This is a genomic window from Synechococcus sp. UW179A, from assembly GCF_900473965.1.
GTDB lineage: Bacteria > Cyanobacteriota > Cyanobacteriia > PCC-6307 > Cyanobiaceae > Synechococcus_C.
Map to the genome: position 1 here is coordinate 1 of NZ_UCNJ01000032.1, position 54,075 is coordinate 54,075.

General features: G+C 56.7%; 66 protein-coding genes and 3 tRNA genes (1 of these 69 only partly in view). 38 read left to right on the plus strand and 31 right to left on the minus strand.

Translation table 11 applies throughout. From position 1 onward, the window contains the following. The first annotated feature begins 56 nt into the window (after positions 1–56). Complete coding sequence (locus DXY31_RS14210) at positions 57–1,148, plus strand: DUF3153 domain-containing protein (RefSeq protein WP_114994398.1); 1,092 nt, start codon at positions 57–59, stop codon at positions 1,146–1,148. Between the two features lies 1 nt (position 1,149). Here DXY31_RS14210 and priA read toward each other — a convergent pair whose 3' ends face one another. Next, the gene (gene priA, locus DXY31_RS14215) at positions 1,150–3,441 is read right to left on the minus strand and encodes a primosomal protein N' (RefSeq protein ID WP_114994399.1); all 2,292 of its coding nucleotides are present in this window, start codon (positions 3,439–3,441) and stop codon (positions 1,150–1,152) included. A 308-nt stretch (positions 3,442–3,749) separates the two neighbouring features. Here priA and rpoD point away from each other — a divergent pair, with 308 nt between their 5' ends. Together rpoD and DXY31_RS17455 are read left to right on the plus strand one after the other, a co-directional pair. Then, positions 3,750–5,183: an RNA polymerase sigma factor RpoD gene (gene rpoD, locus DXY31_RS14220; RefSeq protein WP_114994400.1), complete on the plus strand. Its 1,434-nt coding sequence runs from the start codon at positions 3,750–3,752 to the stop codon at positions 5,181–5,183. Between the two features lie 586 nt (positions 5,184–5,769). Further along, on the plus strand, positions 5,770–5,910 hold the full coding sequence (locus DXY31_RS17455; RefSeq protein ID WP_206749823.1) for a hypothetical protein: 141 nt from the start codon (positions 5,770–5,772) through the stop codon (positions 5,908–5,910). Between the two features lie 205 nt (positions 5,911–6,115). Here the strand turns inward: DXY31_RS17455 and DXY31_RS14225 are convergent, their stop codons facing one another. Beyond that, entirely contained in the window at positions 6,116–7,078 is a 963-nt protein-coding gene (locus DXY31_RS14225; protein ID WP_114994401.1) for an AEC family transporter, read from the minus strand. A gap of 382 nt (positions 7,079–7,460) precedes the next feature. After that, on the minus strand, positions 7,461–7,817 hold the full coding sequence (locus tag DXY31_RS14230) for a DUF6561 domain-containing protein (protein ID WP_371639488.1): 357 nt from the start codon (positions 7,815–7,817) through the stop codon (positions 7,461–7,463). Positions 7,818–8,068: 251 nt separating this feature from the next. Between DXY31_RS14230 and hemC the strand changes: the two genes are divergently transcribed. Then, positions 8,069–9,022: a hydroxymethylbilane synthase gene (hemC, locus tag DXY31_RS14235; protein ID WP_114994403.1), complete on the plus strand. Its 954-nt coding sequence runs from the start codon at positions 8,069–8,071 to the stop codon at positions 9,020–9,022. Between the two features lie 2 nt (positions 9,023–9,024). Continuing rightward, positions 9,025–9,657, plus strand: coding sequence for a MarC family protein (locus tag DXY31_RS14240; RefSeq protein ID WP_114994404.1), 633 nt, complete (start codon positions 9,025–9,027; stop codon positions 9,655–9,657). On the opposite strand, the gene DXY31_RS14245 is transcribed toward DXY31_RS14240, so the two are convergent. Then, positions 9,647–10,216: a L,D-transpeptidase gene (locus tag DXY31_RS14245; RefSeq protein WP_371639550.1), complete on the minus strand. Its 570-nt coding sequence runs from the start codon at positions 10,214–10,216 to the stop codon at positions 9,647–9,649. The two genes, DXY31_RS14240 and DXY31_RS14245, sit on opposite strands and share 11 nt — an antisense overlap. Before the next feature lie 123 nt (positions 10,217–10,339). Between DXY31_RS14245 and DXY31_RS14250 the strand changes: the two genes are divergently transcribed. Continuing rightward, the gene (locus tag DXY31_RS14250; RefSeq protein WP_137025005.1) at positions 10,340–10,522 is read left to right on the plus strand and encodes a hypothetical protein; all 183 of its coding nucleotides are present in this window, start codon (positions 10,340–10,342) and stop codon (positions 10,520–10,522) included. Between the two features lie 41 nt (positions 10,523–10,563). On the opposite strand, the gene DXY31_RS14255 is transcribed toward DXY31_RS14250, so the two are convergent. The 5 genes from DXY31_RS14255 to DXY31_RS14270 all read right to left on the minus strand — a co-directional run bounded on the left by DXY31_RS14255 (position 10,564) and on the right by DXY31_RS14270 (position 13,671). Beyond that, positions 10,564–11,151 (minus strand): inorganic diphosphatase, encoded by a 588-nt coding sequence (locus DXY31_RS14255; RefSeq protein ID WP_114994406.1) that lies wholly within the window; start codon positions 11,149–11,151, stop codon positions 10,564–10,566. A 125-nt stretch (positions 11,152–11,276) separates the two neighbouring features. Continuing rightward, the gene (locus DXY31_RS14260; RefSeq protein WP_114994407.1) at positions 11,277–12,809 is read right to left on the minus strand and encodes a carboxypeptidase M32; all 1,533 of its coding nucleotides are present in this window, start codon (positions 12,807–12,809) and stop codon (positions 11,277–11,279) included. Positions 12,810–12,907: 98 nt separating this feature from the next. Beyond that, a complete protein-coding gene (locus DXY31_RS14265) occupies positions 12,908–13,114 on the minus strand; it encodes a hypothetical protein (protein WP_244279836.1) in 207 nt (68 codons plus the stop codon). 76 nt (positions 13,115–13,190) lie between these two features. Further along, a complete protein-coding gene (locus DXY31_RS17125) occupies positions 13,191–13,334 on the minus strand; it encodes a hypothetical protein (protein WP_170953723.1) in 144 nt (47 codons plus the stop codon). Positions 13,335–13,401: 67 nt separating this feature from the next. Next, entirely contained in the window at positions 13,402–13,671 is a 270-nt protein-coding gene (locus DXY31_RS14270; RefSeq protein WP_244279838.1) for a hypothetical protein, read from the minus strand. Positions 13,672–13,708: 37 nt separating this feature from the next. Here DXY31_RS14270 and DXY31_RS14275 point away from each other — a divergent pair, with 37 nt between their 5' ends. From DXY31_RS14275 to DXY31_RS14285, 5 genes are all read left to right on the plus strand, one after another. Next, positions 13,709–13,990 carry a 4a-hydroxytetrahydrobiopterin dehydratase gene (locus DXY31_RS14275; protein WP_114994409.1) on the plus strand — a complete coding sequence of 94 codons (282 nt, stop codon included), beginning with the start codon at positions 13,709–13,711 and terminating at the stop codon, positions 13,988–13,990. A 37-nt stretch (positions 13,991–14,027) separates the two neighbouring features. Next, positions 14,028–15,119: a GTP-binding protein gene (locus DXY31_RS14280; RefSeq protein WP_114994410.1), complete on the plus strand. Its 1,092-nt coding sequence runs from the start codon at positions 14,028–14,030 to the stop codon at positions 15,117–15,119. Positions 15,120–15,183: 64 nt separating this feature from the next. After that, the gene (locus DXY31_RS17130) at positions 15,184–15,330 is read left to right on the plus strand and encodes a hypothetical protein (protein ID WP_170953724.1); all 147 of its coding nucleotides are present in this window, start codon (positions 15,184–15,186) and stop codon (positions 15,328–15,330) included. Between the two features lie 108 nt (positions 15,331–15,438). Beyond that, positions 15,439–15,585 (plus strand): hypothetical protein, encoded by a 147-nt coding sequence (locus DXY31_RS17135; RefSeq protein WP_170953725.1) that lies wholly within the window; start codon positions 15,439–15,441, stop codon positions 15,583–15,585. Positions 15,586–15,592: 7 nt separating this feature from the next. Next, positions 15,593–17,146: an iron ABC transporter permease gene (locus DXY31_RS14285; RefSeq protein ID WP_114994411.1), complete on the plus strand. Its 1,554-nt coding sequence runs from the start codon at positions 15,593–15,595 to the stop codon at positions 17,144–17,146. Between the two features lie 9 nt (positions 17,147–17,155). On the opposite strand, the gene DXY31_RS14290 is transcribed toward DXY31_RS14285, so the two are convergent. Next, on the minus strand, positions 17,156–18,304 hold the full coding sequence (locus DXY31_RS14290; RefSeq protein WP_244279840.1) for an esterase-like activity of phytase family protein: 1,149 nt from the start codon (positions 18,302–18,304) through the stop codon (positions 17,156–17,158). Here DXY31_RS14290 and DXY31_RS14295 point away from each other — a divergent pair. Further along, entirely contained in the window at positions 18,215–19,153 is a 939-nt protein-coding gene (locus DXY31_RS14295) for a cation diffusion facilitator family transporter (protein ID WP_114994412.1), read from the plus strand. The genes DXY31_RS14290 and DXY31_RS14295 overlap by 90 nt on opposite strands. Here the strand turns inward: DXY31_RS14295 and DXY31_RS14300 are convergent. From DXY31_RS14300 to DXY31_RS14315, 4 genes are read right to left on the minus strand one after another with little or no spacing between them, the layout of a single operon-like run. Next, positions 19,108–20,100, minus strand: coding sequence for a lysylphosphatidylglycerol synthase domain-containing protein (locus tag DXY31_RS14300; RefSeq protein WP_114994413.1), 993 nt, complete (start codon positions 20,098–20,100; stop codon positions 19,108–19,110). The two genes, DXY31_RS14295 and DXY31_RS14300, sit on opposite strands and share 46 nt — an antisense overlap. Continuing rightward, entirely contained in the window at positions 20,094–21,329 is a 1,236-nt protein-coding gene (larC, locus tag DXY31_RS14305; RefSeq protein WP_114994414.1) for a nickel pincer cofactor biosynthesis protein LarC, read from the minus strand. Before larC ends, DXY31_RS14300 begins: the two co-directional genes overlap by 7 nt. After that, complete coding sequence (locus DXY31_RS14310; protein WP_114994415.1) at positions 21,326–21,964, minus strand: hypothetical protein; 639 nt, start codon at positions 21,962–21,964, stop codon at positions 21,326–21,328. Before DXY31_RS14310 ends, larC begins: the two co-directional genes overlap by 4 nt. Further along, a complete protein-coding gene (locus tag DXY31_RS14315) occupies positions 21,964–22,614 on the minus strand; it encodes a hypothetical protein (protein WP_114994718.1) in 651 nt (216 codons plus the stop codon). The genes DXY31_RS14310 and DXY31_RS14315 overlap by 1 nt, the downstream gene beginning before the upstream one ends. Before the next feature lie 86 nt (positions 22,615–22,700). Here DXY31_RS14315 and DXY31_RS14320 point away from each other — a divergent pair, with 86 nt between their 5' ends. Continuing rightward, positions 22,701–23,420 (plus strand): lipopolysaccharide assembly protein LapB, encoded by a 720-nt coding sequence (locus DXY31_RS14320; RefSeq protein WP_114994416.1) that lies wholly within the window; start codon positions 22,701–22,703, stop codon positions 23,418–23,420. Here DXY31_RS14320 and DXY31_RS14325 read toward each other — a convergent pair. Next, on the minus strand, positions 23,398–23,694 hold the full coding sequence (locus DXY31_RS14325; RefSeq protein WP_114994417.1) for a hypothetical protein: 297 nt from the start codon (positions 23,692–23,694) through the stop codon (positions 23,398–23,400). The two genes, DXY31_RS14320 and DXY31_RS14325, sit on opposite strands and share 23 nt — an antisense overlap. Before the next feature lie 62 nt (positions 23,695–23,756). On the opposite strand from DXY31_RS14325, the gene xth reads away from it, so the two are divergent. The 3 genes from xth to DXY31_RS14340 all read left to right on the plus strand — a co-directional run bounded on the left by xth (position 23,757) and on the right by DXY31_RS14340 (position 27,539). Next, entirely contained in the window at positions 23,757–24,599 is an 843-nt protein-coding gene (xth, locus tag DXY31_RS14330; RefSeq protein WP_114994418.1) for an exodeoxyribonuclease III, read from the plus strand. Between the two features lie 320 nt (positions 24,600–24,919). Continuing rightward, positions 24,920–26,221 carry a glutamate-1-semialdehyde 2,1-aminomutase gene (gene hemL, locus DXY31_RS14335; protein WP_114994419.1) on the plus strand — a complete coding sequence of 434 codons (1,302 nt, stop codon included), beginning with the start codon at positions 24,920–24,922 and terminating at the stop codon, positions 26,219–26,221. A gap of 22 nt (positions 26,222–26,243) precedes the next feature. Beyond that, positions 26,244–27,539 (plus strand): carbohydrate porin, encoded by a 1,296-nt coding sequence (locus DXY31_RS14340; RefSeq protein WP_114994420.1) that lies wholly within the window; start codon positions 26,244–26,246, stop codon positions 27,537–27,539. A gap of 3 nt (positions 27,540–27,542) precedes the next feature. Here DXY31_RS14340 and DXY31_RS14345 read toward each other — a convergent pair whose 3' ends face one another. Further along, entirely contained in the window at positions 27,543–28,037 is a 495-nt protein-coding gene (locus tag DXY31_RS14345) for a YajQ family cyclic di-GMP-binding protein (RefSeq protein WP_114994421.1), read from the minus strand. 232 nt (positions 28,038–28,269) lie between these two features. On the opposite strand from DXY31_RS14345, the gene DXY31_RS14350 reads away from it, so the two are divergent. After that, positions 28,270–28,722, plus strand: a complete 453-nt coding sequence (locus DXY31_RS14350; RefSeq protein ID WP_114994719.1) for an MAPEG family protein — start codon at positions 28,270–28,272, stop codon at positions 28,720–28,722. Here DXY31_RS14350 and DXY31_RS14355 read toward each other — a convergent pair. Then, complete coding sequence (locus tag DXY31_RS14355) at positions 28,719–29,633, minus strand: SPFH domain-containing protein (RefSeq protein ID WP_114994422.1); 915 nt, start codon at positions 29,631–29,633, stop codon at positions 28,719–28,721. The genes DXY31_RS14350 and DXY31_RS14355 overlap by 4 nt on opposite strands. 59 nt (positions 29,634–29,692) lie before the next feature. On the opposite strand from DXY31_RS14355, the gene DXY31_RS14360 reads away from it, so the two are divergent. Further along, positions 29,693–30,136, plus strand: coding sequence for an NfeD family protein (locus tag DXY31_RS14360; protein WP_114994423.1), 444 nt, complete (start codon positions 29,693–29,695; stop codon positions 30,134–30,136). A 3-nt stretch (positions 30,137–30,139) separates the two neighbouring features. On the opposite strand, the gene DXY31_RS14365 is transcribed toward DXY31_RS14360, so the two are convergent. Genes DXY31_RS14365 through ebsA form a run of 3 tightly spaced genes read right to left on the minus strand, consistent with a single transcriptional unit; the run spans position 30,140 to position 32,241 of the window. After that, positions 30,140–30,652 (minus strand): DNA recombination-mediator protein A, encoded by a 513-nt coding sequence (locus tag DXY31_RS14365; protein WP_114994424.1) that lies wholly within the window; start codon positions 30,650–30,652, stop codon positions 30,140–30,142. 54 nt (positions 30,653–30,706) lie between these two features. Then, positions 30,707–31,816, minus strand: a complete 1,110-nt coding sequence (locus DXY31_RS14370) for a phosphotransacetylase family protein (protein ID WP_114994425.1) — start codon at positions 31,814–31,816, stop codon at positions 30,707–30,709. A gap of 29 nt (positions 31,817–31,845) precedes the next feature. After that, complete coding sequence (ebsA, locus tag DXY31_RS14375; protein ID WP_244279844.1) at positions 31,846–32,241, minus strand: type IV pilus biogenesis protein EbsA; 396 nt, start codon at positions 32,239–32,241, stop codon at positions 31,846–31,848. A gap of 2 nt (positions 32,242–32,243) precedes the next feature. Here ebsA and DXY31_RS14380 point away from each other — a divergent pair, with 2 nt between their 5' ends. Beyond that, on the plus strand, positions 32,244–33,032 hold the full coding sequence (locus DXY31_RS14380) for an SDR family oxidoreductase (RefSeq protein ID WP_371639494.1): 789 nt from the start codon (positions 32,244–32,246) through the stop codon (positions 33,030–33,032). Here DXY31_RS14380 and map read toward each other — a convergent pair. Then, on the minus strand, positions 33,013–33,852 hold the full coding sequence (gene map, locus DXY31_RS14385) for a type I methionyl aminopeptidase (RefSeq protein ID WP_114994721.1): 840 nt from the start codon (positions 33,850–33,852) through the stop codon (positions 33,013–33,015). The genes DXY31_RS14380 and map overlap by 20 nt on opposite strands. Before the next feature lie 60 nt (positions 33,853–33,912). On the opposite strand from map, the gene DXY31_RS14390 reads away from it, so the two are divergent. From DXY31_RS14390 to gltX, 6 genes are all read left to right on the plus strand, one after another. Continuing rightward, entirely contained in the window at positions 33,913–34,236 is a 324-nt protein-coding gene (locus DXY31_RS14390; protein ID WP_114994426.1) for a PepSY domain-containing protein, read from the plus strand. Positions 34,237–34,269: 33 nt separating this feature from the next. After that, entirely contained in the window at positions 34,270–34,731 is a 462-nt protein-coding gene (gene rplS, locus DXY31_RS14395; RefSeq protein WP_114994427.1) for a 50S ribosomal protein L19, read from the plus strand. Between the two features lie 62 nt (positions 34,732–34,793). Beyond that, positions 34,794–34,866, plus strand: a tRNA-Trp gene (locus DXY31_RS14400). 36 nt (positions 34,867–34,902) lie between these two features. Then, the gene (locus DXY31_RS14405) at positions 34,903–35,091 is read left to right on the plus strand and encodes a hyperconserved protein Hcp (protein WP_006043540.1); all 189 of its coding nucleotides are present in this window, start codon (positions 34,903–34,905) and stop codon (positions 35,089–35,091) included. 281 nt (positions 35,092–35,372) lie between these two features. After that, positions 35,373–35,446: transfer RNA gene (locus DXY31_RS14410), tRNA-Asp, on the plus strand. Between the two features lie 21 nt (positions 35,447–35,467). Then, entirely contained in the window at positions 35,468–36,901 is a 1,434-nt protein-coding gene (gene gltX, locus DXY31_RS14415; protein ID WP_114994428.1) for a glutamate--tRNA ligase, read from the plus strand. Here gltX and DXY31_RS14420 read toward each other — a convergent pair. From DXY31_RS14420 to wecB, 4 genes are read right to left on the minus strand one after another with little or no spacing between them, the layout of a single operon-like run. Next, the gene (locus tag DXY31_RS14420) at positions 36,845–38,104 is read right to left on the minus strand and encodes a sodium:proton antiporter (protein ID WP_114994429.1); all 1,260 of its coding nucleotides are present in this window, start codon (positions 38,102–38,104) and stop codon (positions 36,845–36,847) included. The genes gltX and DXY31_RS14420 overlap by 57 nt on opposite strands. Then, positions 38,094–38,339: a hypothetical protein gene (locus DXY31_RS14425; protein ID WP_114994430.1), complete on the minus strand. Its 246-nt coding sequence runs from the start codon at positions 38,337–38,339 to the stop codon at positions 38,094–38,096. Before DXY31_RS14425 ends, DXY31_RS14420 begins: the two co-directional genes overlap by 11 nt. Next, positions 38,339–38,920: a DUF1643 domain-containing protein gene (locus DXY31_RS14430; protein ID WP_114994431.1), complete on the minus strand. Its 582-nt coding sequence runs from the start codon at positions 38,918–38,920 to the stop codon at positions 38,339–38,341. Before DXY31_RS14430 ends, DXY31_RS14425 begins: the two co-directional genes overlap by 1 nt. After that, positions 38,865–39,977 carry a non-hydrolyzing UDP-N-acetylglucosamine 2-epimerase gene (gene wecB, locus DXY31_RS14435; RefSeq protein ID WP_114994432.1) on the minus strand — a complete coding sequence of 371 codons (1,113 nt, stop codon included), beginning with the start codon at positions 39,975–39,977 and terminating at the stop codon, positions 38,865–38,867. Before wecB ends, DXY31_RS14430 begins: the two co-directional genes overlap by 56 nt. Before the next feature lie 112 nt (positions 39,978–40,089). Here wecB and DXY31_RS14440 point away from each other — a divergent pair, with 112 nt between their 5' ends. Then, positions 40,090–41,250, plus strand: coding sequence for a type IV pilus twitching motility protein PilT (locus DXY31_RS14440; RefSeq protein WP_114994433.1), 1,161 nt, complete (start codon positions 40,090–40,092; stop codon positions 41,248–41,250). Positions 41,251–41,266: 16 nt separating this feature from the next. Here DXY31_RS14440 and DXY31_RS14445 read toward each other — a convergent pair whose 3' ends face one another. After that, positions 41,267–41,461 (minus strand): high light inducible protein, encoded by a 195-nt coding sequence (locus tag DXY31_RS14445; RefSeq protein ID WP_114994434.1) that lies wholly within the window; start codon positions 41,459–41,461, stop codon positions 41,267–41,269. Between the two features lie 38 nt (positions 41,462–41,499). Continuing rightward, positions 41,500–42,570: a tRNA (adenosine(37)-N6)-threonylcarbamoyltransferase complex transferase subunit TsaD gene (gene tsaD / locus DXY31_RS14450; RefSeq protein ID WP_114994435.1), complete on the minus strand. Its 1,071-nt coding sequence runs from the start codon at positions 42,568–42,570 to the stop codon at positions 41,500–41,502. A 76-nt stretch (positions 42,571–42,646) separates the two neighbouring features. Between tsaD and DXY31_RS14455 the strand changes: the two genes are divergently transcribed. Together DXY31_RS14455 and psaJ are read left to right on the plus strand one after the other, a co-directional pair. Beyond that, entirely contained in the window at positions 42,647–43,126 is a 480-nt protein-coding gene (locus DXY31_RS14455; RefSeq protein WP_114994436.1) for a Photosystem I reaction center subunit III, read from the plus strand. Positions 43,127–43,158: 32 nt separating this feature from the next. Further along, positions 43,159–43,275: a photosystem I reaction center subunit IX gene (gene psaJ, locus DXY31_RS14460; protein ID WP_066905917.1), complete on the plus strand. Its 117-nt coding sequence runs from the start codon at positions 43,159–43,161 to the stop codon at positions 43,273–43,275. A 4-nt stretch (positions 43,276–43,279) separates the two neighbouring features. Here the strand turns inward: psaJ and gmk are convergent, their stop codons facing one another. Next, positions 43,280–43,852, minus strand: coding sequence for a guanylate kinase (gene gmk / locus DXY31_RS14465; protein ID WP_114994723.1), 573 nt, complete (start codon positions 43,850–43,852; stop codon positions 43,280–43,282). Between the two features lie 63 nt (positions 43,853–43,915). Here gmk and DXY31_RS14470 point away from each other — a divergent pair, with 63 nt between their 5' ends. Both DXY31_RS14470 and tatC read left to right on the plus strand, forming a co-directional pair. Further along, a complete protein-coding gene (locus DXY31_RS14470; protein WP_114994437.1) occupies positions 43,916–45,634 on the plus strand; it encodes an NFACT family protein in 1,719 nt (572 codons plus the stop codon). 117 nt (positions 45,635–45,751) lie between these two features. Further along, a complete protein-coding gene (gene tatC, locus DXY31_RS14475) occupies positions 45,752–46,486 on the plus strand; it encodes a twin-arginine translocase subunit TatC (protein WP_170953750.1) in 735 nt (244 codons plus the stop codon). Here tatC and DXY31_RS14480 read toward each other — a convergent pair. Next, a complete protein-coding gene (locus DXY31_RS14480) occupies positions 46,437–46,784 on the minus strand; it encodes a DUF3067 family protein (protein WP_244279846.1) in 348 nt (115 codons plus the stop codon). The two genes, tatC and DXY31_RS14480, sit on opposite strands and share 50 nt — an antisense overlap. Positions 46,785–46,888: 104 nt before the next feature. Between DXY31_RS14480 and petC the strand changes: the two genes are divergently transcribed. The 7 genes from petC to DXY31_RS14515 all read left to right on the plus strand — a co-directional run bounded on the left by petC (position 46,889) and on the right by DXY31_RS14515 (position 51,139). Beyond that, positions 46,889–47,425: a cytochrome b6-f complex iron-sulfur subunit gene (gene petC, locus DXY31_RS14485; RefSeq protein WP_066905926.1), complete on the plus strand. Its 537-nt coding sequence runs from the start codon at positions 46,889–46,891 to the stop codon at positions 47,423–47,425. Positions 47,426–47,465: 40 nt separating this feature from the next. Further along, on the plus strand, positions 47,466–48,398 hold the full coding sequence (gene petA / locus DXY31_RS14490) for a cytochrome f (protein WP_114994439.1): 933 nt from the start codon (positions 47,466–47,468) through the stop codon (positions 48,396–48,398). Positions 48,399–48,418: 20 nt separating this feature from the next. After that, on the plus strand, positions 48,419–49,270 hold the full coding sequence (gene lgt, locus DXY31_RS14495) for a prolipoprotein diacylglyceryl transferase (RefSeq protein WP_114994725.1): 852 nt from the start codon (positions 48,419–48,421) through the stop codon (positions 49,268–49,270). Continuing rightward, the gene (gene cobM / locus DXY31_RS14500) at positions 49,267–50,022 is read left to right on the plus strand and encodes a precorrin-4 C(11)-methyltransferase (protein WP_114994440.1); all 756 of its coding nucleotides are present in this window, start codon (positions 49,267–49,269) and stop codon (positions 50,020–50,022) included. Before lgt ends, cobM begins: the two co-directional genes overlap by 4 nt. 37 nt (positions 50,023–50,059) lie before the next feature. Next, positions 50,060–50,131 (plus strand) — tRNA-Val (locus DXY31_RS14505). A 303-nt stretch (positions 50,132–50,434) separates the two neighbouring features. After that, on the plus strand, positions 50,435–50,728 hold the full coding sequence (locus DXY31_RS14510) for a DUF1330 domain-containing protein (RefSeq protein WP_114994441.1): 294 nt from the start codon (positions 50,435–50,437) through the stop codon (positions 50,726–50,728). Between the two features lie 273 nt (positions 50,729–51,001). Then, positions 51,002–51,139, plus strand: a complete 138-nt coding sequence (locus DXY31_RS14515) for a hypothetical protein (protein WP_244279848.1) — start codon at positions 51,002–51,004, stop codon at positions 51,137–51,139. Positions 51,140–51,274: 135 nt separating this feature from the next. Here DXY31_RS14515 and DXY31_RS14520 read toward each other — a convergent pair whose 3' ends face one another. Then, entirely contained in the window at positions 51,275–51,664 is a 390-nt protein-coding gene (locus tag DXY31_RS14520; RefSeq protein ID WP_114994442.1) for a hypothetical protein, read from the minus strand. A gap of 192 nt (positions 51,665–51,856) precedes the next feature. Here DXY31_RS14520 and DXY31_RS14525 point away from each other — a divergent pair, with 192 nt between their 5' ends. Continuing rightward, the gene (locus DXY31_RS14525) at positions 51,857–52,660 is read left to right on the plus strand and encodes a helix-turn-helix domain-containing protein (RefSeq protein WP_170953726.1); all 804 of its coding nucleotides are present in this window, start codon (positions 51,857–51,859) and stop codon (positions 52,658–52,660) included. Here the strand turns inward: DXY31_RS14525 and DXY31_RS14530 are convergent. After that, positions 52,644–54,075, minus strand: partial view of a Ppx/GppA phosphatase family protein gene (locus DXY31_RS14530; RefSeq protein ID WP_114994444.1) — the 3' portion only. The gene runs 230 nt beyond the window's last position; only the last 1,432 of its 1,662 coding nucleotides appear in the window; its start codon lies beyond the right edge, outside the window; the stop codon is at positions 52,644–52,646. The genes DXY31_RS14525 and DXY31_RS14530 overlap by 17 nt on opposite strands.

Below are 54,075 nucleotides of genomic sequence, written 5' to 3' on the forward strand. Positions count from 1 at the left end.
CGGTACAGACAAGGCAGGACTCTAGTTATAACTTGGATGCCATATGCGTATCGGGGATGAGCACAGGGCTTGCAGCAGCCGAACGGGCACTTGAACGCGGTGATTATGGCCTGTGCCTGCGCCTACTGGAGCCTCTCGCTGACGCGAATCCAATCACTGAACAGGAGGGAGCTGCCATCCGGATGGTGATGGTGACGGCCTGGATGGGACAGGGGGAGGAACGCAAGGCGATCTCCACCTGTCGTCTACTCACACGTTGCAAGGATCCTGATCTGCGCAACCGGGCTCGTCAGTTGCTGAGTGTGCTCGAAGCGCCAAGCCTTGAGCGTCCGGCACGCTGGTCGATGCAGCTACCGACACTGGACATGGCTCCCCGAGTGGGGAAAGGGACTCTCTCCAGCCGGCGAAGACGTGGCCCGCCTCCACCGCCTCCACCGCCAACGGGTCCAACGCAGGCACCATCAGCAGGTTTTGCTGTGCTGGTGCTAGCGGTTCTGCTCGGACTGACCCTGTTGCTCAGCGGATGTGTACGCGTCACGGCCGAGATCGATCTAGCGGGTCCGGATCGCCTGGCGATGAGCTGGCGGATCAACAGCCTCAGTGGCCACAGTCTTCCCTGGCAGCAGAACTTTGCGAAAGCGCTGCGTTCGGAAGGCCTGAACTGGAAGGTCCATCAAGACAGAGCAGGCTCCCTCAGTCTGATAAGCCCCAAGCTGGGGGCAGACCAGGCCGCCATGTTGATGCGCAACAGTGTGGAGCTCGCTGGACGCAGCGCTGGCGTGACCCTTCCAACCCCGGATCTGGCGATCGTGGAGAGGAACTGGTTAGTTGGGATGCAGCAGCAACTGAACCTGCGCCTGGACCTCTCACCCCTCGCCGAGTTCCCCGCGGGAGATCTACAGATCAGCATCACTCCAGTGCATGATCTTCAGCAGGTCAGCAGCGGTCCCAGCAAGGGTCGGTTGGAGGGGGATGTTCTGCTGTGGACCCTCGACAGCGGCAGTGTCAATCAACTGCAGATCCGGCGCTGGCAGTGGAGTCCTCTCGGTCTTGGCAGTGTGCTGATCATTCTGCTGCTACTGCTGAGTTTTCTGCTGCAGTCGATGCGGGTTCGACTCGGATTTGGCTACCCCGAGCTGCCGTCCTGATTCACAGCTGCAGAGGATCCGGGTCCACGGCGAGTGAAATGTCTTTGGGGAGCCCTTCCCACAGGCCGGTTCCGCAAGGCAGGGGGATCTCACTGTCCTGGGGACCGTGCAGAAGCAACTGCCAGCGACTACGGCCCGCCACCCGAGCCACAGGAGCAGGAGCAGGACCGAGCAATTGCCAGCCTGCGGCAGCACAGCCTGCGCGAATCCGTTCAGCCAGCAGGGTTCCAGCAGTCGCTGTATCGCTAGCGGACTGACCCGAGAGCCGAATCAGGCAAGCCCGCGCAAAGGGAACCAGTCCGGCTTCACGGCGCAGGGCCGATTCCTCCTCCAGAAAACGTTCGTAACGACCATCCACCAGATGTCGGATCACTGGGTGTTCAGGGCTGTAAGTCTGGACCAGTACCTCACCGGGCTTTTCTGCGCGCCCAGCTCGACCAGCGAGTTGTAGGAGCAGTTGCAGGCACTGCTCTCCGGCCCTCAGATCAGGTCGATGCAGAAGACCGTCGGCGGCAAGCACCGCCGCCAGAGTCACGCGCGGCAGATCCATTCCTTTGGCCAGCATCTGCGTCCCGACCAGCACATCGGCTTCACCCTCCGCAAACTGAGCCAGCAGTCTGCGATGACCATCACGACCTCCCGTGGTGTCCCGATCAAAGCGCAGTAGACGCAGCTCACTGAGTTCCTCGCCAAGACGCTCCAATACCCTTTGAGTGCCTGCACCAAAGGGCTTGAAGGCGAGGGAGCCGCATGAGGTGCAAGAAGGGGTGATGGGGGCTCGATGGTCACACCAGTGACAACGAAGCCACTGCTGTGCCCCCCGATTGCCGTGAACGGTGAGAGGAACGTCGCAATGGGGGCACATCACCACCTCTCCGCAACTACGGCAGCTCAGGAACGTGCTGTATCCACGCCTCGGCACCAACACGACCGCCTGTTCCCCTTTCTCCGGGAGCTGTGCCAACCGGTCCATCAGGGCACGACTAATCAAGCGTTTATTGCCCTCCGCCAGTTCATGACGCATGTCAATGATCCGGACGGGTGGCAGTGGCTGGCTGGAGATCCGCGAACGCAGCCGGGCGAGAACCAGATTGCCTTGAGGCTGGAGACGGCTCCAGCTTTCAAGTGAGGGTGTCGCGCTGCCGAGCAGCAGACGACCACCCTGCAGCCTCACCCGCTCTGAAGCCATAACCCTTGCGTGATAGCAGGGCATGGGTGAATCCTGCTTGTAGGAATTGTCGTGTTCCTCATCCAGCACCAGCAGGCCCAGCGGACGTAGGGGAAGAAACACCGCGGAGCGGGTGCCGACCACCACTACGGGATCGTCGCTCTCGAGACAGCGACGCCAGATGCGAACCCGCTCACTGGACGTGCAACCGCTGTGATATTCCAAAACTCGCGCTCCGAAACGCTGACGACAGCGATCCACAAGCTGGGGAATGAGGCCGATCTCCGGAGTGAGTAGCAGAACATGACGGCCAGCTACCAGCTCTGCAGCTGCCAACTGCAGGTAGACCTCGGTCTTGCCGGAGCCAGTGATTCCCCAAAGCAGCAGTCCTCCACCCTCGGGGAGTGATTGAAACTGGGACACCACGGACTGCTGCTCGTCCGTCAACAATCGCGGTGACTCCAACTCGGCAGCGCAGGGTGTCACCTTGCCTGATCCACTGGGAGCGATCTCCGGTTTGCGTCGTCGGCGAATCAGGCCCTTGCGCTCAAGGGTCTTGACAGTGGCTGTTTGGAAACCCTCCGCCAAAAGGTCACGCTGCCAAGCGCCACCGCCCCTGCGTTCGAGCTCCGCCAACAGCGCGAGCTGCCTGGAAGCATTTGGCATGACCAAGAGATCAATCGCTTCAATCCGCTCAACCCACCAGAGCTGGCGTAAGGCCGGCGCCGAACAGGGCCGCTGACCCAGCCATCCCGGGGGCAATGCCGCCTTGAGCATGCGAAAGGAACTGGTATGGCAACGGGCTGCCATGGCATCCAGCCATGAGCGCCATGACGGGTCAACTGCAGCGCGCTGCACCAGCGCTTCGACAGGGTTGAGCCGAACGCCATCGCTGTCAGCTGAATTTGCCCGAGCTGTGATCAATCGACAGCCCGTGACCAACCCCTGCAGTCGACGCCCTCGAAGACGGACCGCCACAAGATCTCCCAGTCCCACTCCGAGACTGTGACTGTCGCAATAACTGAAAGTACGCCCATCACGACCGGCCTCCAGCCAGACATCAACTTCCGAAACCAGTTGCGCGGCAGGGGGGCTGGAGGATTGATTGACGGGGGTTGCCGACATCACATGTTTTTCTTAAGATACAGATGTTGGACAGCTCAACAGCTGTTGTCGGAACAGAGCAGAGTTCCGTCCAGTGGGAAGACACGAAGCTCGAGCCAGGGTTTATCCCTACGGCCGACCGGTCTGCGAACGCCCCTGACAGCCCTGCCCCAGCCCAAAGCCCACCAATTGATTCTCGATCACTGGTTTTAGTTGTCTACCCCCTCTGTTTTGGGGGAGACCTGAGATTTGTGATGCGCCGCTAGGCCGAGCTTGGTTCCGTTTCGTTGACTGCGTTAATTCCGTACACCCTCACCATCCCGATCCCCATGAGTCCTGCTGCGAGCAAGTCAGCTCAGCCCACGGCTGCATCGCCCAAGACTGCTTCTTCCAAAGCGGCCTCCTCTAAGGCGACTCCATCCATTGTGATGCTGGCGGATTCCAAAGGACTGCCCAAGGGTGTGAGCAAGAAGGCCAAGCCAGAGTCAAAGAGTTCAGCAGCAAAGTCCGCCACCACCAAGGCCGCCACGACGAAGGCCGCTGCGAAATCGAAACCGGCTAGCAAGAGCAGCTCAGCCAAGAGCGCAACAACAGCCAAGAGCGCGGCAGCCGCCAAGACAACAAAGAGCGCGAAAACCCCTGCGAAGGCAAGCCGAGCCAAGAGCTCGGCCGCTGCCAAGCCCGCCGATCTGGATGCCGCCGCTGATCAGTTGCTGGCCAAGACCTCCGGCAATCCCTCCGTTAGCAAGGAGGAGAAAGCCAAAGCAGACGCGAAGGCCAAGGTACTGGCGAGCATCAAGGTTGGCCCTAAAGGGGTCTACACCGAGGATTCGATCAGGGTTTACCTGCAGGAGATCGGCAGGATCCGCCTACTGCGGCCAGACGAAGAAATCGAACTAGCCAGAAAGATCGCTGATCTTCTCTACCTCGAGGAGTTGGCTGCCCAGTTCGAGAGTGACAACGGCCGAGAACCTGACAACAAGGAATGGGCGGCTCTGGTGGAGATGCCGCTGATTCGTTTCCGCCGCCGACTGATGCTCGGCCGTCGGGCCAAGGAAAAAATGGTTCAGTCGAATCTTCGCCTTGTGGTCTCGATCGCCAAGAAATATATGAATCGTGGCCTGAGCTTTCAGGACCTAATCCAGGAAGGCAGTCTCGGACTGATTCGTGCTGCAGAGAAATTCGACCACGAGAAGGGTTACAAATTCTCCACCTATGCAACTTGGTGGATCCGCCAAGCCATCACACGGGCCATCGCTGATCAAAGTCGAACGATTCGCCTCCCGGTCCACCTCTACGAGACCATCTCCCGCATCAAAAAAACCACCAAAGTGCTCAGCCAGGAGTTCGGCCGCAAACCCACGGAAGAAGAGATTGCCGAATCAATGGAAATGACCATTGAGAAGCTGCGCTTCATCGCCAAGAGCGCCCAGCTACCGATCTCCCTTGAAACCCCAATCGGCAAAGAAGAGGATTCCCGTCTTGGTGACTTCATCGAAGCCGACATCGAGAATCCCGAGCAGGACGTGGCTAAGAATCTCTTACGCGAGGATCTCGAAGGCGTGCTGGCCACACTCAGTCCGAGGGAGCGTGACGTGCTCCGGCTCCGCTACGGCCTAGATGACGGACGCATGAAGACCCTCGAGGAAATCGGTCAGATCTTCGACGTCACCCGTGAGCGAATCCGCCAGATCGAAGCCAAGGCATTGCGCAAGCTGCGGCATCCCAATCGGAACGGAGTCCTCAAGGAATACATCAAGTAATCAGCTACTAAGTTTCTACAGCCCCAGGATCCTTGCCAAAACAGGGATTCTGGGGCTTTCGACTACCTGGGTCTTGGATTGGGTGGAATTTCGGCGCCAACCAAGGACGGCCGAACACATCAAAGCAGCCAATCCGAGAGGAAAGAATAGTTGTGCCCTAAGCGGAAACAGAGGATGGTCCAAAGAAAAGCATTGAAGAGGTTCATTAATCAACAACTTCCTCATGCAAAGTGGTATTTATTTTTACAATCTCTAGCCATCATGTAAGCGCATACTTGCCGACGAATAGGGCCAACCCAAGCAGCAATCCATCCCCCGAAAACCACAAGGCAACTTATTTTACAAACTTGATTCAATCCGAAGAATTCGGCAATTGGAAGATCACTTGCCATCCTAATCAGCGATGCATCGCAGCTCATCCTCCCCTGAGGGAATATAGGGTCACAACCCGAATATACGCTCGCCTCTTTTAAGTTAGCCTTAAGCAGAAAAGGTTCGAATCAAATACACAGAGAAGGCCTATAGAAACCATGGCAGATTTCAGGCCAATAACTAGATTGCAGCATTACTTGCGCAATTGAATCAGATGTCAAGTTCACAAAACATTGAAGTCACATCGAGGAGCAAGCAGAAGAAGGTGTTTCATGCTTTCAAAGCCGCCTTAAACATCAATGCGCCTGCCTCTTATCAACTTGCACTCACTTTGATCGTCATTGAACATTCATGATCACGAGACTATACGCAGAACCAAGCCACCAAATACTTAATCATCACAAAAGTCCTGATAAAGAGATTCACCTCATCGCTCATCCCTGTTTTACTTTCAAAAACGACGCAACTGATGACCCTGGCATCCTCATCGTTCACAAAGCTGATCTGTCAAATACGACTTTAAAGTGAATCTAAGCGCTTATTACTTTTAACACCAATGCTCACGTAACAATCGCTGGAAACTCAGCAGCTAGCAAAGCGATGACAATTGTCAGAGTAATCATCGATAGAATAGTTGTGCCCGCAACAATCGATTCAGTTTCCTCTACATAGACGTCATGTGATCGAGCGACAGCATATTGACATTTCGCAGTGGGCACTGCACTACAAAGGATCACCGCAACAGCTGGAGCTGGTGGCAATTTAACAAGATCACAAACAAACCAGGCAAGCACAGGCATCAAAAATAATTTGAAAAATGTACACTCACTGACAATACGAATGTGGTTCCTAAAGAGAGTGAAGTTGAGTTGAGCCCCGATTGCAAACAGGGCAACTGGCGCCGTTGTGATGCCAACAGCATTCAAACTCGCTCCCAGTACACTGGGAAACTGAAAGCCCAGGAAGGAGAGTATTAAGCCCAAGACCATAGCAATAAAGTAATTCGCTTTCATCGCCTTCCAAATTGAGCCAAGCACCTTACGAAAACTCAAGCCTGATTCCTCTTTGGATGTGTATTCATAAATAATCGAAGTGGTTTGGAGCCCTATAATCAAAACGATCACTCCAATAACTCCATACGTTGCTCCTCCAACGGGAAGCATGATGGCGAGAATTGGCAACGCAATCATGCAGGTATTAGAATAAGAAGCAGCAGCTGCAAAATATGAGCCAATCAATAAATTCTGACGCTTAACAAGCCTTCCGTAAACATAGGATATCAAAAAAACAATAAATGAGACAAGAAGATAACCACTAAAGAATTGAAAATATTGAGAAAAATCCTTAAACATATCTTGCCGAGTCATATCAAGCACAATCATGCATGGAATCGAGATATTCAACGCATAGCCAATGAGAATTCCACTATTCGCGGGATCAAACTTTTTAGTTCGCTTAGCAATGTAGCCAATGCAGAGGTAAGCAATAACAGGAAAAATCGCACTGATGATCGAATGTGGCATGGCGCAGAAGAAGTTCTATTGACCGTGGTAATGACATGGCCTTCTGATAAAGCTGGAAGCACTGGCACTCAAATGCATTTTCATAGTGATGAAAACTCAGTGCACAAGTCGACCAAGCAGAAGGTTACGCGACCAACATGGCTTAATGATGGCAACCTCGATTAACGAAAGACAAAACAATTAACAGCACCCAGGGAATCAGCGCGTAGCAGCTCTTCATCAAAACTTCAACATCAACCAAACGAATGGCTAGTCAAGAGCTGGAACCAAGCACGTTGTGTCAAGTGAAACCTAATCTCATACCAAAAGCATCATGGTCATAGTTTCTATTATTTAAAAAAGTTTGATTGCTCATTTGTAGCCTGGTTGAATTGAAAAATATTCAATGGTGCTCAACGCTGTCGGTGAATTCCTGAAATGCCTTCTTCAAACGCTCAACTGGCGTTTCCGATGGAGGACATTCCTGATTGGTGGAGCGGGTATAAGCCTGAAGGATGCGTGCTTCCGGCTCCAGCAATGCTGCGACAGCAGCCTTGAGCATCACGACATTGCGCTGGGGCGTTAACCCGGCCAGATAGGAATGCAAGGACCATGGTCCAGAGTCTTCGTGCTTTTCCAGCCGCAGAGGCCTGATCAACTGATAAGCCCGATCGCCGTCGGAGTCGGTGGTCTGCCTGAGACGCGCCACCAGCATCACACCGCTGGTGAGTAGTACCAGTCGAATTGATCCTTCACTCAACAAAGGTAGAAAAGGTACTGATTCATCCACTTGAGCAAGAGACGAGCCAGCAGTTGAATGGCTCACCTTCACCCCGTTGACCACAGGACCAGGCATTTCGACTCTCGAGAACAGTTAGATCGTAAAGCTGTTCGCCAAAAAAGTGGGTCGTAATCCAGAGGGAAGAAGCCCTCACGGGCCTGCATTCTGTGAAATCTTGAGCAGATCTGGGCCTTCGACTCCGTAGGCTGAGTGGCTGTTTCAACGTGCCCATGGCTCTCGAGCAACTGCGCATCGCTTCCCGCCGCAGCCAGCTGGCCATGGTGCAGACCAACTGGGTCAAAGCCGAACTGGAGAAAGCTCACCCAGGCCTAGCGATTTCGGTGGAAGCCATGGCCACTCAGGGCGACAAAATTCTGGATGTGGCTCTAGCCAAAATCGGAGACAAAGGCCTTTTTACCAAGGAACTGGAGGCCCAGATGCTGGTGGGTCGAGCAGAGATTGCCGTGCATTCCCTTAAGGATCTGCCCACCAACCTGCCCGACGGCCTCATGCTCGGTTGCATCACCGAGCGGGAGGATCCCGCGGATGCCCTGGTGGTCAACAGTAAGAACGCTGAGTACACCCTGGAAACACTTCCAGAGGGATCCGTCGTCGGAACCAGCTCGCTTCGGAGACTCGCCCAGCTGCGATATCACTTTCCCCATCTTCAGTTCAAGGACGTTCGCGGCAACGTCATCACCCGTCTAGAAAAACTGGATGCTGGCGGCTACGACTGTCTGATCCTTGCTGCAGCAGGCCTGAGTCGGCTCGGATTCGCAGATCGGATCCACCAGATCATTCCTGGCCACATCTCACTGCATGCCGTTGGACAGGGAGCCCTCGGCATCGAATGTGTCACAGACAACAAAGATGTTCTCAACATCATTCAAGTCCTTGAACATGGCCCCACTGCGGGGAGATGCCTCGCGGAACGTGCCTTCCTGCGAGAACTTGAAGGAGGCTGCCAGGTACCCATCGGAGTTAATAGCCGTATTGAAGGCCATGAACTGGTTCTGACCGGGATGGTGGCCAGCCTTGATGGCAAGCGACTGATCCGTGATGAGCGCCGCGGCCCTCTCGGTAATCCTGAAGATGTGGGACTGAAGCTCGCAGCAGACTTGAAATCTCGTGGCGCTGGGGAGATCCTGCAGGAGATCTTCGCAACGGTTCGTCCCGAAGCCTGACTATGTCACTGCTGCACACGGCGGTCGGAATTTTCACCATTTCCAATCCAATCGGCAATCTGCCGATCTATTTGTCATTCACGAATGGCAATAAGCGTCAGGACCGGGCGATCGCTCGAAGCAGCGCGTTCACCATGCTGATCACCCTGCTCCTCGCCACCTGGATCGGCAACGACCTGCTCGGCTTTTTTGGAATCGGGCGGCCAGCCTTTCAGGTTGCCGGGGGGCTGATCGTGGTGCTGATCGGCCTTTCGATGCTGCACTCCGAACCTTCAAAAGTTCACCACGACCCGAAGTCCGTAGAACGCGACCAGAACTCCTCGGTCAAGGGAATTGTTCCTTTGGGCATTCCCCTGCTGGCTGGTCCGGGCACCATCACTGTGGTGATTGCGGATCCAAGCGCAGCAAGCGTGGGTGGAAAACTGAGCCTCAGCCTCGTTGTGCTTGCCATGAGCGTGCTCGTTTATCTGATATTTAACGCTGGCGAGATGCTCTCATCCAAAATCAGTGAATCTGCTTTGCAGGTACTCACGAAAATCATGGGCCTCATCCTCACTGCGATTGCAGTGCAGATGCTGTTCTCAGGATTAAGTGCAGGCTTCCCGGTGCTTCGGGGGATAGGACTCACCGGGTGATCATCACCGGAGTACCCACGTCCACCAGCTCGTAGAGCTTCTGAACGTGGGCATTGAGCATGCGTACACAGCCATTGGACACCGCAGCGCGGATTTTGACCCAATGAGGCCAGGGGGTTCCATGAATTCCGAATTGGTTAGGTCCCTGCTGTAAAAAGCCGATCCAACGATGGCCAAGTGGGCTTGCAGGTCCGGTAACCGGGTGAACTCTGCCGGATTTCGTGCTTTCGTACTGAGGATTAACAAGCTTGGTTTCAACACGAAACACACCCGTCGGTGTTGGAGTCTTGGGGTCACCAATCGCCACCGGCCAGCGCCCGATGGACTGTCCAGCGCGGATCACACTGATGCGACGCTGCTTGAGATCGAGATGAATGCTGGTCTCAGCATTCACAGAATGCACCTTCGCTGATGCAAACAGCGGTAACTGCAGCTGAGGCGAAGCAACTGCTGGATCCGGTGCAGCTAGGGCTAAAGAAACAGCTCCAACGGCCAACACAGTGGAGCAGCCAACGCACTTGAGACGCATTACCAGACAGCCAAGACTCACTGGTCTCAACGTATCCATTGGCCGGAGAAAAAACCGCACACCAGTGGAGGACTTTCTGAAGAAATCAGCTCAAAGCTCAGCCGGATGTTTTCAAGCTTTCGCTCATCAAGGAACAATCCACTGGCCCGAGCAATGCCAGAACAACTTCAGTGGACCGAAGCTGAAGTTCGATCCGTTCCTCAGGCCATCAAGAGCATCGCCACAGCAGGCGGAGGACTGCCCCATACTGCCGACTGGTCAGAGCAGCCCACTGAACGGAGCAGTTGCCACCCAAAAGTCAGTCCCTGCATCAGCCTCTTGCTGATGCAGGGGTAGATGGCCAGCATCAAGACGTTGATCGCATAGCCGCTTGGAAATTAATCGACGAGCTTGGGGTCAATCTCAGTGACATAACGAGCCTCACAGGTCTTGATGATCTCGATAGCCTTCTCCGTGCCGAAAAAGCCATTCACCGTGCAGGTTCCTGGCTTCTTCAGATCCTTGTAATGCTCCCAGTAGTACGTAGTTTCCTTTTTCCAGTGCTCACCAAGGTCTTCAAAGCTCTTGATGTGATCCATGCGCTTGTCATCCGCCAACACCGCGATGACTTTGTCGTCAACCTCACCTCCATCGTCAAAGGTCATGATGCCGATGATGCGAGCTTCAACGATCGAACCTGGAATCAGAGGCTCAGTAACATTCACGATCTCAATATCGAGCGGGTCGCCGTCCTCATCCCAGGTCCTGGGAATGCAGCCGTAAGCGAAGGGATAGGCCAGAGAGGAGTAACCAACTCGATCGAGCTTCAGGTGACCGGTCTCAGTAATTAGCTCGTACTTGTTGATCGTGTTCGAGTTGAGCTCCACGATCGTGTTCAGACGCAACTCGGATTCGTCAGCAAAGGCCGGCAGCACATGCAGCAGATTCGGCATGCTGCGGCTCGGAGCCTGATCGAGATTGGCCATGGAGTACGGCATTCGCAGCGGTGATATTACGAGCACGTCTCAACGGCACCCCAGCATTGAAAAGGGGGGATTCGACTCTGAAAATCACCACAGGCTGATTCAGCACCAAGCACGGAGCAATGGCATCAAGCCCGCGCAGTGCACAACCGCTCCAGCTTTGCTTCCAAATAGTTCAGGAAGGGATCACTTGAGAGAGATCGACCGGACACCTGCTCCACGAGCTGTTCGGCATTAAGAGCACGCCCTATGGGATGGACGTTGTCTCTCAGCCAACCGAGCATGACGCTGAGATCTCCACGGCGAACATGCTCCTCGGGAGAACCAATCGCCGCCGTCATGGCCTCGCTCAACTGCGCGCTAACGAGGTGCCCAAGCAAATAGGAAGGGAAATAGCCAAACAGACCTTCGCTCCAGTGCACATCCTGCAGACAGCCCTGCGCATCATCAGCGGGGGTGACTCCGAGCAATTCGCGGTATCGACGGTTCCATTCGCTCGGGAGATCGTCTACTGGCAGACCCTGTTCCAGCAGAGCTAGCTCAAGATCCGTCCGCACGAGGATATGAAGTCCATAGCTGAGTTCGTCAGCTTCCACCCGGTTGCATCCCGGCGCCATCGGATTCATCGCTTTCCAGAGATCCGCTGCTGACTCAAGAGGTGCACCCGCAGCGGCAAAGCGTTCCCACCAGAGTTCCGAGAAGGGCTGACTACGGGCCACCCGGTTCTCCCAGAACAGCGACTGACTTTCATGCACCGCCATGGACGTTGCCTGGCCGAGAGGCCAGGCGAACCACTGATGCGTGGCCGTAGGCAGTCCCTGCTCGTACAAGGAATGCCCCCACTCATGCGCTGTGGCCAGAAAACAGGACAAAGGCTGACCCGCCACCACACGCGTGGTGATGCGGAAGTCACGAGGACCCAATGTGATCGAGAAGGGGTGTGGCGAAGCCGCAACGCATGTGATCCCCTTATCCCTGCCCCAGTCGGTAAGCAGCTGATCACAAAGTTGCTGCTGAGTCGATGCAGGCAGATCCCAACTAAGAGAGGACGGTCTGGGACTGCCCTTGAGTTGCTCCAATAGTTCGGGCAAACGCCTGCGCAGCGGCGCAAACAAATCCTGAAGCCGCTCTAGCGTGAGATCAGGCTCGAACGGCTGAGCGAGTGTTTCCCAGCAACTTCGCGGTTCTGCCAACTGACGGGCCTGTTCCTGACGCAACTCGACCATCCGACAAAGAGCCGGCGCAAAAAGAGAAAAGTCGGAACTGCTGCGCGCTTGTTGCCAGAGGTCATAACCCTGGGATTTGGCTGTGGCGAGAGCACTGACAAGATCAGGATCAAGTGCCTGCTGCCGCCGAAGATCCTGCTCAAGCAAATCCAGATTGCGGGCCTGGCCACTGATGGCTTCAGGGCGATCCACACGATTTGCACGAATTCGCCAGTCCTCACGGGCTTCTGCGATCAGTTGCGCATAGTGCTCTGAACTCTGGCGAGCATGGAGCTGACGAGCCAGCAAAGCCAATTGCTCACCGCGCCAGGCTGAACCACCGCTTGGCATTTGGGTGTTCTGATCCCAGTAGAGCGTCCTGGTTATGGAATCCATAACCTGGGTTTCGTGAAGGTGCGAGCCAAGACGATCCCAGGCCGTTATCCCGGCAGCCATTGGCTTCATTGATCTGAAAAGACCTTAACCAGCTTCGAGATCCGAGCACAGACCCCAGAACGAGGAACATTGAGGGCCTGCCTTCTAACCATGCGCCCTCAGGACAACTCCTGATCGTCGCTCGCACTGGAATCAGGTTCCTCACCTTCAGCTCGCAGAGCCTTCTCCAGGGCATTGACCTGGGCTGTTCGCTCAGGTGATTCAACAATCACGTTGACTTGTCGGACAGCGACGAACTTGCGCCACAAAAGAGCGACTAGCCAGGAGGCCGTGGCGAAGACTGCTGCGAAATACAGGAGTCGCATGATCTCCTTAAAGCTGGCTACGAGAATGTTCTAGTTGAAACGGCGGACAAAGGCGGGGGCGAGATCGACACCCCGCTCATTGCAGCTCTTCACCATCCTTAGAAGAGCCACGGTCCTGGTCCCTCTGTTCCTCAAGCGTCAGCCGTTTCAACTGGCGCTGGGCATCCTGGCACCTAAATAGTTCGTGAAATCGATTGATCAGGTAGTCGACATCTGTCATGACCTAAGCCCTCCACCGCAAGCTGACCACTCAACCAGCTCATTGTCTCGCGGATCTGCCGATTCGTTCAGTCCTTGCGGCAATAGCCACCACCCGTGGGATTCCAACCGGACGGACAGCTCTCATCCATTGCCGGGCGAAGGGTGTAGCTCATCAATCCGAGAGCACTGCACTTGCCGTTCGACATGTCGATGTAGCCCATGGGGCACTCAGCAGTGAGTTTTTTGACCACGCGTTGCGCCCTTGCCGGAGGCACTGAAACGCTGACCATTGGAACAAGGATCAGCAGAAGCCAGACCAGTCTGTTGAACATCTGTTGACCAGAACCGCTGCTCACGCTCCAGGCTAAAGCTGAAGTTCAGAGACGATGGCCAATGGCAGCACTGCTCAGCCTTCAGGAACGTGAAGACCTTCGCTCAACCTTGACGCGGTGGCAGGTGGGGAATGAACGCCTCAAACGCCAGTGGCAGTTCAGCGACTTCAGTGAGGCATTCGCCTTCATGACCAGGGTTGCCCTCTTGGCGGAATCAAAACAGCACCATCCCAACTGGAGCAATGTCTACAACCGAGTGACGATCGAACTAACCACCCACGACCTGGGAGGACTCAGCAATCTGGATGCAGAGCTTGCTCGGTCCATCGACGCCCTGCATTGAGCCGCTGCCAAAATGGAATAAGGCAGGGGATTTTTCTATGACAACCAGCGTGAAGCGAGCCGCAGTGCCGGTGACGATTCTCACTGGCTTTCTCGGAGCAGGGAAAACAACACTGTTGAACCACATCCTGAGCAATCAGGAGGGTCTTAAAACGGCTGTTCTTGTCAATGAATTTGGGGAAATCGGAATCGACAATGAGTTGGTGGTCAGCACCAATGAGGACATGGTCGAACTGAGCAACGGGTGCATCTGCTGCTCGATCAACGGCGAGCTGCTGGAGGCCGTGGACCGAATCCTCAACAGACCCAAACCCGTCGAATACCTTGTGGTTGAAACCACGGGTCTGGCAGATCCACTGCCCGTCGCAATGACATTCCTCGGCAGCGAGCTACGTGATTCAACGAGGCTGGATTCAATCATCACCTTGATTGACGCTGAGAACTTCGGAGCAGAGGCCATTGCCAGCGAAGTCGGACGATCGCAGGTGATCTATGGCGACATCCTGATGCTCAACAAGACCGATCTTGTCGATGAAAATCGCGTGAAGGACGTCGAACAACAGCTACGTGACGTCAAGAAAGATGCGCGCATCCTCCACTCAGTGAAGGGAGATGTGCCGCTTCCCCTCCTGCTGAGCGTGGGTCTGTTCGAATCCGACCGGGTGGTGAACGAAGGTCATGACGATGGGCACAGCCATGACCACGGGCACAGCCATGACCACGGGCACAGCCATGACCACGGGCACAGCCATGACCACGGGCACAGCCATGACCACGGGCACAGCCATGACCACGGGCACAGCCATGACCACGGATCCGCTGATCATCTGGCCATCGAAGGCTTCACATCACTGTCCTTCTCAAGCAGTGATCCCTTTGATCTCAGAGCCTTTCAGAATTTTCTCGACAATCATTTACCTGAAAGCGTTTTTCGAGCGAAAGGAATTCTCTGGTTCAAGGAAAGCGAGCGACGTCATGTGTTCCACCTAGCTGGCAAACGGTTCTCAATCGACGACAGCGACTGGAATGGAGCCCGCAAGAACCAACTGGTCTTGATCGGTCGTGGACTCGACCATGACTCACTGAGACATCAGCTCCAGGAGTGCGTTGTCGTGCCTACTGATCAGTAAGTGGAGCTGAAGTTGCCCCGTATCCAAAAAAGATGATTAGGGTGGCATTCGATGAGGAGAGGGCATGGTTGAAGTTCTCGCGGCAGGTGGTTTGTTGATGGCTCTGGCGCTTGCCTTCTGGCTACTGCTTGATTCTGATGACGACAATGGCGGTGGTGGCTTGATGGAGCCGGCACTCGTGCCGATCCCGGTTCGTCGCAACGATCGCTGAACAGCAAGCTTTAAGTTGCTTTCACCTTTAGAACCCTCACCCGGCGTGAGGGTTTTTTGATGCACGCGTCCTGGTTATTGAATACCCTTCTCAAAACGACTTCTTTGTGTGTCTTCCCAGCCTTCCTTCCTCTACACATCGAATTCGTTCCGGCTGGAGAGCCTCACCCCTGCTGGCTTCAAGGAACAGAACCGAAAGCCTGCTGACCCCCTGATCACCAGTTATTACAAGTCATACGAGCTTGAACAGCGATAGATCCTTCATGGCAGATCCTCTGGAGCGAGGAGTTCTCGCCCGTGCGCGCAGCTTGGTCTCAGGCCGCTTTTTGCTGGTGGCCGGAGCCGTAACGATTGCGTTCCTTGCTCTGCTTCCTGTCATCGGTTTGCTAGGTGAAGGACTTAGCGGCGTGAGCAACGGCAATGCCAGCCTCAGACCGGATGGTCTGCTCCAGATCCGCGGAACTGTGTTGCTGCTGTTGGGCACCAGCCTGATGGGAGGCGTGATCGGAACCGCCAACGGCTGGCTGCTGGCGAACTGCCGTTTCCCAGGCCGGCGCTGGCTGCGAATTGCCCAGCTGCTACCACTGGCTAATCCGTCGTATCTACTGGCGGCGACTCTTGTGGATATCGGCAGTCTGGAAGGAATCACCATCAACGGGATGGGATGGGGAATCGTGGTGATGTCGCTGACCACCTACCCCTACGTCTTCCTGTTAAGCACAGAAAGCTTCACCATCTGCGGACGCCGGCAACTGGAAGCCTGCCGTTCGCTGGGAGTGGGTCCTTGGAACAGTTTCCGGCGGATTGCACTGCCCATGGCACTGCCGGCGATCGGTGCTGGCATTGCCCTTATGGGCATGGAGGTTTTGAATGAATATGGCGCCGTGCAACTGCTCGGCATTCCCAGTCTTTCGGCTGGAATTATCGAGGCCTGGAGAATCGAGGGCAATCCCGCTGGTGCTGTGGGTCTTGCTCTGATCACTCTCTGCATCGTGATGTTGCTTCTATTCGGCGAACGCAGACTGCGCAGCCGCAGCCGCCGCTGGTCTGAAGGAGTTGCAGGAGGAGAGTCTCCTGCATGGATGCTGAGCGGCGGTCGGGCCTTTGCAGCCCAAATACTGGGAGCTGTTCCTCCCCTGATCACGCTTGGCATTCCACTGTTGTGGGGCGCAATGAACTGGCAGCAGTTGGCCACCGGCCTGACACCCGAATTGCTGCTGCTCACCCTGCGCACTTTGGGCCTCGCACTGGCAGCGACCCTGCTGGCGGGCCTGGCCGCAATGTTGCTGGCCATTGCCAAACGCTGGAGTCCTGCCAAATGGCTCAGAGGTGTGACTTTTCTGGCGGGTATGGGCTACGCCATTCCAGGGGCAGTTCTGGCTTTGGCTCTGCTGGTGATCGGCGGACCCTGGCAGCTCTCTCCAATTCTTCTCCTGCTCTGGGGATACAGCGATCGCTTCCTCGCAGTGAACAAGGGTGGCATTGATGCAGCGCTGGAACGACTCTCCCCCAGCCTTGACGAAGCAGCAACAGGGCTGGGCTTGCGATGGCCGGCCGTGCTCAGGAGGGTTCATCTGCCGCTTCTACGAGGCCCGATCCTTGTTGGCAGCCTGCTGGTGTTCGTGGACACCGTGAAGGAACTGCCGCTCACATTCGCGCTGCGACCTTTTGATTTCGACACGCTTGCTGTGAGAGTTTTTCAGTACGCAGGTGATGAACGACTCGCCGCTGCGGTTTGGCCTGCACTGATGATCCTGATCCTCGGCCTGATTGCTTCATCAGCTCTGGTGCCCCGATTGGATCGTGATACGGAGTAGAGGTCGGGATCAGAAGGCGAAACGATTGGGCACACAATCCGGCCCACGCTGCGGAGCCAGAACCGACAGCCAGCTGCTCTGAAAAGGATGAAAACCATCATCACTCACCAGCAGCAGAGGAATTCGTCCGTCTCGCATCGCTGGCCCCCAGGCCATCCCCTCCCAGTTGGCTGGTGGCAGACCATTGGCCAGCAGATCCCAGCTTTGCAACGCTTGAATCGGCGGAGCCGAAGGTGAATCACTTCCTGGTAGACGCAGAATCTGGAGATGGGCAGACCACCCTGCAGGCAAGTCAAAACTGCGCAGTAGCACCAGAACTGCTGGGCCTTCTCCCACGGCCAGCAGTTCGGTCAAGCCCAGCTTGCGAATTGCCGCAGCACCCGCGGGTCCGATCTCAACCCCCCCATGGGGCTCAAGCCGATGATCTGCACCGATGCGCAAACGAGCGAACCGCACCCAGTCCTTGCCCTGCTGAGCCTTGTCCTGAATCAGTGGGGCCTCGGCTGCCATGACCAGATCACCGGATGCCATTTGCGTGAGAGCTTCAGGCCCTTTGTTGGCAGCAAGGCCCTGCCCCCCTCTCTCTTGCCAGGAGCCAAGTAGAGGAACCTCGCTCTGCAGGCGTCCATTCAAGAGGTTGTAACTCTGAAGTCTTGCCCTTCTTTCTGGGCGTCGGCGCCCCTCGCTGACAATCCAGATCTGCTGGCCAATAAGCACCAGCCCCTCACCATCAAATTCAGCCTGCAGAGGTAACCCCTCTCGCCCCCTCAACAGCAGACGTCGACCACCTTGCAGGGATGCCTGCTCACCTTTCAGTAGGCGGCTGAGACCAGTGAAAGACACCAAGTAGCCCCTGGTTGCGTCGCTCAGCAACCAGAGACGGTCCTCCTTGCGCTGATAGGCCACAGCAGAGAAGCCACCAACACGATCTCCATCCAACCCTCTGTCTGGGAGTTCAATGTTGCGAATCAACTCCCAGCCAGCTGCCAGAGGGCATGGAAGTGCCAGTGCTGGCGATGGCAAAGCTGGCAAGGCTGCGGCCATCATGTTTTTAGGTACCAAGGTCGATTGGAACATCATCACCACAGCAACGTCCACGACCACGTCCACGACCACGACCACGGCCACGACCACGGCCACGGCCCACAAAGTCGACAAGCATTCCGCTGGACGGTTCTGCTCAATGCCAGCCTGAGTGGCTTGCAGATCGCCGTGGGAATTGCCTTCGGATCGATCGCATTGATCGGCGATGCCCTACACAACGTCGGCGACGTGATGGGACTCCTGCTGGGCTGGGGAGCGGAGAGCCTGAGCCAGAAACCTGCCAGGGGGCGGTTTAGTTATGGCTTCGGCCGCTCCACCCAGCTGGCAGCCGTCGCCAACGCCGTTTTAATCCTGATGGCCTCCGCCGTGGTCTGCGTGGAGTCCATCCAGCGGTTCCGACAACCGGAGCTTGTAGTGGCATGGCCGGTCGCCATTGCCGCAGGCGCTGGCCTTGTCGTGAACCTGGTCTCCGCCCGCCTGTTCGGTTCAGATCACCATGGTGATCTGAACCGCCGAGCTGCTGCTCTTCACCTGCTCGGGGATGCAGCGGTCTCAGCGGCGGTGCTGCTGAGCGCCTTGGTGACCTCCATCACCCGCTGGACATGGATTGATCCCCTCACAGGTCTTGGAGTCGGCCTAAGCGTGGGATGGCTGGGGATCATGTTGTTGCGCGATGGCCTCGCCGAGCTGATGGATGAAGTTCCCCATCGGATTGATCCAGCCGCCGTTTTGGCCGATCTGCAAGCAATGCCAGGGGTGCAGGGAGTCCATCATCTGCATATTTGGTCCATCGGTGGAACGCGTGTGGCCCTTACTGTTCACCTGCAGAGGGATGCATGCCTGAGCGATCAGGATCCCGAGCTACTGAGCGGGGTTCGCCAGGCAATGCACCACAAAGGCATCGAGCACTGCACAGTTCAGCTTGAGGAGCTTGATGAAGACTGCGGAGAATCACTCAGCTGAGTTACGCGCAGGGCGATCACACGATCCATTTTCACTCCTGCCGCAGCCAGCAGATCCGCAAGAGTGACCACGAGGCGATAACTGAGTGCCACGGCGAGGAGTGCTGCCTCCGGCACGGAAGAACCCAGGCGCAGCAGCAGAACCGCCTCGAATACACCAAGCCCCCCTGGAGCAGCGGGAACCACAAGCCCTGTGGCCCAGGCCAGGGCAAAGGCTGCCATCCAGCTGCCCATCGGCAGCACCGGGGTCAGCCCAAAGACCTGAATGCAGCACCAAAAACCGGAGAAGCGTGAAGCGATGAACACCAGCTCCGCCATCAGTGGAGCCCAGGGGTAATCCTTGCGGCCACTTCCCAGCTCTTCCAGGGGAGGCAGGGAGGCCAGAGTGGCGTCGGAGCGGTTGAGTTGGCGCAAACGACTGCGTTCAAGCCTGCAAAGCAAGGGCTCTCTCCAGCGTGGAAGCAGGAGCAGAGCAGGCAGGGGCGCCAGCAAGGCCAGTCCGTTCTGCCAACCACCGAAGGGCACCCAGAGCAGGGCCGCCACCGCCATCAACATCGGCTCGAGCAAGACGGACACGAGTGCGGGCCCCGTCCCGATCGAAGGCCCCAAAGCCCGCACACGCTGAAGGAAGTGCCACACCCCGCCGGGCAGGTACTTGAGCAGATTGCTGCTCAGATACAGAGGCAGCAGCGGTATTGAGCCCGTGCCATGTCCCAGCCAATCCACGAGCATCTGCCAAGCGCCCGCATTCACGAGCAAGCTCAGCCAACTGAGGCCGAGGGCCAACACAAGCCACCACCAGCCTTGCGTTGTGATCGACAGCGAGCGCAGTCCCACGGCATGACCAGCCAGCGCCCAGCCCACAAATCCAAGCGTTAGCAGGGTGATCCACAGCTTCAGCCCTCCCGGGAGCTTCAGTGAAGGCAGGGATCTGAAACGCTTCAGCATGTCCACTCCTGCTCCGGATTGAACGGAAGCCTCTCTTGTGAAAGCTTCTGCCACAAAGTCTCCGGAGAGAGTCCAGCCCGATGTGCGAGTTGCTGAAGAGCATCCCGCTCGGGCTTCACGGACTGAGTTCCATCTGGCTTCAACATTTGCTTGGCCGCCAGCTCACCCCAAGGAGTGCTGAGAACGCCTCGACGCCGGGGAAGCACCCAGCGCCCCTGACGCCGCTCGCGCAATCCCAGGGTTGGACTATCCCTCCACCAGATCAGGCGCAGGTCCGCTGCCTGCTCGGGCAGCACCAGAGCCGTGACGGCAGTTCCTGGACGCCCCTTCTTCATCTGCAGCGCAGAACAGGCCACATCCAAAGCACCTGCATCACGCAGCTGCTGAATCAGCCATGCCAAGGCTTCAGCCGAAACATCGTCAATCCAGGCTTCCTGAACAGTCAGCTCCTGCCAACGGGGCTGGTTGGATGCAGTGGGCGCCTGGGGATGCTGACGGATGAGGCGCAGCAGGTTGGGACGGTCCAGCTGACGATGGCCCAGGCCAGTTCCGATTGCCTCGGGAGCTAACTGTTCTGGCCATCCAAACCCATCTGCCAGCACAGCCATCAGAGCCAGACCTGTCGGAGTTGTCAGCTCAGCTTCCGGCCAGTCATCGCCCCAGCGCAGTTCCACAACATGACGTCGCGCCAGTTCGAGTACTGCTGGAGCAGGGACTGGCAGCAGGCCGTGAGCCGTAGCAACTCCGCCCCGGCCTGCTGGAGGAGGAACGCACCAGAGCGAGATCGGATTGAGATGCTCGATGGCAGCACAAACCCCAACCACATCCACAAGGCTGTCAATGGCTCCAACTTCATGGAAATGCACCTCTTCAGCGGCGATGCCGTGCACGGCTGCCTCGGCTTCAGCGAGTGCGGTGAACACCGACAACACCTTTTCGCGCAATAAGGGAGAGAGCGCAGCAGTAAGGATCCTTTGCCGCAACTCCCCCCAGTGGCGATGAGGCGGATGTTCCTCCCGTAACTCAACATCCAGTCGCAGGCCCCGCAAACCTCCGTTGCGCGCCTCCTCGACTCGAAGGCCATAACTGTTCTCAAACCCCAGAGCGCGCAGCGGCGCGTGAATCACTTCTGGGGAAACCCCCAAATCCAGACAGGACGCCAGCAACATGTCCCCAGCTAGGCCCGTCGGGCAATCCACCACGTAGGAGGCGGCAACGCCAGGCTTCATGCCACCTCCGGATCAAGGCCCTCCAGCAGCCTGTCAGCGACTGCATCCAGATCATCAAGACGCTTCCTCAGCAACTGCTCCACCTCACGTCGAGCACGTCGCTGTTCTCGTTGTGCGGTTTCCACATCCTGACCTGACAATCCCCAGATCCTGCCCAGCAGCGCCCGGTCATCAGCCCCTCCCCGGGCCGATCCCTCGAATAGGGTTTCTGCCACCATTCCCGCCTGAAGGACACGGCTCCAGCGGCGCAGATCCTCCATGGGTAAACGCACCTGATCAGGCAGTTCGAATTCGGTTGCTCCATTGCAACGCAGGCCTGCCTCCAAACAGGGACGGGTACCCACCAGCACGCGCCGCACCTTCATCTCTTCCTCACGCGCAACAAGCCAGTGACCGGCTTCATGGCGTGCCACTCGACGCAGACGCATCCGTCCTCCAGGGAGGGCTTCGGCTAGGAGATGACCACCCATCCCTTCGAGCTGGGAAGCATCGAGGGTGAGACCCAACAAACCACCACCCACCAACAGAGCGATCCAGGCAGGCGATAGCCCAATCAACGGCCCAAACACAGCGAGACCTGTGCAACTGGCCACTGCCAGACCCGCAGTGGTGGTGGAGACGGGAGATGGGTTCATCAGTTGCGAGCCGACCGACTGCGGTCTGTAGGACGGCGGGAGGCACCACCACGTCCCTTGCCACCGCGTGTTGGCATCGGTGCGATCACTTCAGCGGCCTGCACTTCAAGCATCTGTCCTTGGCGACGCACGTCGAGGCTGACGAAATGGCGTAGATGCGCAAGCTCCACATCACCACTGAGCTGCAACTTGAATGGCAAGGGGCGAAAGCCATCCGCTCGTGGCTGCTGACGCACCTTGACAACGACCTCTGAAGCCTCTGGCTTTGTGTAGATGAGCTCGCCCCTGATCGAGAAGTAATCGTCACCTTCAGGCAGCTCATCCAAGGACGCGTCGGTGGTGGCTCCATCTTCATCCGAAGGTGACAGGGTGCTTGGCTCCCAGATTCCAGCAATTTGGAGATGCAACTGGCCTGCCTCTCTGCACCGCGGGTACACCACCCAGAGGTGAGGCTTGCTCATGTCGAGATGACGACGCATCAACGTGAGCATGCGGCCCAAAACAACAGCATCAAGCTCCTGACCATCGGTATCAACCAAATGACCACGGGTGCTCTGATCTTCAGATTCGGGCCGGAACATTCCGCGCACGACGCCGATTGCCCGGTATTGCAGCGGCTCGGTAACCGCGGGAATGGGATGGTCGCGCATCAGATTCAGGGGCATCCACTGGCCCGCGGCAACTCTAGCCAGCTTCGACAAAGACCCTCAGACTGGCGGAGCGTTCCCACAACACAGTGCCGGGCTACGGGCGTGCAGTAACAAAAACTCTGGCCAGGGTTGGTGCAGTTGCAGGGTTGTGTGTGGTCGCCGGCTGGATGGTGACCCATCTCTGGAATGAAACTCACTCTTCGACCACCAACCAGAAACATTCATCCCATAGACAAGTCTCAGGTCTGGAGATTCTCAAAACTCAGGTTCAGAACCATCCGCGCGACTGGCGCTGGTCAGTGTTGCTGGCTCGCGCGCAGTATGAGGACGGAGACCGAGAAGCAGCCATCCGCACCTTGAAGCCATTGCAGCTCCTGCACCCCGATCGGCTCGAAGTGATGACCTTCTGGGCTCTGCTCGCAAGGGAAACCGATCAGGGTGCAGAGCCAATCAAGCGCCTGAACGAACGGTTTAAATCTCTGCCGGCTGGACGTCGGTTGAAGATGGGTTTGCTGTTGGCCGATCTGCAGCGCTTGTCCGGGGATTTAAAAAACGCTTCTGATCGCTATCGCAACCTGATCAATGACAACCCCCAACGACCAGAACCCTTGCTGGCGTTTGCCCTACTAAAAAAAGATCAGGGTCAAGCGGACGATGCCATCGCTCTGCTCAGAAAAGCCAGGACACTGAACAAAAACCTGGCACCAACAAGCACTGATCTACAGACACTTGAACTGCGCTGGGCTCTCGAAGCGGCACGGAACAAACCAGCCAAGTCAGGCCTTAAGGCTGTGACAACTCCCTGAGAGCCTCATCAATCGCATCAACTGGATCGGTGGCATCGTTCATGGAAGTCGCCTGACGCAGAGACCTCATCAATTCCATGGGGTTCGAGACATCCAGCACCGAGCCCTTCTTTTTACCCCCCCCGGGAAGTGTGTTGTAAATATCGCGATCCTCGTTGCGCTCAATCACGCTCGGCTGTGAAAGCGTGGTCTGTGACTGAGCTGCAGGGCCAACCAGAAGCAGTGCGCTGCAGAAGGCGAACGCAAGACCGGAGGTCACGCGGAGCGATTGCATGGGATCAAATGCTCAGTTGCGGTCGATGCTAAGGGTCTCCAATCATTTGCATCAGGGTCTCCGTGCAGATCGCGAGCTGGAATGTCAATTCGATTCGCACTCGACTGGATCATGTCATCCGCTGGTTGGAGCAGAGCGGCGTGGATCTGCTGGCCCTGCAGGAGACCAAGGTTGATGATCCGCTCTTTCCGCTCGAGCCCTTCCAATCAAGGGGATACAACGTGAGCTTCCATGGTCAGAAGTCGTACAACGGAGTGGCCCTGATCAGCAGGCATCCCTTGGAGGACGTGCGCATGGGATTCATTGGAGAACTGAAGGCTGATCCTGAAACTGAAGAGCTGGGTCAGCAGAGGAGGGTGATCAGTGCTCTGGTCGATGGGATCAGGGTGGTCAATCTCTACGTGCCCAACGGTTCCAGCCTCAAATCTGAGAAATACGGCTACAAATTGAACTGGCTTGCATGCCTGGCGAGGTACCTGCGGGCAGCCCAAACAAGGGATGAGCCCCTCTGCGTTGTGGGTGATTTCAATATCGGACCTGAAGCCAGAGACCTACATGACCCCGATCGTCTCAGCGGGGGAATCATGGCTTCAGATGCCGAGCGCAATGCCTTAGCCCAGGCGCTTGGCGATGATCTCAAGGACGCCTTCCGCCTGTTCGAATCGGGTAGCGGCCACTGGAGCTGGTGGGATTACCGCAGCGGTGCATGGAACCGTGACAGCGGTTGGAGAATTGATCACATCTATCTGAGCTGCGATCTGCAGGAGCTTGCACTCAGCTGCAAGATCGACAAAAGGGAGCGTGACCGAGAGCAACCCAGTGACCACGCACCTGTGGTTGTTGACCTCTCCTGGGAGCTGGAGGAGGAGTCCGATGATGATCAGTACTCCTTAGTCGCTGATTGAAGCCACTGCAGAGGGCAACGGCTGTTCAAAAGCTCTCTTGCTCGGCCTAAAGCAAGGGTCCAGATCAGTTCATCCTCGATCCGTCACAGTCTTAAACAAGTCGTTCTTACCCGACTCAGACAAAGCTGCACAAGGCTGGAAATCGGCTCAGATCCAGCGTGGACGCTGTCCAGACATGGACGGATGAGGGTTTAAAACACGATGCCGATGCTGGTATCACAAGTTCCGGAATCCCCGCTTCGTACAAAGATCAGCCGTTTTGGCACGTTCTTGGGTCAAGATGTGGCACGGTTTGCATCGGCCCCTTGGCATCCGCCCCCGTGACAGCACCAAGCTTGAACACCAGTCGCTCCCAGGAGCTGTTCAGTGCCGCCCAGGCTCTGATGCCTGGTGGCGTGAGCTCCCCAGTGCGTGCATTCAAATCTGTGGGTGGCCAGCCGATCGTCTTCGATCGGGTCAAGGGCGCCTACGCCTGGGACGTTGATGACAACAAATACATCGATTACATCGGAAGTTGGGGGCCTGCAATCTGTGGCCATGCCCATCCCGAAGTCATCAGTGCGCTTCAGGAAACGATCGAGAAAGGCACCAGCTTCGGAGCCCCTTGCGCTCTCGAGAACACCTTGGCCGAGATGGTGATCGATGCCGTTCCGAGCGTGGAGATGGTCCGCTTCGTGAACAGCGGCACAGAAGCCTGTATGGCCGTCCTACGGCTGATGCGCGCCTTCACAGGCCGCGACAAAGTGATCAAGTTCGAAGGTTGCTACCACGGCCATGCGGACATGTTTCTGGTGAAGGCCGGTTCCGGTGTGGCCACCCTCGGCCTGCCTGACTCACCTGGGGTGCCTCGTAGCACCACCGCCAATACCCTCACTGCGCCGTACAACGATCTGGAGTCGGTCAAACAGCTGTTCGCTGAAAACCCTGATGCCATTTCAGGTGTGATCCTTGAGCCCATCGTTGGCAATGCCGGGTTCATCCAGCCTGAGCCTGGTTTTCTCGAGGGTTTGCGGGAACTCACGAAGGAGAACGGCGCACTGCTTGTCTTTGACGAGGTCATGACGGGCTTCCGCATCAGTTACGGCGGTGCGCAGGCCCACTTCGGTGTCACCCCTGATCTCACCACCATGGGCAAAGTGATTGGTGGGGGTTTACCTGTAGGGGCCTACGGAGGACGACGGGAGATCATGGAGATGGTGGCTCCTGCGGGCCCCATGTACCAGGCCGGCACACTGAGCGGAAATCCCCTCGCCATGACAGCTGGGATCAAAACGCTTGAGCTTCTGAAACAGCCCGGTAGCTACGAAAAACTCACCGCCACCACTGAGAAACTGGTAGCTGGCATCCAGGAGGCAGCAACCTCTGCCGGCCTTCCGATCACGACCGGGAGCGTGAGTGCCATGTTCGGCTTTTTCTTGTGCGAGGGGCCTGTGCGCAACTTCGAAGAGGCGAAGGCAACGGATGCTGAACGCTTTGGAAAATTGCATCGCGCCATGCTTGAACGAGGCGTTTACCTGGCTCCATCAGCCTTCGAAGCCGGTTTCACCTCTCTAGCCCATTCGGATGCGGACATCGAAGCCACGATTAAGGCGTTCCGTGAAAGCTTCGCTGCTGTCGCCTGAATTCTGAATCAGGCTCGTCTCTATGCCACATCCCAGCATCGGCGTGGCGACCCAGCTCAGAAAGGCGTTAATCGGACTGACCCTCGTGGTCGCTTCACTGCAGGGGTCTCCCAGCCGCGCAGGCCCACTGCAGACATGGTTGGAGCTGCCTGAATGGATCGATCTCAGCATCGACTACACGGCAGAGCCAATGGCAGGCATCACCGGTGGTGCCAATCCTTCAGCCGCGAGCTGGTATCAGGCTGTGGTGCTCGATTTATCCCTGAGCAGCGGTTTTGGCAAGAGCCAGCAGGATTGGGATGAACTGGACCACTGGCAGCTCAATGTGCAGCTGACCAATGATGCCGGCAACCCCGATCTGAATACGGATTTGGGATCCGCTTTCACACTGCAGACCCTGGTGAATCCTGTAGGGACCTGGATCACCGAAGCCTCGGTTGTCAGAAATCGCGGTGAAAGCTGGTGGCAAGCAGAGCTTGGGGTGATGTCGCTGGATCCAGTTATGGCTGGAGAACCAGGCTTTATTTCTGCTCCTGCCATGGGCAGTTACATCAGCTCAGTCCTCAACAACACCTTAAACCTGCTGATTGTGGGAGTACCGATTGATCCCTTCGTAGCACCTGGAGTTAAATTTCAGGCTTATTCAGAATCTCTTGGTTCACTGGAGTATGCCTACTTCTACCTGAATCCTCAGACCAGTATTGCGGCAAGCCTTGGTGTTGATCCAGGAATCCCCAATGTGCAGGGCGGCGCACAGGCTCTGCAATGGACAACCAATCCTCTGCGATCCAGAACTGATCTTTCGGCAGAGATCAATATTCCCAATACGAAAGATACTGTGATCAGACAGTTACCACTGCCTGAAGTTCAGCTCGGTGGCTATTTCTCATCAACTCGCCTCTTAGTCGACAATGCAAATGAGTTGGGAGAAGGAATCAACCGCGGCATTTACGGATCGCTCACTTGGCCTTTTGATCTGCCAGTCGGGCTCGACAATCGAGTCTGGGCTGGTGGCACCGTCAGCTTCGACCCTGCCAATAATCCTTACCCGACCTTTATCGCAGGTGGGTGGCTAAGCCAAGGAATCATTCCTAGCAGACCACTTGATGTGCTTGCACTCGGTCTTGGTCGAACCAGTTTCAGCCCGACCATCAACCCTGGGCTGAGTTATGAGGGCACAATCGAATTGAATTATTCGTTTTATGTTTCAGAGATTTTGCAAATTCAGCCAGTGATGCAATGGATTATCAATCCAGGTGGAGAGGGCAAAGTTCCAGGCATCTGGGCCGGAGGCGTGCAAATCAATTTGAGTCTTTAAAAGTCAGCGATAGTTCTCAAACTGAAGCGGCACATCCAGCTCGTCTTCTCTTGAACGTAATAACTGAATCACCTGCTGGAGATCATCCTTGCTCTTACCTGTCACTCTGAGACTGTCACCTTGAATGGCCACGGTGACTTTCTTGAGCTCGTCACGCACCATCTTGCTCATTTTCTTGGCAAGTTCCTGACTGAGTCCCTTCTTCAATTGAACAGTCTGCTGCACACGATTACCACCCACCGACTCCGCCGGCTGGAAATCAAAGATCTTCAAAGAGAGATTTCTTTTTGTCGCCTTGGCTCGCAGAATATCTTCAACAGCTTGAAGGGTCATATCACTGGCCGTAGTGATCACAATCGCGGTGTCTTCAAGATCGATCTCTGTACCAGAATCCTTAAGGTCATAACGCTGAGAAACGTCCCTACGAACTTGATCAAGCGTATTCACCAACTCCTGACGGTCAAAATCAGAGACCACATCAAATGAATACGAAGCCATTGAACAATCGTTAGTGGTTGAAGGTTAGCAATGCTCTTGAAGCCACTCTCAACAGGAGATCTGACAACAGACGGATAGCCAGAGAAGCGTCATCTTCAATCAGCAACCCCGTTCCAAACCCCGCTTCAGGCAGCCAGAAGGAAGACGGACGCAGACGACTTAGTGATCCAGTCGGATTAACCGCGTCGATCGAAAGTCGATCACTATCGTTTCAACCGCGATTGCCTTGATTGTGTTCATCACGGACCTTCTCACCCAGACACCCTCGGCGCCCTATGCCTTGTCGCTCGTGTTCTCGGGAGCTGTAGTGATCGCCAGCATCATTCCCCTGGGTGCTGCCCGTTCACAGGCTGATTTCACCCTCGACGACATGAAGGCTCCCAGGGCCATGTTCGACCGTCTTCCCGAGTGGGGGAAACGGGCTAGCTGGGCGCATCAGAACAGCTTTGAAGCGTTCAGCCTGCATGCTCCAGCAGCACTTCTAGCCCTGATCGCCGTGCTTCAGAGCGGACCACTTCAAGGGCTTGCCATTCCCGCAGCGTTGCTCCAGCCCGTACTGCGTCTGATTTATCTGCCGGCCTATGTGGCCAATGTTCCGCCCCTGAGAGGACTGTGCTGGGCCGGCGCCCTAGTTTGCACCGGCATCCTCTACATCGAGGGAGTCAAAGCTCTGCTGATCACTTAACTCTTGCCCTGCTGAAATTGCTTCAGGGCTGCAAGCAGTGATGCAGGCGACTGGGGATCCACCATCAGCACGCTGCCGGCTGGCGAGTCGGCCATACGCTGCCCCATGGCCATCCAGGTCTCAGCAAGCATCAGCCGAACAGCCTCTTCCGCTTCCGGGCTCTCGGACAGTGCCCTGGCCATGACGCGTGCCGCTTCGGACTTCGCTTCAGCCATTACACCTTGCTGCTTGGCCTGAGCTTCAGCCTCAAGCAGGATTGCCTCCTTCTGGGCACGGGCATCAAGAACGAGAGCCTCCGCACGGCCTCGCGCCTCATTCAATTGGGCTTCCTTTTCTCCCTCGGAACGCAGAATCGCAGCTCGCTTTTCCCGTTCGGCAGTCATCTGAGCCTCCATGGCCTGCTTGACTCCCGGAGATGGGTTGATGTCGCGCATTTCAACGCGGGTTACTTTCACTCCCCAGGGATCGGTTGCTTCATCAAGTTCCTTCAGCAGAAGCTCATTGACTTCACTGCGGGTTGTAAAGGTCTGGTCAAGATCCAGCTTGCCCATCTCGGCACGAATCTGGGTCAACACCAGGTTCACCATCGCTGCCTGCAGATTGTCAACGGCGTAATACGCCTGGGAATGCTCAAGCAACTGCCAATACACCACCGCATCGACCTCGATAGAAACATTGTCTCGGGTGATGCAGAGCTGGGGGGGAATATCTAGCACCCGTTCTTTCAGTGACTCGTGACTCACCACGCGTTCGACCACTGGAATCACGACAGAAAGCCCAGGTTGCAGCTCACGGTCGTACTTGCCGAGCCGCTCAACGAGACGCGAACGCCCCCCGCTGGTGACCTTGACGCTGCCACTGCCAAGAAGTGCGATCAGGATCAGTGCAGGCAGGCTCAGCAGCGCTTCCATGACGATTCGATGTCTGAGGCGACGCTAGTCCCCAAAGTGAGACGAACAAGCCACCTGTCATGCCACCTGTTTGGAGTCCTTTGATCTGGTTGCTGGTGGCAGGCGTGCTGCTGATCGTGGAGCTCATGCAACCCAGTTTCGACGGGCTGATGTTCGCCGTCCTGGCAGGTCTTGTCGTGTCTGTGCTGACGGCCTTGCTGCCGCTGCAGGTCTGGATTCAGATCATGCTGTTCAGTCTCATCACCTTGCTGGGAACGCTTTGGCTGAGCCGCTGGTCTGCCCAACGCAATCCAAGACCGGGACGTCGACGCTTAAAGGACGACACAGCCGAGGTGCTTGCCACGATTCAGCCCGGAGGAGAAGGCAGGGTTCGCTGGCATGGTCAAAGCTGGGCGGCCAGCTCACTGGATGTGGAGACTCCCCTTCAGGCTGGAGATCGCGTGCTTGTGATCAGCAGGGAGGGCACCCGGCTCAAGGTTCTGCCGACCCCGCCTTCGCCCTGAGCTTCAATCGAAAAACAGCAGACTGACGACCTTCCCCATATCCTCGGCATTCCGACAGCTGGCAAGAAGTGTTTCGCTGTCATGGAAGGCCAGGCAGATCAGTTGATCACAACGGCTAATGATGTCCTGATTACAGAGGCTGCTTGCCATTGGCAAAGGCAGATCGTCGTGCTCAGGCTTTTCGATCAGATGTAGAACACTCTCCAACTGATCGCGGATCTCAGGCGCCTGACGACTGAGACTCTGAGGCAAAAGAACAGTGAGCTTGGAGGCATCGACGGCTAGAACGCCTCTAATTACTGCAGCATTGACCCCCTGCGCGCCTGAGGTGACCAAAGAGTGGCCTTCCTGAGCAAGCGATCGGGCGATCAGCTCGATCAGATGGATGGCGACCACAGGAACATGGCGGCTGCCGAGGATGGCAATCCTCCGCGCTCCCTTGTCCTGGAGCAAGGCCAATTCCTGCGCAAGGGTGTCCACCCTGTCCATTGCAGGAAGATCAAGGGATCGGCTCAATGACTACCTGCGAGCGTTCCTAGAAGCTAGCAGCGGTGAACCCTGTCGGGACCATCACTTTGAGCCGATCGCAAGGTGCTCCAGTCCCACGGCGCTAAGCAAGTCCGCAAGACGGCAGTGTTCTTCCACAAGACGGAAGGCGTAAGTCGCTTTCACCGCCTCGTGCAGACGCACGTGACCGAACGCCTGTTCGATCACTTCAACGGTCCCGAGTGTGTCCCTCTCAACTTTGAGCAGGGGCACCTCCAGTTCATCCGCTCGACTGATGAGCTGGGGAAGCGGATCTCCGGCACCCGTCAAAATCAAACACTGCGTAGAAGCCTCCAGGGCTGCCAACTGGATATCGGTGCGATCTGCTCCAGTGACGACGGCCATGTTGCGGCGTCTGCGGAAGAACTCCATCGCTGAGTTCACATTCATCGCCCCAATACTGAGAGTCTCGACCAAGAGGTCGAGTTTCTCCCTGCAGCAGATCACGCGCGCATCAAGCCGACGCACGAGCTCGCCCACTGTGACGCTGCGCAGCAGAGGCGACCGGGGCATCACACCGAACACCTTGATACCAAGGGCCTGCAGAGACGGAACAACATCACGTTCAAGGCTTTCCACATCATCAGGAGTGACTGCATTCAGAACCACACCGCGCAGTCGGTCACCGAGCTGCTGACTGGCGGCCAGCAACGCATCGACGCTGCGACTGTCTTCCCAGAGATGCACGAGCACCACCGGTGCATCGAGATCGCGGGCCAGTTGCACCAGACTCAGTCCGTAGAGCAAACCTTCATGGAGATTACCTGCAGCTTCAAGCAGGGTAACGCCGTTCTCTGACTGCTGAAGGCTGGTCCGGAGTTGTTCAAGCCCCTCACCAGCCGCCAAGGTTCCGTTTGCAAGCCTTCGCTGTGCGGTATTAGGGGAAAGAAGATGCAGGGAAGGGATCAGGTCCTGAGGAGGCAACCCAAGGGTCTCTCCGACAAAACGGACATCGTCATCGATCAACGGTGAGGGCAGAACACCTTGATCAGATTCCCAGTCCAAACTTGTGGCAAGTGGTTTACCGAAAAGGACCCGAATACCAACCGAGCGCAGATGTCTTGCGATCCCGAGCACTAGGGCGGACTTGCCGCTGAAGGGTTCACAGGATCCAATCAGCAGCGTTGAGCCCATCCGGGAAGTCTGAGGTTGATGCCATCAATTTAGGGGGAACCTTCCTCCCCGATCTGCTCGAGCAACAACCACTGCCAGAAGCTGTCCGGCAAATCCTGACGGCCAGCTTCAACGGTTTGCATCAGCCAATCGAGCAGTTGATGCGCGGGGCATCTAAACGAATAGTGCTGATCAGCCCAATCCTGAAAGCGCAATTCACAGCGACACGCCTGCAGCGGAGCATTGGCAGGGCTCCAGCTCAGCTCGTACCGATGGGGCTGAGCGTCACTGCGGGCACGCTGGCCTTCGAAATGGCCCAACGGCAATCGTTCAAGTCCTTGTCGCAGGGCCTGCTCTCTGCGAAGTCCACCGCAGTAAGGAGCGAACAACGCCAATTGAGCGTCTCCGGACGGACTGGACAACGTCATACCGTCGAGCTGTTCCAAGCATGCACCAGTTCACACCCATGGCCCAGCCTGTGCCTAGGACATCTGATTCGAGCTCCATTGCAGAGACCTGGGCAGATCGCAGGGTCGGAATCACTGGCGCAGGGGGTGAACTGGGTCGTGCACTCACGCGCCGGCTCAGACAGAGGGGCGCCTGGGTCGTCGCTCTGAGTCACCGCCACAAGCCAACCGAACTCAACAGCTTGACTGGACCTCAGGAGTGGATCTGCTGGAGCTGCGGAAAGGAGGAGCAACTTGATTCCACCCTGAGGGGTCTTGATCTGCTTGTGCTCAACCACGGCATCAACCCAGGAGGCGATCAGAGCCCCGAGAGCCTCAACAAGGCCCTTGAGGTCAATGCCCTCAGCCAATGGAGACTTCTGCAGCGCTTTGAACAGTTGGAGAGAAACCTGCCGCCAGACAGATGTCCACCGGAACTGTGGGTGAACACATCGGAAGCCGAGATCCAACCGGCGCTGAGCCCTGCTTATGAGCTCAGCAAGCGCTTGATCGGCCAGCTCGTGAGTCTGCGCTGGAGTGCTCCTCGCCAGGAGAGGAACAAACTGCCAAAACTACGCAAACTGGTGCTCGGTCCGTTCCGTTCGGACCTCAATCCGATTGGTGTGATGTCAGCTGATTTCGTGGCAGGTCAGATTCTTTGGCAAGCCGACTTGGGACTGCCGCTGATCATCGTCACCCCCAATCCAATCACTCTGCTGGCGATGCCTTTGATTGAGCTGGGGCGGTTGACCTACAACAGATTTTTGTGGACTAATCGCCGCGATCCGTGAGGATTTCGCAGCCGTCGGATGTCACGACAATCGTGTGCTCCCACTGCGCGGACAGGCTGCCATCGCGAGTGACCACAGTCCAGCGGTCCCTGAGCGTGCGACAGGCTTTGCTGCCGGCATTGAGGATTGGTTCCACCGCGAGGGTCATGCCAGGACGCAATTTGACGTTCGGGAGAACATCCGTTCGGAAGTTGAATACGGAGGGTTCTTCGTGGAGATTGCGGCCTACACCATGCCCCGTGTAGTCCTCCACCACACTGAATCCCCCTTCATGGACACGATCCTCAACGGCTCCAGCGATATCAAGCAACGTGTTACCTGAGCGGATCTGCGCCAGTCCTGCCATCAGTGACTCCTGAGCCACCCTGCTGAGGGTGGCCGCCTGATCACTGACCTCACCGACACAGATGGTGACGCAACTATCGCCGTGATAGCCCTCGAAAAATGCTCCCGTATCCACCTTGAGCAGATCTCCGGCATGAATCACCTTTTTGTTGTTGGGGATGCCGTGCACCACCTCGTTATTGATGCTCGAGCAGATGCTGGCGGGAAAACCGTGATACCCCTTGAAGCTCGGGGTTGCCCCCATTTCTCTGATACGCCGCTCGGCATGGGCATCCAGATCAGCGGTGGTCTGTCCGGGCTCGACCATTTCCATGATCTCCCGAAGCACAGTTGCCACGATGCGACTGGCCTTGGCCATGATTTTTAGCTCTCTCGCCGATTTGATCTCCACGCCCCGACGCTGCTGAATGCGCGGGCCTGTAGCAGTCACGCTGCCGGTTTTGGTCGAGGAAAGCAGGTCAGCGAACAAGTTCATCGGTAATTCCTTCGGGCAGTCCCGACGTCCTGCTGTCACGCTATCAATGGTGACGAGCTAATGCCGGTGGCTCTCTGGATGGCACGACTACGGCGCTGGCACAGCAAAGTGGCGCCTTTGGTTCTTCTGCCGTTGATGACCACAGTCATCACGGGCCTGAGCTACCGAGTCGCACGCGATTGGTTCGGAGTGAGCCGCGACAGCGCCCACTGGCTGATGAGCATTCATGAAGGTGAATGGCTTGGGCCGCAGCTTGAACCGGTGGTGGTGGTGCTCAATGCACTGGGCGTGCTCTGGATGTTGATCACCGGTGGAGGAATGATGTTGCAGTCCTGGAGAAACGCATGGAAGAAACGCTCAGTGGATAGCGGCCCGGCAGGGTAAGCTGGTTGTTTGGCGTGATTACTCGGAGCTGGGATGGCAGCGGACCAAAAAGACACATCTGCAGACGACAGCGCAGACGTCACAAGTATTGAGAACGAGTCCCCGAAGACTGCTGCTCCAGCTGCCAAGGCTGAACGCCTCAACCCTGCCGAGCTGATCAGACAGTTTGAGCAGGCGCAGCAGAAAACCGACCTACCCGAGATCTATGTCGGCGATACCGTTCGAGTCGGCGTTCGCATCAGTGAAGGCAACAAGGAACGCGTCCAGCCCTACGAGGGAGTGGTGATTGCCAAGCGTCATGGCGGGGTGAATCAAACCATCACGGTCCGTCGGATTTTTCAGGGCATCGGCGTTGAAAGAGTTTTTATGCTGCATAGTCCTCAAGTTGCCTCCATCAAGGTGGAGCGCCGAGGTAAGGTACGACGGGCGAAGCTTTTCTATCTGCGGGAACGGGTGGGCAAGGCCACCCGCGTGAAGCAGCGCTTCGATCGCTGAGGCTTAGGCCTCGTTCAATCCAATGCCATCGCGTTTGTGATGGTCGAGGGGCCCATCGCCTTGCGCCGTTAGTTCAGTTGGTAGAACGCAGGTCTCCAAAACCTGATGTCGGGGGTTCAAGTCCTCCACGGCGCGTCCGATGGCCCCTTCTGCAGTTTCCTAGTTTCGAGCATGGAGTTGGATCTTCAACCTGGTGATGTGGTCAAGGTCCTCGAATCAGCCGCCCTCGGCTGGGTTCGTGCCCGTGTCATTCGCGTCAAATCCGGAGGACGTGTGGTCGTTCAAAGCGATCAGGGCCGTGAGTTCACTGCCCGTGGCAATCAAGTCCGTTTGATTGAGCCTGCAGGTTTCCGCCCTTGACCAAGGCGAACCCATCCCTGCACGGGATCACCGAGACCGGTGGCTGTGGCCACCGGTTTTTTATGCCTTCCGAGAATGCTGTCGGGGAGCACAAACTTTTGTGTTTGCACAGGGGTTCAACCCTGATTGGCAAATGGCGCATCTTGAAGCAGAACCCATGTCTTGCTTTAAAACCACGCGTGTATTGACGGAGGGCAGGGCAACAGTCGATACTTTCGATGTCGCGTGAGCGACACAGATCAGATTCCAACGCACTAGCACCGTCGATCTGAATCCGATCTGGGACCGTAGTTCAACCGGTTAGAGCACCGCCCTGTCACGGCGGAAGTTGCGGGTTCGAATCCCGTCGGTCCCGTTCTTCATCCCGAGCCACACCATGGTGCGTGTTCGTCTGGCCCCGAGTCCAACGGGCACTCTCCACATTGGGACGGCAAGAACAGCGGTCTTCAACTGGTTGTTCGCTCGAAACCAGAAAGGTCAGTTTCTGCTGAGAATTGAGGACACTGACAAGGAGCGCTCCAAGCCCGAATTCACCGCCAATATCCTCGAAGGACTGTCATGGCTGGGAATCGACTGGGATGAAGATCCCACGATCCAGAGCAAGCGGGTCAACGAGCATCGTGCTGCCATCCAGACGCTGCTCGACAGAGGCCTCGCCTACCGCTGCTACGCCAGCGAAGAGGAACTCGCAACCATGCGAGAGGTCCAGAAAGCGGAGAACAGAGCCCCTCGCTACGACAACCGACACAGACAGCTCACAACGGAGCAAGAAGCGTCATTTCAGGCTGAGGGCCGTGAAGCGGTGATCCGCTTCCTGATCGATGACGGTGAAGACATCCACTGGCGTGATCTTGTCCGTGGACCGATGCATTGGCGTGGAGCTGATCTCGGAGGTGACATGGTCATTGCCCGTCGCGCTCCCGCCGACCAGATCGGAGACCCTCTTTACAACCTTGTGGTTGTGGTCGATGACGCGGCCATGGCAATCACGCATGTCATCCGAGGCGAGGACCACATCGCCAACACAGCCAAGCAGCTTCTGCTGTATCAGGCTCTGGAGCTGACCGCGCCGACCTTTGCCCACACCCCGCTGATCCTCAATGCCGAGGGGCGCAAACTCTCCAAGCGGGACGGCGTCACATCGATCAATGAGTTCCGGTCGATGGGGTACACGGCGGAGGCGATCGCCAACTACATGACTCTGCTGGGCTGGTCCGTTCCCGAAGGAATGGACGAACGCTTCACCCTCATGCAGGCAGCCGAAGTCTTCAGCTTCGATCGGGTGAACAAAGCTGGGGCGCGGTTCGACTGGGACAAGCTCAACTGGCTTAATGCACAGGTTCTGCACGGACTTACATCGCAGCAACTGCTGAATGACCTCTCGCCGCTCTGGCTCGAGCAGGGGTGGAGCCTCCCTGAGGACGTGAACTGGAGCCTGGCCTTATGCGAACTGCTCGGCCCGTCTCTCACCCTGCTGAAGGACGGCATTGACCAGGCAGAACCCTTTTTTACCTGCCCTGAGCTTGAAGACGATGGGCTCAAGCAACTAGAAGCCGATAGAGCCAAGCAGGCGATCGGTGAGCTTGTGCAGTCGCTCGAGAATGATCCATGGGACGGTCATGACACCTCAAAGGCACAGGAACTGCTGACCAATGCCGCAAGCAAAGCCGGAGTCAAAAAGGGTGTTCTGATGAAATCGTTGCGTGCTGCTCTGCTCGGCCGTCTCCAGGGACCAGATCTGATCACAACCTGGTCATTGCTGGCCAGGGTCGGGCAGGACCTGCCCCGTCTGAAGCGCTGCTTCACCTGACTCTTCAGGCTTGGATTGAATCAGACCTAAAACTCGTGCCAAGGGCTGGGCCGTCAGACCCTGCAATCCCACAGTCATCAGAATCGTGAGAAACACAAGACCCTGAAGTCGGCCTGCCCCGAGGATCCCGGCCTGCTCAAGACGAATAGAAAACAGAGATGCCACGGCGGCCGTCACAATTCCTCTCGGCGCTAGCCACCCCATGAACAGACGTTGACGCCAGTCAAGTGGCAATCCGATCGTGGCAACGCCCACTGCCGCGGGACGCACCAGCAGCATCAGCACCAAAACACAACTGACGCCACCCCAGCCGAGAGGACTGAGTTCAGCCCACGACACATCAGCCGCCAGCAGCGGGAACAGCATCGTGATGGCCAGTCGGGCCAGTTCGCGAATCAGCTCATCCAGCTGAGCGGCCTGCGTTGATGGACGACGGCCCACCACAACACCTGCAGCGACTGATGCCGGCAGACCGGACTCGGGTAGCAACCATTCGCAAATGGCAAACATCAGAAAAAGAACACCAAGGGTCAACTGCAGGCGTAAGCCCACGGCATGGTCTGAAGGCAAACGTTTCAACAGCTCGGCAAGCAGCCATCCAACTGCGACTCCGATCAGCACCCCACCACCCAGGCGGAACAGCAGACCAATCGCAAGACCTCGCCAACCGTAGAGATCACCAAGCAGCAGCTCAAGCAGCAACAGTGCAAGCACGGCTCCCACGGGCTCGAGCACCAATCCCTCCGCTTCGAGAACATCCCCGAGGGGAGGAGCCAGGCGAATCTGTTGCACGATCGGCGTGACCACCGTGGGGCCCGTACCCAAAACAATGGCGCTGTAGACCGCAGACACGGACCAACCCAATCCGGCCAGCCAGTGCGCGGCCAAGATTCCCGCTCCCAGCGACAGCAGCAAACGCAGCACTGAAATCCGCAGCACGGTCGCCTTGATGGTGTCTCCGGGCAAGCGCAGATTCAGCCCACCATCAAATAGAACAAGACTCACGAGCAGGCCAACGGTGGTCTCCAGGCCCTCGCCCAGGTCCAGAGGCTCCACCAAGCCAAGACCGGATCGTCCGATCAGCAATCCTGACAACAGCAACAGCACCACCCCTGGCAGTCCTGACAGAGCGGCGAGCAATCGAGCCCCGGCCCCGGCGAACACCGTGATGCCCCAGAGCAGTCCGAGCCTCTCAGGCGTCATCGATGGATGCGAATTGCGGTTCCACACGCAAACCGATGACCGCTTCGGGGCGAATCACCAGATATTCCCCTTCGAGATCCCCAAGGGGGACATTCACAAAAGCCTGACCACTCCCGCCGCTGGCCAGTGCCTGGTACCACTCCTGAAAGGACTCGAGAGTAGGGAAATACACGACCTCAATTTGACCTCCCGAGAGGTGAAGCGAAATCTTGTAGCGGCGCGGACTGCGTGTCATCAGCGAACCGTACAGGCCCAGGGGGAAAGCGCCCTCCCAGCAGCCACATAAAGCGGGTGACGCGGTTGACCGCTGCGGGTGGTACCGATCACCAGTGGAGGAGCCCCATGACATCTCACAGCCAGAGCCCTGGTGAGCATCTGGACCACTTGCTGGTCGCGGAGATGCAGGGAGCCCAGCGCACCCCAGCCCAACCACAGGTCGCAGGCCGGTGAGCGGGACCATGTCTCAAACCAGCTATTCAGTACTCGATTGGAGTTTGGCCCCACAGGATCAACGCAATGACGCAAAGCCTTTGGAGATGGAGAGATCTTCCCGAACAAATTGAGGACCACCAGCTGGTGGTAGCTCCAATCGCGCGCGAAACCCTGCAGACGTTTCAGCGTGGGGTCGTCACGACAACCATCGGCCAGAGAAGGATTGAGGCCGACAAACAGGAGAACCTTGAAGGGATGATGCGGAGACGGCCTGAGAATTGGACGACGCAGCATCCAGCGATAACGCCCGCAGGGACTGAAGGCGGCATCAGCCGTTGAGTAAGGCAAGGGCAGCTTCAAGAATCCTGCCGCTGGCGCGACCATCTCCAAAGGGGTTCACAGCCCTGGCCATCTGCTCATAGGCCATCGGATCGTCGAGGAGGCGTGAGGCCTCACGGGAGATTGAATCACTATCCGTTCCAACCAACAAGGCAGTACCGGATTCCACAGCCTCAGGTCGTTCAGTCGTGCGACGCAGCACCAAGACTGGCTTCCCCAGCGCGGGAGCTTCCTCTTGAAGACCTCCGGAATCCGTGAGCAGCAGGGTGCACCCTTTCATCGCAGCGACCAGTCGGTCATAGTCAAGGGGCTCGGTGAGGACGACCCTGGGATGGTCGCCGAGCAAAGCACGAAGAGGCTCCCGAACTGTTGGATTGCGATGCAGAGGCAGCAGCAGCACGACTTCAGGATGGCCTTCAAGAACCTGAAGCATGCCCGCCGCGATGCTGTTCAGTCGCTCTCCCCAATTTTCACGCCGGTGGACCGTGGCCAAAATCACACGCTGGTTGGTCCAATCGACGGGCAGATCAGAAAGAGCAGGGGCCTGCTCAGCCATATGCAGGAGCGCATCGATAACAGTGTTGCCAGTGACCATCACACGGCCGACCACACCAGAGGCGTTCAGGTTGGCTTCAGAGCGCTTGGTGGGAGCGAAATGCAGCTGGGAAACCTGGGAGATCAGACGGCGGTTGGCCTCTTCTGGGAATGGGTCTAGAAGATTGTCCGTTCGCAGACCGGCCTCCACATGGCCAACGGGAATCTGCTCATAAAAGGCAGCCAGGGCAGCGGCGAAGGCCGTGGTGGTGTCTCCCTGCACCAGCACTAAGCCGGGGGGAAAAGCCTGGAAGTCATCGCGCAAGCCCTGAAGCGCTGCGCAGGTGACATGGGTGAGGGTCTGGCGCGGCGCCATCAGATCAAGATCGTGATCAGCCTTTAACGCAAAGAGATCCATCACCTGAGTGACCATCTCTCGATGCTGTCCAGTCAGAACAACCCTTGTTTCGAGCGCTGAACAAGCCTGGAATTCCTGGATGACGGGTGCAAGCTTGATGGCTTCCGGGCGGGTGCCAAGGACAATGGTGACGCGGGGCCTGGCAGCCATAAACCGAGAATTGATTGCGAGATCCTAAGCGCGCTTCACTCAGCTCTCTTGAAGCGTTCACTTGCCAACAGCACAGTTGTGGCGAAGCTGAGCAAAGACGTCCGAAACTTGCGTGAGCCAGCCGATCTTTCCACCGGGCTTTCCCACCGGGGCCGTCTCCTCACCAGGACATCCATCACCAACCGCCGCTGCAAGCAGCGAAGGACAGGAGGAGTCCCCCAGCTTGGAACAGATCGTGCGCATCGCCCATGAAAAGGGGCATTCAGACGTTCATCTTGGCGTCGGTGAAGTTCCCCGATACCGGGCCCGTGGCGAGATGCTGACGACGGAGTGGCCCTGCACAACTCAGCAAACCTTCCAGCGCTGGCTGAGAGAAATCCTGACTCCCCAGCAGATCGATGATTTCCATCAGATCAAGGAATTCGATGGGGCCCACGCATTTGCTTTTGTGCGCGTGCGCATCAATCTCCTGGATTCCCTGCGTGGGCCAGCGATGGTTCTGCGACTGATTCCCCAGACAATCCTGACCCTTGAGCAGCTGAAGCTGCCCGATGTTCTGCGTGAGCTGTCGGCACGACCCAAGGGGCTCGTCCTAATCACTGGCCCAACCGGATCCGGGAAGAGCACAACACTGGCAGCGATGATCGACTGGATCAATCGAAACCAGACTCGCCACATCCTCACCATTGAGGACCCTGTCGAGTTCGTTCATACGAGCCAACGCTCACTGATCCGCCACCGGGAAGTCGGATTGCACACCCTGAAATTTCACAATGCTCTGAAAGCAGCACTCAGGGAAGATCCCGACGTCATTCTTGTGGGGGAGATTCGCGATCAGGAAACCCTAAGCACAGCGCTGGAAGCCTCTCAGACGGGTCATCTGGTGTTTGGAACACTGCACACAAATTCAGCTGTCAAGACTGTGGAGAGAGTGCTCGGCATGTTCCCTCCAGAAGAACAGGAGAGCGTGCGCCGCTCTCTGTCGGAGTCACTACTCGGAGTGATCTCACAGGGCCTCATCCGCACCACAGATGGCAAGCGGGCCGCGTTCCACGACATCCTGATCAACACGGAGGCATGCAAGGACTACATCCAACGTGGAGCACTGGATGAAGTTGAAGAAATCATGGAGCGGAGCGGTTTCGACGGAATGGTGACCACTAATCAATGCCTGCAGAGTCTTGTGGAGCAGGCGAGAGTCGAAGCGGACCTCGCTGTGGCTCAGAGCCTGAAACCGAATGAACTGGCTCAGGCCTTGAGGGGGAGGGGTTAAGAGCGGGGTTCGATGCTCAGGCGGCTGGGGCACTGGAAGCGGAAACTCTGATCACAAACAGAATTCCGAGCGACACAGACAAACCCAGCATTGCCAGGCGTCCGTTCCAGATTTCTGCTTGAGGAGTAAAACCCCTACGCCAGGCATTCAATTCACCGGAATCAACCTCTTCAACATTGTTTTGTTGGCACGTCTCGGCCTTGATCGACATCACCCTGTTGCATTTCGGGACACCTTATGCACTGAATCTCAAAAAGGCGGATTCGATTGATACAGAGGAGCGCAGTTTTCAAGAGCCCAGCGTGCTGAAACACCGAGAGCCAAGGAACTGGAGATGGCCTCGGATTGCAAACGTCCAAGCGCCGCGGCGCCAACCATCGCTGCGTTATCAGTGCAATAGCTGAGTGGTGCCAAGTGCACCTCAACCCCCTGATCAGCGCCTCTGGCATGCATGCATTCACGCAACCGTTGATTGGCAGCCACGCCGCCCACCATCACCAGTGTCGTCAGGCGGAGATCGGAACAGCATCGGAGGCTGCGATCGACCAGTACATCCACAACGACCTGCTGGAAGCTTGCAGCCAAATCAGCCAGGGGCAATGGCTGGTCCCAAGTCCGACAAGCCTCCACCTGACGAAGCATCGCCGTTTTGAGTCCACTGAAGGAAAAGTCGTAGGGGTAGTAGCCCCCTCCGGGTTTTGAGACGCGGCCTTTCGGAAGGGTAAAACGGGTGGTATCACCCTCAACGGCAGCAGCCTGGATCGCCGGACCTCCCGGGTACTCCAGTCCCAGCAGACGAGCCACCTTGTCAAAGGCTTCACCAGCGGCGTCATCATGACTGCGCCCAAGCCGCTCCAGCACTCCTGTTGCATCGACGCGAATCAGTTCCGTGTGTCCACCGCTCACCAGCAGAACGAGATAAGGCGGTGCTGGTGGAGACAACGCCAGCCGAACAGAGGCCAAATGAGCTTCAAGATGGTGAATGGCGATGAAAGGTCGGTTGTGCAGTGCCGCCAGGGTGCGTCCCGTCACGGAACCCACCATCAGGGCCCCAACAAGACCTGGTGTCACAGTGGCAGCAATGGCATCCAGATCACTGATCGGCAGTCCCGCTTCATTGAGCGCCTGATCGATCAAATGAGGTAAGGCTTCCACATGCCTGCGTGAGGCGATCTCTGGCACCACGCCGCCCCACTGGGCATGCTCCTCAATCTGGGATGCAATCTGATGCGACAGCACCTGCAAGCGACCATCGCTCTGCTCCACCACAGCTGCGGCAGACTCGTCACAACTTGTTTCGAGGGCTAGGACCTTGGCCATGCAGGTCAACAGGCTCCATTACTGTCCATTTGATACATCCTGCCTCTCCAGGGCAGGCTCAAGAGGCACCGTTCCGATGCGTCGTTTCTTCGCCCTCGCGCTTTCGGCCTTACTAGTCTTCGGTTTTGCGCCAGTCGCCAAAGCTGATGTAGCAGGATTGACCCCCTGTTCTGAAAGTGCACGCTTCCAGCAACGTGCCAGTGCAGCTTCAACTCCACAGGCCGTAGCCCGCTTCAAGATGTACAGCAAAGCCTCCTGTGGTGAGGACGGTCTTCCTCATCTGATCGTTGACGGTCGCTGGAACCATGCTGGTGATTTCGTACTCCCCGGACTGATGTTTCTCTACATCACCGGAACCATTGGCTGGGCCGGACGTGATTATCTCAAGGCCATTCGCGGTCGCAAGGACCAGAACATGCTCGAGATCCAGCTGGACATGAAACTGGCGTTGAACTCCGTTGTCAAAGCAGCGACATGGCCTGTTGCTGCCATTGCAGAGTTCAATAGTGGCAAGCTCACAGAAAGTGATTCGAAAATCACAGTTTCACCACGCTGATTACAAAAGCTCCTCTCCCTAACTGCCAAACGATGAAAAAATTTCTCTCCACTGCACCTGTAGTTGCAGCCATTTGGTTCACGTTGACTGCAGGCATCCTGATCGAGTGGAACAGATTCTTCCCCGATCTACTGTTCCACCCGCTCTGAAAATTCAAGTTTCGTACAGCCCCATCAACCGCTCAAGATTGTTGAGAGCGGTTTGGAGGTCATCGTTAACGACAACAGCATCGAATTCTTGCTGAGCTTTTAGCTCAGTCCGAGCGCGATCCAGTCGTTTGGCAATCGCGGCCTCTGCCTCCGTGCCGCGGCCGCGTATCCGTTGTTCGAGTTCTTCAAAACTCGGTGGTGCAAGAAAGATTTGTAGGGCTTGAGGAAAGCTTCGGCGCACCTGACGGGCACCCTCAAGTTCAATTTCCAGCAAAACGGGAGTTCCCGACTCAAGCCTGCCCAAGACTGGTTGCTTGGGGGTTCCGTAGCAGTTGCCGGCGAATTCAGCCCACTCCAGTAATCCTCCCTCGCTGACCAGTTGGTCAAATGATTTACGCGAATGAAAGAAGTAGTGAATCCCATCCTGTTCACCCTCCCGAGGAGCCCTGGTGGTAGCCGAAACAGAAAGCCAGAGCTGCGGATGACGCTCAAGTAGGCGTGTCACCAAAGTCCCTTTGCCAACGCCGCTGGGGCCTGTTAGCAAAGTGAGCCTGGCGTGGCGATCGATCGTTGCCATGGCTTGTGTGCAGTCAGGCAGCACGGTAGGAAGGCACCCCAGTCGAAAGGCCACCGGATAGCGATGGCGAACAGCACGCTTCAGGTGATGGACCTCACCAGCCTTCGAGCGGTGCTGGGGGATCTGCGAACACAGATCATTCCAAGTCGCTTTGAAAAAGCTCAACAACCGAATCAGCAGAGTCTGCAGCTGGGCTTACGAACCCTCAAAGGGATGGTCTGGCTGGAACTCAGCTGGCAGGCAGACGCCGCCAGACTGGTTCAGATCCCCTCTCCCAGCAAGATTGGGAGTGGCAGCACGCTTGCTCAGCAGGTTCAGCACGGCTTGAAACAGCTGGCCCTGGTTGAACTAGAGCAGAGTGACTTTGAGCGGGTTGTGCTGTTGCATTTCGCTCCACGCCCAGGCGAGGAAAGCGTGCGCACGTTGGTTCTCGAGATGATGAGTCGCCACAGCAATGTGCTGCTGCTGGATAAACAGAAGCGGATCACCGCCATTGCCAGACAGGTGAGACAGCACCAGTCACGGGTACGGCCGCTGAGCAGTGGGGATGCCTACGTCCCGCCACCATCACTTCAGAGCCTGCCACCAAGCCTCGAGGAACCGTTCGAACAGTGGAAGCGCAGACTGAGTCTGGTCCCGGTCGAGCTGGGCAAAGCGCTGCGCGACACCTATCAGGGCATTAGCCCCGCTCTGACAAGGCAACTCATCAACTTTCCCTCAAAACATGAGGCGCCGTTACCGCTCTCAGCCAGCACTCCTGTGGCAGAAATCAGCGACAACCAATGGCTGCTGCTGCATCAACGCTGGACGCGATGGCTGAATTATCTCAATTGTGGCGATTTCATCCTTCACTTCGATGAGTCCGGTGGCTACCGCGTTTGGAATGATCCGGCCGACTCAGCAAGTGAAGGCGAATCTCTCAGCCTTCGTTTAGGGCTGTATTACCGGAACCATCTCAACCAGCGACAACTGATGAGAGAGAGCCAGGAGCTGCAACAGCTTTTAGAACAGAGCCGACAACGGGAACAGGCACAACGTCTCGAACAGGTCGAGCGACTGCATGCCAGTGATGGAGCCGATGATCTTCAACACCAGGCCGATGCCATTCTCTGTCAGGCCGCTCCTGACAGAGACAGCATTGACCAGGCCCAGAAGCTTTACCAGCGCGCGAGACGACTGCGACGATCCATTCCCCTGATCGAAGAACGACTGGTCCATCACGATCAACGCCTTGAGCTGATTGAAGGCAGCGAAAGCTTCCTGGCAGATCTGATGCAGGCGGATTGGGACGATGCTGACGATCGCAACCGACAACTGCGTGAGCTGAGGGCCGAACTGGAGGATCTGCTAACCCCTCGCCGCCGCCGTCGCCATAGCGGTCCTCCCCCGCGGCACCCCCAGCCATTGGAGATCCGCTCCGAGCATGGGTTGGTGATTCAGGTGGGGCGCAATCACCGCCAGAACGAGTGGATCAGCCTGCGCCAGGCTCGGGCAGGGGACCTCTGGTTTCATGCACAGGAGTGTCCGGGAAGCCATGTCGTGCTCAAGGCCTCGGCAGCAGCTGCTTCGGAACTGGACCTGCAGCTTGCGGCAGACCTTGCGGCCTGGTTCAGCCGTGCGAAGAGAAATCGAAGGGTGCCGGTGGTGATGACTGGCGTAGAACATCTGCAGAGAATCCCTGGCACTGCACCAGGAACCGTGAGACATCGTCAGGCCGAGCTGGTCTGGGCGGAACCTGACCGTGCACACAAAACCCTTCAAGCTTGGGACCCCCTAGCCTGACTTCAGTTCACTGCTCACTCACCTCTGACGCCGATCTCGCCTGAAGAGTCCCCGAAGCTGTCACCGCCGCCGCCGATTCGGATCGGAGTTCAGGACGGTCCTCCCAACGACGTGGAGATGCCTCTGGTTGATCATCTGGAGGAGCTGCGTCAGAGAGTGCTGCGCAGTCTTGTTGCAGTCGTTGTCTGTGCCTTGGCCTGCCTTCTGGCCGTGCGGCCTCTGGTGAGAATTCTTGAAGAGCCCGCTGGTTCGATCCGTTTCCTGCAACTGGCTCCTGGGGAGTTTTTGTTCGTGTCCTTCAAAGTGGCCGGCTATGCAGGGCTCACGCTGGCACTTCCCTACGTGCTGTATCAGGGGCTTGCCTTTGTTCTGCCAGGCCTCACCCGTAGAGAGCGCCGACTGATTGCGCCGTCGGTGGCGGGATCAGCGGTTCTATTCATGGCAGGGCTTGCCTTTGCATGGTGGGCACTGGTGCCAGCGGCCCTGAATTTTCTTGTCAGTTATGGCGCTGATGTCGTTGAGCCCATCTGGTCGATTGAGCGCTATCTGGACTTCGTTCTGCTGCTCATGTTGTCGACCGGATTGGCCTTTCAGCTTCCTGTTCTTCAGCTTCTTCTAGGAGTCTTCGGCCTGGTCAACTGGCAACGCATGCTCTCGGCCTGGCGCTGGGTTGTATTGATCTCAGCCCTGGCCGGTGCCGTCCTGACTCCGTCCACGGACCCGGTCACCATGTTGTTGCTGGCTGGGGCGATCACAGCTCTCTATCTGATCGGAGTGCTGCTTGTTGCAGCAGTTCAGCGGTTCAGAGCAGAAACTCCTCCAGAGTCCCCTCCCCCTGCAGCTGCAGACTGAGCGCCTTTCCAAGTCGCGGCTTGTCTCGGGTCGTGAGCAACCAGTCACGAACAGTCTCCGCTTCTCCGAGTCTGTTAACGATTTCCAAGACTTCCGCAAGATGAGCCCGGTAATCGGGCTCATCCAAAGGGAAGGACTGTTGCTCGAGGTAAGCCCACATCACCTGGATGTACATCCGCCTCCGTCTGGTGACGAGCTGCAGGTCATAACTGGCTTGCCAGCGAGATCGCAGCAGGTCGATCACTTCATCGACAGACAGAGGGCGTGACTCCCCCGAGGAGGAGTGATCAGCGAGCACTGGTGAAGACCTTAAACATCAATGAAAATCCAGTGTCCGCAAAGTGTGACACGCCCCTATAGCGCCCATAATGGGCCCCATCCAGTGCCCAACGAACGTCAGCCATGACTCAGATGCCAGCCGCTGATGTGCCCGGAATGGGCCGCAGGCAGTTCATGAATCTGTTGACTTTCGGGTCCGTGACCGGTGTCGCGCTCGGAGCGCTCTATCCGGTGGTGAATTACTTCATTCCTCCGCGAGCTGCAGGAAGCGGTGGGGGCACTAGTGCCAAGGATGAACTCGGTAACCCTGTGACGCTGACAGGCTGGCTGAGTGATCACCCCACAGGTGATCGCAGCCTTGTCCAGGGACTTAAGGGAGATCCCACTTATTTAATTGTTGAAGGTGAAGACGCCATCGGCAGTTATGGCATCAATGCCATCTGCACCCACCTTGGCTGTGTCGTCCCCTGGAACAGTGGTGCCAACAAGTTCATGTGCCCCTGCCATGGCAGCCAATACGACGCCACCGGCAAGGTGGTAAGGGGCCCTGCGCCCCTCTCTCTGGCCCTCGCCAACGTGAGCGTTGAGGACGACAACGTTTTCGTGAGCCAGTGGACCGAAACCGACTTCCGAACAGGTGAGAAGCCCTGGTGGGGCTGATCAACAACCTTTTCCCACCGCTCTCTCAAACACGCCTCCGATGCGCCGAATTCTTTCCCCACTTTTCGCAGCCCTGATCCTGGGCTTTGCCGTGTTCACGGCTCCTTCAAGCAGCTGGGCTTACCCCTTCTGGGCTCAGCAGAACTATGCATCTCCAAGAGAAGCCACAGGCAAGATCGTCTGCGCAAACTGCCACCTGGCCAAGAAAATCACCCAGGCAGAGGTTCCTCAATCCGTTCTTCCCGACACGGTGTTCAAGGCGGCAGTGAAAATCCCTTACGAGCAAGGGCTCCAGGAAATCGGTGCAGACGGCAGTGATGTTGGTTTACAGGTCGGAGCTGTGATCCAGCTGCCCGACGGCTTCACCCTGGCCCCCCAGGATCGCTGGACTGATGAGATCAAAGAGGAAACGGAAGGTGTTTATTTCACTCAATACAGCGACGATCAACCCAACATTCTTCTGGTAGGTCCGATTCCAGGCGATCAGCACCAGGAAATCGTTTTCCCTGTCCTCTCCCCTGATCCTGCCACCGACAGCAACATTCACTTCGGCAAATACCAAATTTTCGTGGGAGGTAACCGAGGCCGCGGTCAGGTCTATCCCACCGGAGAGAAGAGCAACAACACTGTCTACACCTCTCCCGCCAGTGGCACTGTCTCAGCCATTGAGGACGGGGACAATGGAGCCAAGGTCATCACCATCGACACCGCTGATGGCGAGAGCAGCACAGAAACCATTCCCGTGGGTCCTGCTCTGATTGTCGGAGTCGGTGATGCCATTGAAGCCGGTACTTCCCTAACCGACGACCCGAATGTGGGTGGTTTCGGTCAGGTTGATGCTGAAGTTGTGCTTCAGAACCCCGTACGCATTTATGGTCTATTGGCGTTCTTCGCAGCTGTTTCGCTTGCCCAGATCATGTTGGTTCTGAAGAAGAAGCAGATTGAGAAGGTGCAAGCCGCTGAGGGTGTCTGAGATCAGTGTTGGTCCCTGCAATTTTTACGTCCCCTGGGCCCGAGCTGTTTCAGCTCGGGCCTTTCGTACTGCGTTGGTACGGACTTCTGATTGCAGTTGCCGTTCTGATCGGACTCAATCTCTCAAGCTGGCTGGCGCGAGAGCGTGGCCTTGACGCCAATCTGATCAGCGATCTGCTGCCGATCCTTGTGCTTGCCGCAGTGATCGGCGCGAGAACCTACTACGTCGCCTTCGAGTGGAGTTCCTACCAACGCTCATGGTGGGATGTATTCGCGATCTGGAAAGGAGGTATTGCTATTCATGGAGCACTCCTAGGAGGCTCACTGGCGGTGATTCTGTTCTGCCGCTGGCGACGGGTGCCCTTCTGGGATGTTTTGGACGTGTTGGTGCCCTCAGTAGTACTGGGACAGGCCATCGGGCGCTGGGGAAACTTCTTCAATTCGGAAGCATTTGGGGTCCCCACCGATCTGCCTTGGAAACTTTTTATTCCCGAAGGAAACCGGCCAGGTGTATTCAAAACTTCTGAATACTTCCACCCCACATTTCTCTACGAATCCCTCTGGAACATCGGAATTTTTGTGTTGTTAATGGTTCTTTTCAGACTTGGACGCGAAAGGAAGATCTCACTGCCCTCAGGAGCTCTCAGTTGTGTTTATCTGCTCAGTTACAGCCTTGGTCGCATCTGGATCGAAGGCTTGAGGATCGACCCGCTCTGCCTTGGCGGACAACCTCCCTTCTGTGATGGGGGCCTGCGCATCGCTCAGCTGATGAGCCTCAGCTTGATGGCCATCGCCGGCTTCGGGTTGTTCTGGCTGTATGGACGCAAGTCGCCTCTTCCGGATCCAGGCCTGAAACAGGCAGACCCTTCATGACCATGATCTCGATCGTGGGTGCTGGCCCGGGAGCACCTGATCTACTGACACGCCGTGCCGAAGACCGCATTGTCAACGCTGATGTTCTGATCTGGACCGACTCACTGGTATCTCCCCAGATCGCCGATCTTGCGCCCGCCGGGTGTGAACGGGTCCGGACCAGCACTCTCACTCTGGAACAGGTTCTTCCCCTGATGATCGAACGTGCCAGCAGTGGAAAGAGAGTGGTGCGTCTTCACGATGGCGACCCCTGTCTGTATGGAGCTCTCAGTGAACAGGTCTGCGGACTTGCCGATGCAGGAATCGAGGTGGAAGTTGTTCCTGGCATCAGCGCCTATCAGGCAACCGCTGCTGCGCTCAAGGCGGAACTGACGATCCCAGGCCTGGTTCAAACCATCGTGCTGAGTCGTAGCGGAGGCCGAACCGGCGTTCCTGAACGAGAAGATCTGAGACACCTGGCAAACCTACGAGCCTCGCTCTGTCTTTACCTGAGCGCCCGCCATGTGGATGAGGTCCAATCCACGCTGCTTGAGCATTACCCAGCAGACACCCCGGTCGCAATCGGCTATCGGGTCAGTTGGCCTGATGAATCACTGGACTTGGTTCCTCTCGATCAGATGGCAAAGATCACGCACGATCGCAATCTGATTCGCACCACGCTGTATGTGATCAGTCCAGCCTTTCATTCAACCAATCAGCGATCAAAACTGTATTCGCCTGATCATGACCACTTGTTCCGGCCCAGGCAGTGAAAAATTGGGACAGATGGTGTTTTAAGATTGCCTTATAGGGCGATTAGCACAGTGGTAGCGCACTTCCTTCACACGGAAGGGGTCACTGGTTCGAATCCAGTATCGCCCATCTTGTTAAACCCTCGCTTTACAAGGGTTTCATCTGATTCACAAGCTCGGATGCCGTTCGGGAACAGCCTCAAACAAGTCAACAAAAACCACAAGCGAGAGACTAATTAGCGGAATTGATCTTTATAATTTTAATCTTAAAAACTTAATCCGCGATTCACTCCAATGAAGTGGTCTTGTCAGGTCTCCTGAGTCATCTTTGCGATGAAGCCATGATCACGCTTCATCCATCCATAGATTGCTCCATGGAGGGCTCCAAGAAGACCAGTTCCAACTACATTCAACACAGCAGATTTCATTTGTCATGGCAAAGGGCTACTGGATAAGCACTGGCACGATTCACACTCCGCTGGCCATGGTCCCTTACATCAGCCGACTCACTGAATGGCTACCCACTGTCGGGGCAAAATTTCTTGTGCGTGATGTCCAGTGTGATGTTCGTGAAGGCTCCCCTGGTTCCTTGAATGTGATTATCGAGTTCCCATCTTTGGAGTCAGCCGTATCCGCCTATGAGTCAACGGACTATCAATCCTTGATTGAGCTGCGCACACCCCACTCTGATCTCACCCTATCGATCTCGGAAGAGCTGGTTGCCTAGATCTTCGGGGTGTTGATCACTACGGATATTTTGACGATTTTCGTGCAAGATCACACAGTCTTCGGGTCAACACCGGAGATGCGTCGAACCAAGGGGGGGTGGGACCCTCCTTTTTTTTGGCTGATACGCGCCGCTGGGCATGACGACTACAGCCAATCCGCCGTTCTGTAAGCCGATGCGCCAAGATCCCAACACTTTTCGGATCACGCGATGCTTCGAATGAACAACCCGATTCTTCAAAGAATTTGGTCAGTCATCACCTGGAGATGGCGCATGCAAATCGCCCTCAATGCTCCGTTTGCATTGCTCTGGGTTGCTGATAAAACCAATCCGGCAGTGCATTCCTTCAATATGACGGCTCTCACAGCAATGCATGCTGAATGGCTGGCACCGATGATCGGCATCGCTTGAAGTTTCCACCTAAAACACCGATCAGCGCTGACGGAGCGTGAGTAACCAAAGCCAGATTGCGAACAGTGTCCCAACCGGAACCACGATCACAAAAAGCTGGGCGATCACCAGATTGCGAACTTCAGGGTCCATCGTTCAGAAGGGAATCACAAGCGACCAACGTTTGCGTCTGTATCGCCATCGCTTGCCCGTGTCTTCCACTTTTGGGACTTCCCCTGCATTGAACCCTTTCGGGTCTCCAGGATTGCCGCTGACCTCGACAGCATCTTGCATTGGCAACTCATAGCCCACAAATTGGTCACCTTCTTTTTTGCAAGAACGCACTGGATCTTGTGAATAGCTGGTCCATAATCCTGCTCTGCGCACGCTGTAACGACCAGCAGATTCCGCCCACCGATTGCATGCCCGTAAGGCTGACTCCGACGACTCATATCGACTGAGGGCCTGAATGAAGCTAATGAGGTTGGGAACCTGAGTCACAACCAGAGCCGCCAGAAGCAACTGAGTAATCCGGGTTGATTTCATCAAGCTGTGCTCACTCCCTCACAATCACCAAAAAGCTGATGCCATGCAAAAAACAAGGCTCAGTCATGCCTAGCCGCAATTAGGGAAGGCCGAATTCGGATGTGGCAACTCTCTGTGTGTGCCTCCTGGCACTGACAGAACAGCAAATCAAGCTTAATTTCACGGCAATTGTTCAGTGAGGGTCGGATGTGGTTGTCGGATTCCGAGCAGGCGAAGGATGGAACAACCGTCTCAACCCTGCAGGAGATCGGTGAACTGCTCCGTCAGGCTCGGGTTAAACAGGGTTTGAGCTGCGATCAACTGGCTCAGTCTCTAAAAATGGGCAGCGAACAATTGCAGGCTCTTGAAAATGGTGATCTGGAGAGGCTTCCTGAACCGGTTTTCATCAAGGCGATGACCCGCAGGGTCGCCTCCAAGCTCAGCCTCGATAGCGACTCCCTGATCAAAAGACTTCAAGAGGTTCTGCCGGCTCCCAAAGCCGCTAATAACTTGTCTGGCTCTCTTGCTGGCAGTGGTGCTGCCAACGGCGGTGTCGCAAAGGCTGGTGCGGCAACACGGTCTAAAAGTAGCGACACCGTTGTCTTGCCATGGCAGCGCCTGGCCTTGGCTGCTCTGGCGGTCGGGGCTGTGACTGGTGGAGCGATGGTAGTGGCCAGTCAGCGTCGCTCCATTGAGCCTGCACCGATCAAGGCTGCAACGATGTTGGAACAACCCACTGAAACAACCAAAACCCAACCCACTTCACCTCAGCAGAAATCTGCGGGATCGATCTCCATCAGCAGCAAAGAACCCAGCTGGCTCTCAATCCGCAATGGCGAAGGCAAGGTTGTTTACGAGGGAACCCTCTCTGACAGCAAATCCCTGCCTGCAGGATCCAATCTGGAGATCTATGCCGGACGGCCCGACCTGGTCTTGATCAGTCATGGAGACGAAGTACCCAGGCCCCTAGGGCCCATTGATCAGGTGCGCTGGTACAAGCTCAATCCTGAACTCTGACCTTGAGGTGCAAACCGGTGACATCCCTCACCAGTGCTGAACAGCTTTCAAGACTCCACTGTTCAAGACTGAGGTTCTGATTCAGACGCTCCGGCACCAGCTCCAGAATCAGATCATTGCCTTTCACATCCGCTCTCAAGGTCTGAACAACGGGATCGGGACGTCGATCAAGCGCTGCGGCCAGACGTAGTAACAGAGCCATCTCAGACACTGTCCTGCGGTTATCCCGGGTCTGAAGGGCCTGCCAAGACTCATGACGCTTCTTGGGAAGACTGCGACGGTGATAACGGGCGATGGCCGCAATCATCAAATGTTCAGATTCGGAGTAACCCAGCAGCTCGCCATGGCGGATGAGATACCAGGAATGCTTGTGATAGGCACTGAGATTGATGTGCTGACCACAGGCATGAAGCATGGCCGCAGCCCAGAGAAGATCCCTGCCGGATCCACTATCTCGGTGCAAGGTCTTGTGGGTGCTGTCATAAAGGTTGAGGGCGTGGCTGGCAACTCGCTCGGCACGGGCCTGATTGACCGCAAAACGTTGCACCTGATGGATCACGGTGCGCTGGCGGATGCTGCTCTGAAAACTGAAGCGGTCTTCCAGGAGACCATGACGCAGCATCCAATCCACGATCAGACCCTCGCGCAGCGCCCTCTCGCTTAGAACCAGTTCATCAACTGCCAGCATCTGCATGGTGGTTTGCAGGATGAGCGAACCGGGCACGATGATTTCTGCACGGCGATCGTTGATGGCCGCTAAGCCACGGCGCTGCTCAGGTGTCATGACGGCCAGACGATCCACGACACGGTTCAGACGTTGCCTTGAAACCTTGTAACCATGAAGCTTTAGAGGTGGCCGGTCGTCTTCGCTGGCCGCTAGAGCACCAATGGCCATTGCCGTGCCGCTGGTCGCGACAAGGACTGGTGTCTCTCCTGGCTTGATGCGTCGATGAACCTTGTCCACAGCTGGTTCAAGCGAGCCCTGGATGAAAGCCTGCAGAAATGAGCGTCGCTGGGGAGGGATCGGATCGTCCTTGACGAAATCCCGCTGCAGCCTCACCGCACCGACTCGTGTGCTGGTGAGAGCGCGGGCATCCCGACCATCCGCAAGGATCAGTTCCGTGGAACCTCCGCCGATATCCAGCACCAGATGTGGACGATCACCGAAGGGCATGCCTGACAGCACGCCCAGGTAGATCAGCCGTGCCTCTTCTGGGCCACTGACCAAATCCACATCAAGATCGAGTTCATCTTTGATTGTTTGCAGAAAGTCCCTGCCATTTGGAGCCTCCCGTACAGCACTTGTCGCAGCAACAACAATCTGCTCAACCTGATGGCTCACGGCCAACTCACGAAAACGGCGAAGGCTCTCCAACCCTCTTGTCATCGCTTCGGGTGTCAGTTCGCCTGTTTCA

Coding starts and splice junctions, on each gene's coding strand:
- DXY31_RS14405 (WP_006043540.1), top strand. CDS start 34,903: ATGGAGTTGGATCTTCAACCTGGTGATGTGGTCAAGGTCCTCGAATCA.
- DXY31_RS17130 (WP_170953724.1), top strand. CDS start 15,184: ATGGTTGAAGTTCTCGCGGCAGGTGGTTTGTTGATGGCTCTGGCGCTT.
- DXY31_RS14430 (WP_114994431.1), bottom strand. CDS start 38,920: ATGGTCGCGCCAGCGGCAGGATTCTTGAAGCTGCCCTTGCCTTACTCA.
- gltX (WP_114994428.1), top strand. CDS start 35,468: ATGGTGCGTGTTCGTCTGGCCCCGAGTCCAACGGGCACTCTCCACATT.
- map (WP_114994721.1), bottom strand. CDS start 33,852: ATGAACTTGTTCGCTGACCTGCTTTCCTCGACCAAAACCGGCAGCGTG.
- DXY31_RS14275 (WP_114994409.1), top strand. CDS start 13,709: ATGGCAGCACTGCTCAGCCTTCAGGAACGTGAAGACCTTCGCTCAACC.
- petA (WP_114994439.1), top strand. CDS start 47,466: ATGCGCCGAATTCTTTCCCCACTTTTCGCAGCCCTGATCCTGGGCTTT.
- DXY31_RS14300 (WP_114994413.1), bottom strand. CDS start 20,100: ATGCTGAAGCGTTTCAGATCCCTGCCTTCACTGAAGCTCCCGGGAGGG.
- psaJ (WP_066905917.1), top strand. CDS start 43,159: ATGAAAAAATTTCTCTCCACTGCACCTGTAGTTGCAGCCATTTGGTTC.
- DXY31_RS14520 (WP_114994442.1), bottom strand. CDS start 51,664: ATGAAATCAACCCGGATTACTCAGTTGCTTCTGGCGGCTCTGGTTGTG.
- DXY31_RS17125 (WP_170953723.1), bottom strand. CDS start 13,334: ATGACAGATGTCGACTACCTGATCAATCGATTTCACGAACTATTTAGG.
- tatC (WP_170953750.1), top strand. CDS start 45,752: ATGCCTCTGGTTGATCATCTGGAGGAGCTGCGTCAGAGAGTGCTGCGC.
- gmk (WP_114994723.1), bottom strand. CDS start 43,852: ATGGCAACGATCGATCGCCACGCCAGGCTCACTTTGCTAACAGGCCCC.
- hemC (WP_114994403.1), top strand. CDS start 8,069: ATGGCTCTCGAGCAACTGCGCATCGCTTCCCGCCGCAGCCAGCTGGCC.
- rplS (WP_114994427.1), top strand. CDS start 34,270: ATGGCAGCGGACCAAAAAGACACATCTGCAGACGACAGCGCAGACGTC.
- DXY31_RS14265 (WP_244279836.1), bottom strand. CDS start 13,114: ATGCGACTCCTGTATTTCGCAGCAGTCTTCGCCACGGCCTCCTGGCTA.
- DXY31_RS14325 (WP_114994417.1), bottom strand. CDS start 23,694: ATGCAATCGCTCCGCGTGACCTCCGGTCTTGCGTTCGCCTTCTGCAGC.
- DXY31_RS14240 (WP_114994404.1), top strand. CDS start 9,025: ATGTCACTGCTGCACACGGCGGTCGGAATTTTCACCATTTCCAATCCA.
- DXY31_RS14360 (WP_114994423.1), top strand. CDS start 29,693: ATGCCACCTGTTTGGAGTCCTTTGATCTGGTTGCTGGTGGCAGGCGTG.
- DXY31_RS14380 (WP_371639494.1), top strand. CDS start 32,244: ATGCACCAGTTCACACCCATGGCCCAGCCTGTGCCTAGGACATCTGAT.
- DXY31_RS17455 (WP_206749823.1), top strand. CDS start 5,770: ATGTCAAGTTCACAAAACATTGAAGTCACATCGAGGAGCAAGCAGAAG.
- priA (WP_114994399.1), bottom strand. CDS start 3,441: ATGTCGGCAACCCCCGTCAATCAATCCTCCAGCCCCCCTGCCGCGCAA.
- DXY31_RS14255 (WP_114994406.1), bottom strand. CDS start 11,151: ATGGCCAATCTCGATCAGGCTCCGAGCCGCAGCATGCCGAATCTGCTG.
- DXY31_RS14420 (WP_114994429.1), bottom strand. CDS start 38,104: ATGACGCCTGAGAGGCTCGGACTGCTCTGGGGCATCACGGTGTTCGCC.
- DXY31_RS14225 (WP_114994401.1), bottom strand. CDS start 7,078: ATGCCACATTCGATCATCAGTGCGATTTTTCCTGTTATTGCTTACCTC.
- DXY31_RS14425 (WP_114994430.1), bottom strand. CDS start 38,339: ATGACACGCAGTCCGCGCCGCTACAAGATTTCGCTTCACCTCTCGGGA.
- DXY31_RS14370 (WP_114994425.1), bottom strand. CDS start 31,816: ATGGGCTCAACGCTGCTGATTGGATCCTGTGAACCCTTCAGCGGCAAG.
- larC (WP_114994414.1), bottom strand. CDS start 21,329: ATGAAGCCTGGCGTTGCCGCCTCCTACGTGGTGGATTGCCCGACGGGC.
- DXY31_RS14250 (WP_137025005.1), top strand. CDS start 10,340: ATGCCAGAACAACTTCAGTGGACCGAAGCTGAAGTTCGATCCGTTCCT.
- DXY31_RS14310 (WP_114994415.1), bottom strand. CDS start 21,964: ATGAACCCATCTCCCGTCTCCACCACCACTGCGGGTCTGGCAGTGGCC.
- cobM (WP_114994440.1), top strand. CDS start 49,267: ATGACCATGATCTCGATCGTGGGTGCTGGCCCGGGAGCACCTGATCTA.
- DXY31_RS14515 (WP_244279848.1), top strand. CDS start 51,002: ATGCAAATCGCCCTCAATGCTCCGTTTGCATTGCTCTGGGTTGCTGAT.
- rpoD (WP_114994400.1), top strand. CDS start 3,750: ATGAGTCCTGCTGCGAGCAAGTCAGCTCAGCCCACGGCTGCATCGCCC.
- DXY31_RS14260 (WP_114994407.1), bottom strand. CDS start 12,809: ATGGCTGCCGGGATAACGGCCTGGGATCGTCTTGGCTCGCACCTTCAC.
- DXY31_RS14510 (WP_114994441.1), top strand. CDS start 50,435: ATGGCAAAGGGCTACTGGATAAGCACTGGCACGATTCACACTCCGCTG.
- DXY31_RS14345 (WP_114994421.1), bottom strand. CDS start 28,037: ATGGCTTCGTATTCATTTGATGTGGTCTCTGATTTTGACCGTCAGGAG.
- DXY31_RS14315 (WP_114994718.1), bottom strand. CDS start 22,614: ATGCGCGACCATCCCATTCCCGCGGTTACCGAGCCGCTGCAATACCGG.
- DXY31_RS14280 (WP_114994410.1), top strand. CDS start 14,028: ATGACAACCAGCGTGAAGCGAGCCGCAGTGCCGGTGACGATTCTCACT.
- DXY31_RS14210 (WP_114994398.1), top strand. CDS start 57: ATGAGCACAGGGCTTGCAGCAGCCGAACGGGCACTTGAACGCGGTGAT.
- DXY31_RS14340 (WP_114994420.1), top strand. CDS start 26,244: ATGCCACATCCCAGCATCGGCGTGGCGACCCAGCTCAGAAAGGCGTTA.
- DXY31_RS14455 (WP_114994436.1), top strand. CDS start 42,647: ATGCGTCGTTTCTTCGCCCTCGCGCTTTCGGCCTTACTAGTCTTCGGT.
- DXY31_RS14285 (WP_114994411.1), top strand. CDS start 15,593: ATGGCAGATCCTCTGGAGCGAGGAGTTCTCGCCCGTGCGCGCAGCTTG.
- DXY31_RS14390 (WP_114994426.1), top strand. CDS start 33,913: ATGCCGGTGGCTCTCTGGATGGCACGACTACGGCGCTGGCACAGCAAA.
- tsaD (WP_114994435.1), bottom strand. CDS start 42,570: ATGGCCAAGGTCCTAGCCCTCGAAACAAGTTGTGACGAGTCTGCCGCA.
- DXY31_RS14445 (WP_114994434.1), bottom strand. CDS start 41,461: ATGTCGATCAAGGCCGAGACGTGCCAACAAAACAATGTTGAAGAGGTT.
- petC (WP_066905926.1), top strand. CDS start 46,889: ATGACTCAGATGCCAGCCGCTGATGTGCCCGGAATGGGCCGCAGGCAG.
- DXY31_RS14470 (WP_114994437.1), top strand. CDS start 43,916: ATGGCGAACAGCACGCTTCAGGTGATGGACCTCACCAGCCTTCGAGCG.
- DXY31_RS14355 (WP_114994422.1), bottom strand. CDS start 29,633: ATGGAAGCGCTGCTGAGCCTGCCTGCACTGATCCTGATCGCACTTCTT.
- wecB (WP_114994432.1), bottom strand. CDS start 39,977: ATGGCTGCCAGGCCCCGCGTCACCATTGTCCTTGGCACCCGCCCGGAA.